This window comes from Starkeya sp. ORNL1 (assembly GCF_012971745.1).
Taxonomy (GTDB): Bacteria; Pseudomonadota; Alphaproteobacteria; order Rhizobiales; family Xanthobacteraceae; genus Ancylobacter.
This window is the reverse complement of the sequence record NZ_CP048834.1, coordinates 2,599,085-2,656,035: the sequence shown is the minus strand read 5'-3', so window position 1 is coordinate 2,656,035 and position 56,951 is coordinate 2,599,085. Positions and strand designations below refer to the sequence as shown.

General features: G+C 66.3%; 52 protein-coding genes and 1 tRNA gene (2 of these 53 running past the window's edge). 25 read left to right on the top strand and 28 right to left on the bottom strand.

The window, feature by feature from the left end:
- Positions 1–598, bottom strand: the 5' portion of a protein-coding gene (locus G3545_RS12750; protein WP_170013095.1) for a tripartite tricarboxylate transporter substrate binding protein. 386 nt of this gene lie to the left of the window's left edge; only the first 598 of its 984 coding nucleotides appear in the window; it begins with the start codon at positions 596–598; the stop codon falls past the left edge of the window.
- Between the two features lie 258 nt (positions 599–856).
- On the opposite strand from G3545_RS12750, the gene G3545_RS12745 reads away from it, so the two are divergent.
- The 3 genes from G3545_RS12745 to G3545_RS12735 all read left to right on the top strand — a co-directional run bounded on the left by G3545_RS12745 (position 857) and on the right by G3545_RS12735 (position 3,712).
- Positions 857–1,549, top strand: a complete 693-nt coding sequence (locus G3545_RS12745; protein ID WP_170013093.1) for a GntR family transcriptional regulator — start codon at positions 857–859, stop codon at positions 1,547–1,549.
- 177 nt (positions 1,550–1,726) lie between these two features.
- On the top strand, positions 1,727–2,623 hold the full coding sequence (locus tag G3545_RS12740) for a 3-keto-5-aminohexanoate cleavage protein (protein WP_170013091.1): 897 nt from the start codon (positions 1,727–1,729) through the stop codon (positions 2,621–2,623).
- Positions 2,624–2,695: 72 nt separating this feature from the next.
- Positions 2,696–3,712: an aldo/keto reductase gene (locus G3545_RS12735; protein WP_246702812.1), complete on the top strand. Its 1,017-nt coding sequence runs from the start codon at positions 2,696–2,698 to the stop codon at positions 3,710–3,712.
- Between the two features lie 13 nt (positions 3,713–3,725).
- Here G3545_RS12735 and pcaD read toward each other — a convergent pair whose 3' ends face one another.
- The 8 genes from pcaD to G3545_RS12695 all read right to left on the bottom strand — a co-directional run bounded on the left by pcaD (position 3,726) and on the right by G3545_RS12695 (position 14,142).
- Complete coding sequence (gene pcaD / locus G3545_RS12730; protein ID WP_170013089.1) at positions 3,726–4,502, bottom strand: 3-oxoadipate enol-lactonase; 777 nt, start codon at positions 4,500–4,502, stop codon at positions 3,726–3,728.
- A 5-nt stretch (positions 4,503–4,507) separates the two neighbouring features.
- Complete coding sequence (locus tag G3545_RS12725) at positions 4,508–6,637, bottom strand: alpha-amylase family protein (RefSeq protein WP_170013087.1); 2,130 nt, start codon at positions 6,635–6,637, stop codon at positions 4,508–4,510.
- A gap of 68 nt (positions 6,638–6,705) precedes the next feature.
- Positions 6,706–8,343, bottom strand: a complete 1,638-nt coding sequence (locus tag G3545_RS12720) for an ABC transporter ATP-binding protein (protein WP_170013085.1) — start codon at positions 8,341–8,343, stop codon at positions 6,706–6,708.
- A complete protein-coding gene (locus G3545_RS12715; RefSeq protein ID WP_170013083.1) occupies positions 8,336–9,256 on the bottom strand; it encodes an ABC transporter permease in 921 nt (306 codons plus the stop codon). Before G3545_RS12715 ends, G3545_RS12720 begins: the two co-directional genes overlap by 8 nt.
- A gap of 8 nt (positions 9,257–9,264) precedes the next feature.
- A complete protein-coding gene (locus G3545_RS12710; protein ID WP_170018060.1) occupies positions 9,265–10,182 on the bottom strand; it encodes an ABC transporter permease in 918 nt (305 codons plus the stop codon).
- Positions 10,183–10,255: 73 nt separating this feature from the next.
- On the bottom strand, positions 10,256–11,341 hold the full coding sequence (locus G3545_RS12705) for a PD40 domain-containing protein (RefSeq protein WP_170013081.1): 1,086 nt from the start codon (positions 11,339–11,341) through the stop codon (positions 10,256–10,258).
- An 80-nt stretch (positions 11,342–11,421) separates the two neighbouring features.
- The gene (locus G3545_RS12700; protein WP_170013079.1) at positions 11,422–12,963 is read right to left on the bottom strand and encodes an ABC transporter substrate-binding protein; all 1,542 of its coding nucleotides are present in this window, start codon (positions 12,961–12,963) and stop codon (positions 11,422–11,424) included.
- A gap of 84 nt (positions 12,964–13,047) precedes the next feature.
- On the bottom strand, positions 13,048–14,142 hold the full coding sequence (locus G3545_RS12695) for a mandelate racemase/muconate lactonizing enzyme family protein (protein ID WP_170013077.1): 1,095 nt from the start codon (positions 14,140–14,142) through the stop codon (positions 13,048–13,050).
- 131 nt (positions 14,143–14,273) lie between these two features.
- On the opposite strand from G3545_RS12695, the gene G3545_RS12690 reads away from it, so the two are divergent.
- Complete coding sequence (locus G3545_RS12690; protein ID WP_170013075.1) at positions 14,274–15,194, top strand: LysR family transcriptional regulator; 921 nt, start codon at positions 14,274–14,276, stop codon at positions 15,192–15,194.
- Entirely contained in the window at positions 15,187–16,104 is a 918-nt protein-coding gene (locus G3545_RS12685; RefSeq protein WP_170013073.1) for a LysR family transcriptional regulator, read from the top strand. The genes G3545_RS12690 and G3545_RS12685 overlap by 8 nt, the downstream gene beginning before the upstream one ends.
- A gap of 596 nt (positions 16,105–16,700) precedes the next feature.
- Here G3545_RS12685 and G3545_RS12680 read toward each other — a convergent pair.
- A complete protein-coding gene (locus G3545_RS12680) occupies positions 16,701–17,633 on the bottom strand; it encodes a hypothetical protein (protein ID WP_170013071.1) in 933 nt (310 codons plus the stop codon).
- A gap of 583 nt (positions 17,634–18,216) precedes the next feature.
- Between G3545_RS12680 and G3545_RS12675 the strand changes: the two genes are divergently transcribed.
- The 3 genes from G3545_RS12675 (at position 18,217) to G3545_RS12665 (ending at position 19,520) form a co-directional block, all read left to right on the top strand.
- The gene (locus G3545_RS12675; protein WP_246702811.1) at positions 18,217–18,654 is read left to right on the top strand and encodes a L,D-transpeptidase; all 438 of its coding nucleotides are present in this window, start codon (positions 18,217–18,219) and stop codon (positions 18,652–18,654) included.
- Between the two features lie 87 nt (positions 18,655–18,741).
- A tRNA-Gly gene (locus G3545_RS12670) sits at positions 18,742–18,815 on the top strand.
- Positions 18,816–18,869: 54 nt separating this feature from the next.
- Positions 18,870–19,520, top strand: coding sequence for a glutathione S-transferase N-terminal domain-containing protein (locus G3545_RS12665; protein ID WP_170013067.1), 651 nt, complete (start codon positions 18,870–18,872; stop codon positions 19,518–19,520).
- A gap of 353 nt (positions 19,521–19,873) precedes the next feature.
- Here the strand turns inward: G3545_RS12665 and G3545_RS12660 are convergent, their stop codons facing one another.
- Positions 19,874–20,623, bottom strand: a complete 750-nt coding sequence (locus G3545_RS12660; RefSeq protein WP_170013065.1) for a glucose 1-dehydrogenase — start codon at positions 20,621–20,623, stop codon at positions 19,874–19,876.
- Between the two features lie 253 nt (positions 20,624–20,876).
- On the opposite strand from G3545_RS12660, the gene G3545_RS12655 reads away from it, so the two are divergent.
- Both G3545_RS12655 and G3545_RS12650 read left to right on the top strand, forming a co-directional pair.
- Positions 20,877–21,833, top strand: a complete 957-nt coding sequence (locus tag G3545_RS12655) for a trypsin-like peptidase domain-containing protein (RefSeq protein ID WP_170013063.1) — start codon at positions 20,877–20,879, stop codon at positions 21,831–21,833.
- A gap of 239 nt (positions 21,834–22,072) precedes the next feature.
- Entirely contained in the window at positions 22,073–22,492 is a 420-nt protein-coding gene (locus G3545_RS12650; protein WP_170013061.1) for a nuclear transport factor 2 family protein, read from the top strand.
- A gap of 18 nt (positions 22,493–22,510) precedes the next feature.
- On the opposite strand, the gene G3545_RS12645 is transcribed toward G3545_RS12650, so the two are convergent.
- Complete coding sequence (locus G3545_RS12645) at positions 22,511–24,547, bottom strand: EAL domain-containing protein (RefSeq protein ID WP_170013059.1); 2,037 nt, start codon at positions 24,545–24,547, stop codon at positions 22,511–22,513.
- On the opposite strand from G3545_RS12645, the gene G3545_RS12640 reads away from it, so the two are divergent.
- From G3545_RS12640 to G3545_RS12625, 4 genes are all read left to right on the top strand, one after another.
- Positions 24,509–24,769: a hypothetical protein gene (locus G3545_RS12640; protein ID WP_170013057.1), complete on the top strand. Its 261-nt coding sequence runs from the start codon at positions 24,509–24,511 to the stop codon at positions 24,767–24,769. The genes G3545_RS12645 and G3545_RS12640 overlap by 39 nt on opposite strands.
- A gap of 144 nt (positions 24,770–24,913) precedes the next feature.
- Entirely contained in the window at positions 24,914–25,078 is a 165-nt protein-coding gene (locus G3545_RS12635) for a hypothetical protein (protein ID WP_170013055.1), read from the top strand.
- 18 nt (positions 25,079–25,096) lie between these two features.
- Positions 25,097–25,681, top strand: coding sequence for an SCO family protein (locus G3545_RS12630; protein WP_170013053.1), 585 nt, complete (start codon positions 25,097–25,099; stop codon positions 25,679–25,681).
- Positions 25,682–25,880: 199 nt separating this feature from the next.
- On the top strand, positions 25,881–26,783 hold the full coding sequence (locus tag G3545_RS12625; protein ID WP_246702810.1) for a transporter substrate-binding domain-containing protein: 903 nt from the start codon (positions 25,881–25,883) through the stop codon (positions 26,781–26,783).
- Positions 26,784–26,785: 2 nt separating this feature from the next.
- On the opposite strand, the gene G3545_RS12620 is transcribed toward G3545_RS12625, so the two are convergent.
- Complete coding sequence (locus G3545_RS12620; protein WP_170013051.1) at positions 26,786–27,373, bottom strand: glutathione S-transferase family protein; 588 nt, start codon at positions 27,371–27,373, stop codon at positions 26,786–26,788.
- 144 nt (positions 27,374–27,517) lie between these two features.
- On the opposite strand from G3545_RS12620, the gene G3545_RS12615 reads away from it, so the two are divergent.
- Complete coding sequence (locus G3545_RS12615) at positions 27,518–29,176, top strand: lysine--tRNA ligase (RefSeq protein WP_170013049.1); 1,659 nt, start codon at positions 27,518–27,520, stop codon at positions 29,174–29,176.
- 39 nt (positions 29,177–29,215) lie between these two features.
- Here G3545_RS12615 and G3545_RS12610 read toward each other — a convergent pair whose 3' ends face one another.
- The 15 genes from G3545_RS12610 to G3545_RS12540 form a co-directional block, all read right to left on the bottom strand.
- Complete coding sequence (locus G3545_RS12610) at positions 29,216–30,184, bottom strand: DMT family transporter (protein WP_170013047.1); 969 nt, start codon at positions 30,182–30,184, stop codon at positions 29,216–29,218.
- 29 nt (positions 30,185–30,213) lie between these two features.
- Positions 30,214–30,687 (bottom strand): hypothetical protein, encoded by a 474-nt coding sequence (locus tag G3545_RS12605; protein WP_170013045.1) that lies wholly within the window; start codon positions 30,685–30,687, stop codon positions 30,214–30,216.
- Between the two features lie 30 nt (positions 30,688–30,717).
- The gene (locus G3545_RS12600; protein WP_170013043.1) at positions 30,718–32,409 is read right to left on the bottom strand and encodes a thiamine pyrophosphate-binding protein; all 1,692 of its coding nucleotides are present in this window, start codon (positions 32,407–32,409) and stop codon (positions 30,718–30,720) included.
- 105 nt (positions 32,410–32,514) lie between these two features.
- The gene (locus G3545_RS12595; protein WP_170013041.1) at positions 32,515–34,092 is read right to left on the bottom strand and encodes an amino acid permease; all 1,578 of its coding nucleotides are present in this window, start codon (positions 34,090–34,092) and stop codon (positions 32,515–32,517) included.
- A gap of 445 nt (positions 34,093–34,537) precedes the next feature.
- Entirely contained in the window at positions 34,538–36,964 is a 2,427-nt protein-coding gene (gene gyrB / locus G3545_RS12590; RefSeq protein WP_170013039.1) for a DNA topoisomerase (ATP-hydrolyzing) subunit B, read from the bottom strand.
- 56 nt (positions 36,965–37,020) lie between these two features.
- Positions 37,021–37,635 (bottom strand): LysE family translocator, encoded by a 615-nt coding sequence (locus tag G3545_RS12585; protein WP_170013037.1) that lies wholly within the window; start codon positions 37,633–37,635, stop codon positions 37,021–37,023.
- Positions 37,636–37,679: 44 nt separating this feature from the next.
- A complete protein-coding gene (locus tag G3545_RS12580) occupies positions 37,680–38,102 on the bottom strand; it encodes a GNAT family N-acetyltransferase (protein ID WP_170013035.1) in 423 nt (140 codons plus the stop codon).
- Between the two features lie 144 nt (positions 38,103–38,246).
- Positions 38,247–39,407 carry a DNA replication/repair protein RecF gene (gene recF, locus G3545_RS12575; RefSeq protein ID WP_170013033.1) on the bottom strand — a complete coding sequence of 387 codons (1,161 nt, stop codon included), beginning with the start codon at positions 39,405–39,407 and terminating at the stop codon, positions 38,247–38,249.
- Positions 39,404–40,519 (bottom strand): DNA polymerase III subunit beta, encoded by a 1,116-nt coding sequence (gene dnaN, locus G3545_RS12570; RefSeq protein ID WP_170013031.1) that lies wholly within the window; start codon positions 40,517–40,519, stop codon positions 39,404–39,406. Before dnaN ends, recF begins: the two co-directional genes overlap by 4 nt.
- Before the next feature lie 271 nt (positions 40,520–40,790).
- The gene (gene dnaA / locus G3545_RS12565; protein ID WP_170013029.1) at positions 40,791–42,320 is read right to left on the bottom strand and encodes a chromosomal replication initiator protein DnaA; all 1,530 of its coding nucleotides are present in this window, start codon (positions 42,318–42,320) and stop codon (positions 40,791–40,793) included.
- Between the two features lie 1,183 nt (positions 42,321–43,503).
- Positions 43,504–43,770, bottom strand: coding sequence for a 30S ribosomal protein S20 (gene rpsT, locus G3545_RS12560; protein ID WP_170013027.1), 267 nt, complete (start codon positions 43,768–43,770; stop codon positions 43,504–43,506).
- A gap of 179 nt (positions 43,771–43,949) precedes the next feature.
- The gene (locus G3545_RS12555; protein ID WP_170013024.1) at positions 43,950–44,723 is read right to left on the bottom strand and encodes an enoyl-CoA hydratase; all 774 of its coding nucleotides are present in this window, start codon (positions 44,721–44,723) and stop codon (positions 43,950–43,952) included.
- Positions 44,724–44,736: 13 nt separating this feature from the next.
- The gene (gene mutM / locus G3545_RS12550; protein ID WP_170013022.1) at positions 44,737–45,630 is read right to left on the bottom strand and encodes a bifunctional DNA-formamidopyrimidine glycosylase/DNA-(apurinic or apyrimidinic site) lyase; all 894 of its coding nucleotides are present in this window, start codon (positions 45,628–45,630) and stop codon (positions 44,737–44,739) included.
- A gap of 57 nt (positions 45,631–45,687) precedes the next feature.
- Entirely contained in the window at positions 45,688–46,305 is a 618-nt protein-coding gene (locus G3545_RS12545; RefSeq protein ID WP_170013020.1) for an HAD-IA family hydrolase, read from the bottom strand.
- Between the two features lie 13 nt (positions 46,306–46,318).
- A complete protein-coding gene (locus tag G3545_RS12540; RefSeq protein WP_246702809.1) occupies positions 46,319–46,834 on the bottom strand; it encodes an invasion associated locus B family protein in 516 nt (171 codons plus the stop codon).
- A 386-nt stretch (positions 46,835–47,220) separates the two neighbouring features.
- On the opposite strand from G3545_RS12540, the gene coxB reads away from it, so the two are divergent.
- The 10 genes from coxB to G3545_RS12490 form a co-directional block, all read left to right on the top strand.
- Complete coding sequence (coxB, locus tag G3545_RS12535) at positions 47,221–48,087, top strand: cytochrome c oxidase subunit II (RefSeq protein WP_170018058.1); 867 nt, start codon at positions 47,221–47,223, stop codon at positions 48,085–48,087.
- A 132-nt stretch (positions 48,088–48,219) separates the two neighbouring features.
- Entirely contained in the window at positions 48,220–49,812 is a 1,593-nt protein-coding gene (gene ctaD, locus G3545_RS12530) for a cytochrome c oxidase subunit I (protein WP_170013018.1), read from the top strand.
- A 113-nt stretch (positions 49,813–49,925) separates the two neighbouring features.
- Entirely contained in the window at positions 49,926–50,918 is a 993-nt protein-coding gene (locus G3545_RS12525; RefSeq protein ID WP_170013016.1) for a heme o synthase, read from the top strand.
- Positions 50,919–50,944: 26 nt separating this feature from the next.
- Entirely contained in the window at positions 50,945–51,154 is a 210-nt protein-coding gene (locus G3545_RS12520; protein WP_170013014.1) for a hypothetical protein, read from the top strand.
- Positions 51,155–51,176: 22 nt separating this feature from the next.
- Positions 51,177–51,824: a cytochrome c oxidase assembly protein gene (locus G3545_RS12515; RefSeq protein ID WP_348644645.1), complete on the top strand. Its 648-nt coding sequence runs from the start codon at positions 51,177–51,179 to the stop codon at positions 51,822–51,824.
- A gap of 141 nt (positions 51,825–51,965) precedes the next feature.
- Complete coding sequence (locus G3545_RS12510) at positions 51,966–52,805, top strand: cytochrome c oxidase subunit 3 (RefSeq protein ID WP_170013012.1); 840 nt, start codon at positions 51,966–51,968, stop codon at positions 52,803–52,805.
- Positions 52,806–52,895: 90 nt separating this feature from the next.
- Positions 52,896–53,327, top strand: a complete 432-nt coding sequence (locus G3545_RS12505; RefSeq protein WP_170013010.1) for a DUF983 domain-containing protein — start codon at positions 52,896–52,898, stop codon at positions 53,325–53,327.
- A complete protein-coding gene (locus G3545_RS12500) occupies positions 53,324–54,112 on the top strand; it encodes an SURF1 family protein (RefSeq protein WP_170013008.1) in 789 nt (262 codons plus the stop codon). The genes G3545_RS12505 and G3545_RS12500 overlap by 4 nt, the downstream gene beginning before the upstream one ends.
- Positions 54,113–54,439: 327 nt before the next feature.
- The gene (thrC, locus tag G3545_RS12495) at positions 54,440–55,852 is read left to right on the top strand and encodes a threonine synthase (RefSeq protein ID WP_170013004.1); all 1,413 of its coding nucleotides are present in this window, start codon (positions 54,440–54,442) and stop codon (positions 55,850–55,852) included.
- On the top strand, positions 55,849–56,951 hold the 5' portion of the coding sequence (locus tag G3545_RS12490) for a pitrilysin family protein (RefSeq protein ID WP_170013002.1). The gene runs 190 nt beyond the window's last position; only the first 1,103 of its 1,293 coding nucleotides appear in the window; its start codon is at positions 55,849–55,851; its stop codon lies off the right edge, out of view. Before thrC ends, G3545_RS12490 begins: the two co-directional genes overlap by 4 nt.

Sequence of the window (56,951 nt, the reverse complement as noted above, 5' to 3'; positions counted from 1 at the left end):
CGCTGATCAGCAACTGGCCGCCGCTGTCGTGCGTCGCCACCACCATCTCAAGCTTGTTGAGGCGCTTGAACGTCTCCACCGCCATGCGGTCCGGCGAGGAGGCGGTGGCGGAGCCGAACTTCAGCTTGCCGGGATTCTTGCGCGCATAATCGACGACGTCGCCGAGCGTCTTGAACGGGCTGTCGGTGCGCACATAGAACACCGGGGCATCGACGAGCACGTTCGCGATCGGCTGCAGGTCCTTCAAGGTGAAGGGCGGCGTGCTGAGCACCGAGGTGATGATGTGCTGGGTATTGCCGCCATAAAGCAGCGAGCCATCCTTCGGCCCGTCCATGATGCGGCGTATCGCATTGGTGCCACCGCCGCCGGTGACATTCTCGACCACGAGATTGATGCCCCAGCGCGGACCCAGCACCTTCACCAACTGGCGCAGGAACACGTCGCCGCCGCCGCCGGGTCCCGAACTGCTGAGCAGCGTGACGGTCTTGACCGGATAAGCCGGGTATTTGGCGTCCTGCGCGGAAGCTGTCCCGGCGAGGCCCAGCCCAAGGCTGAACATGGCGGTGAACGCCAGGATGGCTCTTCTGCCACTCAACATGCTCGTTTCTCCCATTTCGGCCCGCTCTTTCGCGGCGCGCATATTCGTTTGCCGGCTCATTGGCGTGAGTCGCGGGCTCGGACGGCTGCAAAGACTGCCGTTGGTTTCCCGCTTTTTGTCAACAAAATATGTCCGGTGGCCAATTCTCCCAACGACATCGGCGCCTTGTACGGATCAAATATCGTTGGTATTGTTAGGTATGGCGCACATCAGGTGTCGTCATTACGGCGGAGTTGAAAAATTTTGTCAACAATAGAGATGGTCGGTTCGATCGGAACCCATGTCGACCGCATCTTCGCCGCCATCGAGAACGACATTGTCAGCGGCCAGTTGCCGATGGGCTCGAAGCTCGGCGAGGAAGTGCTGGCGCAACGTTTCGGCGTTAGCCGCGGCCCGCTGCGCGAAGCTCTGCGTCGCCTTGAAGGGCGCGGGCTCGTGGTGCGTGCCGCCCATGCCGGCGTGCGGGTGGTGTCGCTCTCGCGCAAGGCGCTGCTCGAGCTTTACGAGATGCGCGAGCTGCTGGAGGGGCTGGCGGCGCGGCTCGCCGCCCGCAACATGTCCAAAGACGAGGTTGACGGGCTCTACGCGCTGCTGGAGGCCGATCTCAACACCGGACTGCGCGGTGACGCCTATCCGCTGGTGTTCGGCGACGCCGACTTTCACTTCCGCATCGCGGAAGGCAGCAAATCGGCACGGCTCCAGCAATTGCTGTGCGGCGACCTCTATTCGCTGATCCGCCTGTGCCGGTTCAAGACCGCGCACGTGCCCGGCCAGATGAAGTCCTATCGCGATCACCAGCGCATCGTCGAGGCGATCCAGGACGGCGACGAGGAACTGGCCGAGGTGCTGATGCGCCGGCACATCGCGGCTGCGCGCAAGCGCTTCATCGCCACCCCGTTCGACGAATCGGCCGGCGTCGACGATGCCATCACCCAGGCTGGCTTCGTCTGAGAGCGTACTTTGTCAACAAAATTGGCGCGTATGCGGCTCCATATGCACGCGTAGGCCGATAAAGGACAAATCTTGTTGACAATGCGTCTCGCGTCCTTTTGGCTTCGCCGCAACGAGACAAGAGCGCAGACGCCAGTTTCACACGAGCCAGCTCAAGCAAGATCAGGAGGATCGCCCGTGAAGAAGAAGCTCATCATCAATGTCCGGCTGAACGAATGGGAAATGCGGGGACCGAACAACAACATCCCCTATACGCCCGACGAGATCGCCGACGATGCTTATGAATGCTACCAGGCCGGCGCCAATCTGGTGCATGTCCACGCCCGCGGCCCGAACGGCGAGAAGAGCCACAGCCCGGAAGTCTATGCCGAGATCACCCACAAGATCCGCGAGCGCTGCGATATCCTGATCCACACCACGCTTGGCAATGTGTATCTCGAGGGTGATGCCAAGACCCGCATCAAGCATGTCGAGGCGGCGATGCCCGACATCGCGACCATCGATATCGGCTCGACGAACATGGACAAGTTCGATCGCCCGACCATGCAGTTCGAGACCACCAAGCAGCTCTACGCCAACACCATCGAGAGCTGCATGTATTTCGCCAACATCATGAAGGAGATCGGCGTCAAGCCGAGCCTCGGCCTGTGGAACGTCTCCTTCATGCGCACCGCCGGCGTCTTCCTTGATCTCGGCCTCTTGGATTCGCCGGCGCTTGCCATCATTCCGCTGAGCGGCGGCGACCTCATCGCCGGCCACGATGCGACGCCGGACGGCTTGCGCGCCTTCTTCCATGCCGAGCCGTCGAACGATCGGCTGCAATGGTGCGTGTGCAGCAAGTACGCCAACATCTTCCCGATGGCGGCGGTTGCCATCGCGCACGGCCAGCACGTGGCGCCCGGCCTCGGCGACTACCAGTATCCGGAGCTCGGCTGCCCGACCAATGCCGAGCTGACCCATCGCATCGCCAACATGGCGCGCGACATGGATCGCGAGATCGCGACTCCGGCCGAACTGCGGCAGATGCTCAACATGCCGGCGCAGCCGCGCGCCGTGGCGAGCGCCGCGCAATAGGTCTCCCGACACATCGCCGCGCCGGCAACATCCGGCGTGGCGGTATTCTCCGGACACCCCGCAGGAGCCGTCATGGCTGTCGAAATGCCGGCGCGCCGGCTTGGGCGAAGCGGCCTCGTTGCCTCGCGCCTCGTGCTTGGTGCAATGAATTTCGGCGCCCGCACGGATGAGGCGGAATCGCTGCGCATCATCGCCGCCGCTGCGGATGCCGGGGTGAATTTCCTCGATACCGCCGACACCTATGCGGGCGGGCGTTCGGAAGAGATCGTCGGTGCCGCGATCTCCGGCAACCGCAGTTCATGGATCCTCGCCACCAAGGTCGCCAATCGCAACGGGCCTGGGAAGAATGATGGCGGGCTTTCGCGCAAATGGATGCTTCATGAGGTCCATCAGAGCCTCAGGCGGCTGAAGACCGACTTCATCGACATTCTCTATCTTCACACCGAGGATGCCGAGACCCCGATGGAAGAGACGGTCCGCGCGCTCGCGCAATTGCAGCGCGACGGCGCCATTCGCTATTTCGGAGTGTCGAACCACAGCGCCTGGCGGATCGCCGTGCTGTGCGCGCTTTGCGATGAAGAGGGCATCGGCCGTCCGGTGGTGGCGCAGCCGCTCTATCACGCACTGGATCGCGCGATCGAAGTCGAGTTGCTGCCGGCCTGCGCCCATCTCGGCATCGGCGTTGCCGTGTACAGCCCGACCGCGCGGGGCATTCTATCCGGCAAATACAGCCTCGACGCCCCGCCGCCTGCGGACAGTCGCGTTGCGGTCGGCGACCGACGCATCCTGGAATCCGCCTATCGGCCGGAGATGGTGGAAGCCGCCGCGCGGGTCGCCGCCTATGCCGCCTCGCGCGGCGTCGAGCCGACAGCCTTTGCCATCGCCTGGGTGCTGGCCAACCGGAACATCACCTCCGCCATTGTCGGCCCCCGGACCATGGAGCAATGGCAGAGCTACCGGAAGGCGATGGAGGTCGACTGGACCTCCGAGGATGAAGCGGCGATCGACCGGATCGTGCCGCGGGGAGGGAGTGCCACTCCCAATGCGGTCGATCCGAAGTTCCCGGTCTTGGGCCGCTCCATCGATTGATGTGCCACCTGGGCTATTCGAGGAATGCCTCGATCAGGCTGGCAAACTCGTTCGGCCGCTCGACATTCGACATATGCGCGGCATCGAGCCGGGCGATGAGCGCCCCGGGGATGCGCGCATGGATGAACTCGCCGGCGGCCGGCGGCGTCGACGGGTCCTTGTCGCCGACAATGACGAGTGCCGGGTGCTGGATCGCGGCGAGCCCGTCGCGCAGATCGAGGTCGCGGATCGCGGCGCAGCAGCCGGCATAGCCGTCCACCGGCGTTGCCGCCACCACCGCGCGAATGCCGGCCACGATGTCGGGCTCCCGCGCGCGGAACCCGGCAGGGAACCAGCGCTCCACCGTCGGCGTGGCGAGCGCTTCCATGCCGCGCGTGCGGGCCGTGGCGATGCGCTCGTCCCACAATTCGCGCGGTGGCATGTGGGCCGCGGTGTTGGCCAGCACCAGCCGCCGCATCCGTTCGGGCGCGTGCATGGCGAGCCACATCCCGGTCATGCCGCCCATCGAAATGCCGCACCAGTCGGCACGCGCGATGCCGAGGTGGTCCATCAGCGCGATCACGTCGTGCCCTAAAATGTCGATGGAATAGTCGCCGCCGGTCGCGCTGCTGCGGCCGTGGCCGCGCTGGTCGTAGCGCACCACGCGGAAGCGCGTCGCCCAGCGCGGCGCCTGCCGGTCCCACATCGAGATGTCGGCGGCCAGCGAATTGGAGAGGATGAGGGCGGGCGCGCCGGCCTCGCCCTCGACGGTGTAATGAAGGCTCCAGCCTTCCATCGGGCAGAACGGCATAGGCGTCAGCCGATCCTGAACTCGATGGTTTCCATGGCGTCGAGCCGCGGCAGCGTGAGGTGGAGATAATCGCCGCGCCGTTCCACCGGCACGTCGCGTTCGGCAAAGACCAGCCGCGCCGCGTTGCCGGTGAAGCCCTCGGGCGCGCGCACCTCCAGCGCCAGAGCGTGCAGTGGTACCAGTTCCTGGATGATGCGGCGCTGCCCGGTGTTGAAGCTGCCGGGCGAGGAGAAGTTCACCAGCGAGACCACCAGCCGGTCGTTGCGCTCCAGCACGGTGACGTCGACGAGGCCGGGGCCGTGGACCCGCACCACATCACTCCAACCGGACGCGCTCTTCACCGCATTGCCGATCAGCTGGAACAGGTCGCGCAGCCCGTAGCGGAAGCCGATCAGGTCCGGTTGCCAGGGGAAGTGGATGACGCGTCCTGACCCCGAGGCACGATCGATCACCATCGGATAGTCGGTGACGTGCTCGATGACGTTGAACTCCGGCACGCTGATGCCGCTGCCGACCTCGCCCTCGACCGGCGGGATCAGGGTGATCGGGGCGACGCGCTGCTCGCCATCGGACGTGCGCACGAACACGATGTCGCCGGCGACCGGCAGGAGGTCGGTGCCGTCGAAGCCGGCGAGCAGCGGGTCAGCCGGATCGCGGATGGCGGCGTAGGCCGCGCGCAGGCCCTTCCAGGTCACGCCGGTCTGCGTCACGCCGGCGAGCCGGTGCAGCAATGGCTCGGCGTGGGGATGGCCGAGCTCGTCGAAATCGCCGGAGCGATAGGTCGAAACGACGAGGCCGCCGTCCTTCACGAAGCCCTCCAGCGCGGCGAGCGCAGCTTCCGACAGGCAGGCAGCATTGGGCAGCATGATGGTGCGGTAGCGCGCCAGCGTCTCCGCGGTGATGCGGTGTCCCGAGACGATGTCGAACGGGATGCGCTGGTCCATCATCGCGTTGTAGGCGCCGCGGAAATGGTCGAGATAGCGTCCGGTCGGGTCCTGGTGGCCGAAATTGTCGAGGCTGTGCCGCGAGAACACCAGCGCCACTTCCGCGGCCGAGCGGTTGCCGAGATAGGTGTCGCGGTTGGCGCGGAAGCGCGCGAACAAGGTGCGCAGGCTGTCAAGGCCGCGCCGGTCGAAATGGCGCTCCTGATAGCCGGTGACATGGAGCCAGGGCATCACGCCCTGCGCCATGATCTGGCCGGCCCACATCTGGTTCTCCGCCGCCGGCACGCTGTAGAAGCGCCACCACGGCAGGAAGTAGCTCACGGTGATGCCGCCGCCCTTGCCGGGGGCGAGTTCGCGCATGTAGCGCGCCTCCAGGCCCGGCCAGAACATGTTGGTGTAGCGGCGCTGCGCCTCGAGCACGATGCCGTCCTGGTGCGGCTCGGTGTAGTCGAGGTCCCAGCCACCGACGCGCGAATGGTCCCAGGATTCGGCAACCTGGCTGAGCGGGATCCAGGCGCATTCCGGGCGCACGCGGGTCTTGAGCGCCTGCACCTCGGCGTTCCACTCGGCGATGCACTCGTAGCGCCATTCATTGTACTGGCGCCAGGTCTCGTCGCCCCAGTTCTCCTCCGGGATCGCCTTGCCGGTGCGGGCGCGGAACTTGGACTGGCAGGCCGCGCAATGGCAGCGCGGCGTGTGCCAGGGCGAGAACTGCGCGGCATTGGCCCAGAGGCCGTCGAACGGGTAGCGCGTCAGCATCTCCTCGACGACGCGCATCATGAAGTCGCGGTAATAGCCGCCATTCGGGCAGGTGATGAAATGCCCGTGCACCGAGACCGGCGCGCCGGTCTTGTCCTGCACGAACCATTCCGGCCGCTCCTCATAGAGCTGGCGCGAGGCCATGGAGGGATCGATGCGGGCGATCGGGCGGATGCCGCGCGTCTTCAAGGCCGCGATCATTTCGGCCGGCAGGTCGCGATCTCCCAGTGTGGCGGCGCGCGGGTGGTGCTTCACCTGCGTCGGATAGAAGGCGACGATGCCGCCGACCGAGAAGCCGAGAGCGTCGAGCGAGAAGGACTTGGCGAACTCCGCCATCTTCTCGACATCCCAGGTCGCCGCATCGCCTTCGCGCAGCGTCATGATCATGACGAGCGCCTGCTTCAGCCAGCTGTGATCGATATGAGACGTCATGCGATTACCCATGGTTCTGCGGCCGCCCGCGCGACGGGCGTGGAAAGTGGACGGGTGAGCGGCGCCGGCTAGGCGGCGACGCTCGTGCTGAGGATCGGGTCGGAGCTGAGCAGCTCGCGGGTGTAGGGGTGCTGCGGGTCGGTGAAGATCTGCCGGGTCGGGCCTTGCTCGACGATGGTGCCCTTGTGCATCACCAGCACCCGGTCGGCGAAGCTGCGCACCACCGGCAGGTCGTGGGCGATGAAGAGATAGGACAGGCCGAACTCGTCCTTCAGGTTCTTCAGCAGCGCGATGACCTGTGCCTGCACCGAGACGTCGAGCGAGGACACCGCCTCGTCGCAGATGATGATCTCCGGCTTCAGCGCCAAGGCGCGGGCAATGGCGATGCGCTGGCGCTGGCCGCCCGAGAATTGGTGCGGGAAGCGCGCGGCGTGCTCGCGCAACAGCCCGACCTGTTCCAGCAGGTCGCCGACCCGCTCCTTCCAGAGCTGGCGCGGCAGCACATCGCGGTGGATCGCCCAGGGTTCGGAAATGATCTCCATCACGCTCATGCGCGGATTGAGCGAGGCGGTCGGATCCTGGAACACCATCTGGATCTGGCGGCGCGCAAAGTCGCGGCCGTCGGGAGTGGTGTGGATCAGGCTCTGGCCGCGATAGAAAGCGTCGCCATTGGTCGCCTCTTCCAATCCGATCAGCGTACGCACCAGTGTCGACTTGCCGGAGCCGGACTCGCCGACAATGCCCAGCGTCTCGCCGCGCCCGAGCGTGAAGGACACGCCGTTGAGCGCCAGGACAGGCGGCTTTGCCGGCCGGAACAGGCTCGCGGCGCTGGCATATTCCTTCGAGAGGGTCTCGACCCTCAAGAGCGGCTCTATCTCCGCGGCGCGTTCTGCCGTCGCCGGGAAGCCGTGCCGTCCGGGGACGGCGTCGAGCAAGCTGCGCGTATAGGGGTGCTGCGGGGTCTCGAACACCTCTTTCACCGTGCCGGTCTCGACGATGCGCCCGCCATTCATGATGGCGACGCGGTCGGCCATGCCGGCGACGATGCCGAGATCGTGGGTGATCATGAGCAGGCCCATGCCGCGCTCGCGCTGCAGGTCCTTGAGCAATCGCAGGATGCGCGCCTGCACGGTGACGTCGAGCGCGGTGGTCGGCTCGTCGGCGATCAAGAGGTCCGGGTTCAGCGCGATCGCCATCGCGATCATGATGCGCTGGCGCTGGCCGCCGGAGAATTGGTGCGGATAGTCGCCGAAGCGCGCCGCGGCATTGGGCAGGCCGACGCGCTCCAGCAACTCCAGCGCCTTCTCATTGGCGGTGGTGCGCGCCACGCCGTGCGAGCGGAACGTCTCCGCCACCTGCCAGCCGATCTGGTAGACCGGGTTCAGCGCCGCCAGCGTGTCCTGGAACACCATGGCGATGCGCGAGCCGTTGATCTCGCGTTGGCGCTCCGGCGAGACCTTGAGCAGGTCCTCGCCGCAATAGAGCACTTCGCCCGAGGTGATCCGACCCGGCGGAATGTCGATAAGCCCCATCAGCGCCGAGGAACTGACGCTCTTGCCCGAGCCACTCTCGCCGAGAATGGCGAGCGTCTCGCCGCGATCGATGTGCCAGGAGACATCGCGCACCGCCGGCACCACGCCGCCCTTGGTGTGGAACTCGACCGAGAGGTTGCGGACCTCGACGAGATGACCATTGTCCTCAGCCATTGGCGGGCTTCCTGGATTCGAGCCGCCAGCGCTGCACCGGATCGGTGACGATCCGCACCCAGTTGGCGAGTAGGTTGAGCGACATGGCGGTGAGGGTGATGGCGAGGCCGGGCCAGAAGGCGACCCACCAGGCGGTGCCGAGATAGCTCTGGCCCTGCGCCACCATCGCGCCCCAGGTGAATTCCGGCGCCTGAATGCCGAGGCCGAGGAAGCTGAGACTCGATTCGGACAGCATCACGAAGGCGAATTCCAGCGTCGCGATGGTCACCAGCGTCGGCGTCACCGTGGGGCGGATGTGCTTCCACACGATGCGCCAGGGGGAGGCACCCATGACCCGCGCCGCGACTACAAAGGTGCGCTCGCGGATCTCCAGCACCTCGGCGCGGGTGGTGCGCAGATAGATCGGGATGCGGGTGATGGCGAGCACCAGTATGACGTTGGCGACACCAGGCGTGAGCACATAGAGCACGATCATCGCCAGCAGCAGCGACGGGAAGCTCATCAATATGTCGGCGAGGCGCATGATGATGCTGCCGGTCCAGTCGTTCCGATAGCCGGCAACAAATCCGAGCAGCGAGCCGATCAGCAGCGCGGCGATGACCGAGCAGCCGGCCAGCATCATGGTGTTCTGCGCGCCGACGATGATGCGGGCGAGGATGGAGCGGCCGAGCGAATCCGCGCCGAGCACATAATGCCAGCCGAGCTGCGTCGACAGCGGCGGCGCGTTGCGCGCCAGCAGGTTGATCTTGGTCGCGGTAGCGCCGAACAGCCAGGGCCCGAAGCAGGCGGCGAGCACCACCAGGATCAGGAACAGCACGGCGACGAAGGCGAACTTGTCGCGCCACAACAGGCCGAGCGACTGGCGCCAGGCTGAGGGTTCGGCCACTGCGAGGGAGGGAGCCGTCATGGTCATTTCCACCCTCACGCGTGCTTGATGCGTGGATCGAGCAGCGCGTAAGCGAGGTCGATCACGATGTTGAGCAGGAAGATGGCGGCGGCGGTGACGATCACGCCGGCCTGGATCACCGCGAAGTCGCGGTACTGGATCGATTCCATCATCAGCCGGCCGATGCCCGGAAAGCCGAAGATCATCTCGATCACCACCGCGCCATTGATCATGCCCGAGGCCTGGTCGCCGGCGACGGTAATGATCGGCAGCATGGCGTTGCGCAGCGCATGGACGAACACGATGATGCGCTTGCGCACGCCCTTGGCCCGCGCCGTCTTCACATAGGCCGAGGACAGCGCGCTGATCATCGCCCCGCGCACCACCTGGGCCAGCAGGCCGCAGGGCCGCACCGCCAGCACCACGACCGGCAATATCCAGTAGGCCAACCCGCCGGTGCCGGAGGTCGGCAGCCAGCGCAGCCACACCGCGAACACCAGCACGCTGACCAAAGCCAGCCAGAAGTTCGGCAGGCTGGCGCCCGCCAGCGAGATCATGTTGACGAAACGGTCGAGCACGCCGTTGGGGCTGCGCGCGGCGAGCGAGCCGGCGACGATGGCGATCACCAGCGCCAGTGTCATGGCGGTGGCGGCAAGCATCAGCGAGGTCGGGAATGCCTGCAGCACGAGATCCAGCGCCGGCCGCTCCAGTCGCAGCGAATTGCCGAAATTGAGCTGCACCAGATTGGTGAGGAAGTGCTGGAACTGCACCAGCAGCGGCTGGTCGAAGCCGTTGGCATGGGAGAAGGCGGCGCGCACATCCGCGGGCGCGTCGATCGGCAGATAGAGGTCGGTCGGATTGCCCGTCAGCCGCGCCAGAAAGAAGACGAGGATGATCAGCCCCATCATCGAGATGGCGCTATGGAGCATTCGGTTCGTGACGTAGCCGCCCATGGTCGCCTCCGGAATGTTCTGTCGGGACATTGGGTGCCCCCGCGCGGACCGGACCGCGCGAGGCACCCTCGTCTCATTTGGTCTCGGCGTACTCACCCGTCTTCTTGCGCAGCTCGGCGCGCTCGGCCGGCGTTTCCCATTGCTGGGCGTATTCGCTTTGCTCCCACGCCTCGAGGTCGAGGAGGCCGATGCCCATGCCGAAGCCAGGCTCGCTGGTATAGGTGTTGACCATGAAGGCCAGCCATTTGCCGTCCGGGCTGACATTCGAATTGCTGGCGCGCCAGGGTGCGCGGTCGAACATGCGGGTCATGCGCACGCGGCGGCTTGAACCGTCGAGCTTCAGCTTCCACAGATCGATCGGCGGGAACTGGTCCACGAAGTCGCATGAGGATTCGAGGCAGATGTGCTCGTGGTTCGGGAAGATGCCTTCCGGCTCGTTATGGGTCAGCGGCTCGTCAATATAGGTGCGCACGTCCAGCGTCTTGAGGTCGATGCCGCGGGTCTGCGTCCGCCACGTCGTGCTGCGATCGCGCGGGCCGATATATTCGGCCATGACGACCTCGGTGTCGTTGTTACGGAAGTCCTGCGGCTCCGGCCGGCGCAGCCCGGTGGGCGAGCGGTAGATCGGCCGGGTGGCGCCGAGCTCGGCGCCGTTCGGGCCGTAGTCCAGCTCGGTCACGTAGCACTCGAAGTCCTCGATGGTGCCGAGCCGCGGATCGTGCTCGCCATGGCGCGAATAGGTGATGCGGTCGGCGATGGCGGAGACGCCGATGCCCTCGAAGAAGGTCAGGCCGAGCGGGCGCGGCGGCGCGCTGGCATCCTTGTCCATGTACCAGAGCTCGGATTCCACGTAGCGGCTGACGTGGTGATGCTTGAACTGCTTCGGCCCGATCAGCAGATAGTCGCCATTGCGCAGGAATAGCACGCGCAGGAACGAGTGGTGTTCGCCGTTCGCGCCGGTGAGGTTGCGGATCTGCCGGGTATCGAGGTCGATCTCGTGCACGTCGCCATAGGCCTTCTCGACGAAGGCGATGCGCTTGCCGTCCGGCGACCAGTAGGGACGCGCCCCGTATTTGCACAATCCCTGATGGAAAGGCGGCGGATTGTCGAAGATGTGCTCGCCCTCATAGGGAGCATTGTCCCACTTGAAGATAGGCATGGGTCTTCCTCTCTCGGCGGATTGTCGATCACGGCAGCTCGGGGAGGGCGGCCGCGCTGGCCGCCTTCCGGAAATGAGCGCTACTTGAAGGTGATGGCGCTCAGTTCGAGCTTGCCCTGGGTGGTGAAGTCCGGCGTGTAGGACACGCGCTTGCCGACCCGGATGTAGCTGACCATGTGGAACAGCATGACGTCCGGCACGATGTCCTGCTGGATCTGGCGATTGGCCTGCTGGAACAGCTTGGTGCGTTCCTCGCCGGTCGAGACCGAGGCTTGCTGCAACAGCTTGTCGAGCGCGGGGTCGTAGATGTTGGTGAGGCCGCCGTTCGACGTGTAGTAGACGATCATGGTGTAGAAGGCGTCGCCGGCGACGTTGTCGTGCAACTCATGCACCATGGTCGGGCCGCGGTCGGTGGGATACGGCTTCCGGCGGATGGCCGAATGCTGGATCTTGTCGACCATCTGGATCTTCACGTTCAGGCCGATCTCCTGCCAGTTCTGCACCAGCGTCTCCAGCATCTCGCTGAGATTGGCCTGCATGAACTCGCTGCCATAGAGCACGATCTCCTTGTTGACCGGCACGCCGGCGGCCTTGGCCTCGGCGATCAGCGCCTTTGCCTTGGCGGGATCGTAGGGCCACGGCTTCAAAGTGGGGTCGTAGCCATTGACGCTGGGCAGCATGAACTGGCTCGCCGGCACCGACAGCGGGCTGACGATGGTGCCGATGAAGGCGCTGCGGTCGACGGCGAGGTTCATCGCCTTGCGTACCCGCACATCGTTCAGCGGCGGCTTGTCCATGAAGAAGCGGACGCGGCTGGTGTCGGCGTTGAGATAGCCGATGTCGGTCTCGGGATTCACTGCGTCCTGCGGGGCGATCTGCAAGCCGATATCGGCTTCGCCGACCTGGACCATGGAAGCGCGCAGCGCCGGCTCGGAGCGCCACACATAGGTGGCCTTGCGGACCTGCGGCTTGTCGCCCCAATAGCCGTCGAAGCGGGTGAGGACGAGGCTCTGCGCCGGGTCCCAGCTGGTGAAGACATAGGGGCCAGTGCCAACCGGGGCGCGCGAGGCTTCCTTCATCGAGGTGCTCGGCGCCGTCATGCCGGTCTGCGCCAGCGTCAGCGGCATCAGCGGCATCGGTTCGGTGGTGACGATGTCGACGGTGTATTTGTCGACCGCCTTGGGCTGGATCCTCACGCTGCCGAAGCTGCGGATCATGTCGCGGCAGGCCAGTTCCGGCACGAACTGGCGGTTCAGCGCGGTGACCACGGCATCGGCGTCGAACGGCGTGCCGTCGTGGAACTTGACGCCCTCGCGCAGCTTGATGCGCCAGGTCCGCGGGTCGACCTGCGTCCATTCGGTGGCGAGGTTGGGCAGCGGCTTGCTGGTCTTGGGATCGAGCTTGAGGAGTGTCTCGACGACGTTCTCCTTGAGCACGAGGCCGATATAGCCGGTCGAGTTCATGTGGCACGGCTCGACCACGTCGACCGCCGATGCCATGACGATCTTGATGTCCTTCGAGGTATCCTGCGCCTGCGCAGGAGCCGCGAACGGGACGGCAGCTAAGAGGACGGCACCGAGCACGGCGGCGGCGCCCGCCGACACTATTCCGGTATTCTTCATCTATCTTTCCTCCCAAAGAATATTGGGGTGTACCCCAATTATACTTCCGTCATTTTGACGGCGGATGGCGATTGGTGCGCCGGATCACATGGAACTGATCCGGCGTTCGGCTTTTTCCAGCCAGTCGCGGCTGATCTCGACGCCCCAGCCAGGGCCGGCCGGCACCTCGATCTGGCCGTCGACCACGTTGAACGGATCGGAGGCGAGCAGCCCCTCGATCCAGGGCGCCGGCTCGATGCTGAGTTCCATGAAATGGCCGGCGTTCGGCAGCGCCGCCTGCAGATGGGTGGTGAACACCGAGACCATGGAACGATTGGCGGCGTGCGGGGTGCAGGGTAGCCCGGCTTCCTCCGCCATGCGCGCGACGCGCAGGGCGCGGCTGATGCCGCCGACATAGCAGATGTCCGGCTGCACGATATCGGCGGCGCCCATGCGGATCATGCGGCGGAACTGGGCGAGGTCGACCTCCTGCTCGCCCTGCGACACCGGGACGGTCAGCGCGGCCGCGACCTCGGCGGTCCATTCCAGCTCGGGGTAGGGGCAGGGCTCCTCGAAATGGCCGACGCCGTTGTCTTCCAGCATCCGCCCGACCTCGATCGCGCGCTTCGGCGTGAAGCCGCTATTGGCGTCGCACAGCAACTCGCAATCATCGCCGATCGCCTTGCGCACGCTCGGTACGATGGCCTCGGTACGGCCTGGCCAGCGGTCGACATCATTGCCGAAATTATTGCCGATGCGGATCTTGAAGGCCGCGAAGCCCTTGTCCTGCTGCAGCCGCGCCAGCCGCTCGGCCTCGTCCTCCGGGGTAATGTCGCGCCGCATGCTCGAGCCATAGACCGCCTGGCGGGTCTTGGTAGTGCCGAGCAATGCGGCGACGCTCTTGCCCGCGCGCTTGCCCTTCAGGTCCCACAGCGCGGTGTCGATGCCGGCAATGGCGCGGGTGGTGTAGGAGCCGGGGAATTTGTGGGCGCCGACCCAGCAACGGTCGACCAGGGCGTCGATGTCGGAGGGGTCAGTGCCAAGCACGACGGGCGCCATCTGCCGGTGCAGGATGGTGGCGGTGATGTCGGCATTGTAGGGCGCGACCTGGCCGTAGCCTTCGAGCCCGTCCTGCGTCGTCACCCGCACGATGCTGATGAATTCCGTGGAGAAGGTCTCCACGCTCGCGATCTTCGACATTTCCATCCCTGCCATTCGCGGTCCGGTTGACCGGCTCATTTTGCAAGGATGCTAGAGCTAAACTTTTCGGTTGATAATATGATAAATACTCGTTTCATTCCGTACGAAAAGTATCGAATGGGAGCGAACCCATGGACAAGCTGCGCGACATCGAAACCTTCGTGGCCGTCGTGGAGGCCGGCAGCTTCGCCAGGGCCGCCGGAATCGAGGGCGTCACACCGGTGATGATCGGCCGACGCATCACCCAGATCGAGAAGCGCCTCGGCGGCGAACTGCTTCAGCGCAGCACGCGGCGGCTGACGCTGACGCCGGCTGGCGAACGCTATTACCAGCACGGCATCGAGATGCTGGCGCGGCTGCGCACTGCCGAACGGCTGGCGAGCGACGGGCGCGACTACGCCACCGGCCAACTCATCATCTCCTGTCCGTCGGGCTTCGGCCGCCATCATGTGGCGCCGAACCTGCTGGAATTCATGACTGCCAATCCGGACGTCAATGTCTCGCTCAATCTGAACGACCGCGTCGTCGACCTCGTGCGCATGGGCTATGAGATCGGCATCCGCACCGGTCCGGTGCTGGATCCCAATCTCGTCGTCACCCGGCTGGCGCCGAACCGCCTCGTGGTCTGCGGCACCCCGGCCTATTTCGCCCGGCACGGCGCGCCAAAGACGCCGGAGGATCTCGCCCAGCACAATTGCCTTGCCTATAACGAGCATGGCGGCCAGCCGCGCGGCTGGCATTTCCAAAGCGGCGGTAACACCATCACCATCCGGCCGAACGGCAGCCTGACCAGCAATGACGGCGCGATGCTGACGCGCTGGGCGTTGGAGGGCGTCGGCCTCGCCTGGCGGCCGCAATGGGAGGTGGCGCGCGAGATCGCCTCCGGCAACATCATCACCGTGCTCGACGCGTTCGCCTCACCCCATCACGACATCGTCGCCGCCTATCCGCAGCAGAATCCGCTGCCGGCCAAGATTCGGCTGCTGATCTCCTGGCTGAAGGAGGTCTATGCCCGGCCGGGCTACTGGAGCGGGGAAGGCGCCGGTGAATAAGTACAAGGAGATCAGGGCCTTCGTCGCAGTCGCGACCGAGGGTTCGATGGCCAGGGCGGCGGTCAAGGAGAAGATCACGCCGGGCATGCTGGGGCGCCGCATCGACGGGCTGGAGCAACGGCTCGGGGTCAAGCTGCTGCACCGCACGACCCGGCTGCTGACCCTCACCGAGCAGGGCCGGCTGTTCCTCAAGCATTGCGATGAACTGCTCACCGACCTTGAACTCGGCGAGAACGAGCTGTTCCCGGACACGTCGGAGGTCAGCGGGCAGATGCTGGTGCTGGCGCCCCCCTATTTCGGGCGGGAGCACGTCGCCGCCCATGCCGGCAGGTTCATCGCCGCCTATCCGGCGGTACGGCTGTCGTTCAACCTCAGCAACGACTATCCCGACCCGGTGCAGGAGGATTACGACCTGTGCATCCGGATCGGCAATGTGATCGATCCGGATTTCGTCACCACCAAGCTCGCCAGCAACCGGCGCGTCGTCTGCGCGACGCCGGCCTATCTCGAAAAGCATGGCGTGCCGCGCAAGCTGGAGGATCTTGCCGATCACAATTGCCTTGCCGTCAATCTGCAGGCAGACCGCCATCGCGACTGGCTGTTCCAGGAGGACGGCAAGCTGGTCGCGGTGAAGGTGGACGGCAACATGGATTGCAGCGACGGTGAGGTGCTGGTGCGCTGGGCGCACGATGACCTGTGCCTCGCCTGGCGCTCGACCTGGGAGGTCGGCGCCCAGCTCGCCTCGGGCGAACTGGTCAGCGTGCTCGACGAGTATGCGCTGCCGAGCTTCGACATCACGGCGGTCTATCCGCGTAACAAGCCCTCACGTCTGGCGCGGCTGTTCATCGCTTTCCTGAAGGACATCTACGCCCAGCCGTCTTATTGGGCGCACGATGGGCAAGAGCAATGACCCGCCGCCGCCGCGGTCGAATGCGCGCGGGGAAACAAACGTAGTGTCCTTGTAATGCCGGTATTGAAGGCGCACATTTCGCGAGTCGATGGACCGTCAGATGAGTTGGCTTCGCGCGGAAGAATTCCGCGTGTCGACAGGCTCACTTCCGCGGAAAAGCGATTCGACTGGCTGCCTGTCCGTAGGGCGACACGCTCGGCACCTTATCGCGGCCCTGCACCTCTCCGAGGCGTGGGGTTTCTCGTTTCACCGGCGGCGCGCGCCGACAGGATGTACAGGAGATAATCATGGCCAAGGGACAAGTACGCAGCAATCGCGAAGCCAAGAAGCCGAAGAAGCCGAAAGAGCCGGCACCCGTGAAGGGCCCGGTATCGATCGCGCTCCCGAAGAAAAAGGGCTGAGATCCCGGAATGGCCGTCCCGACCAGGGAAGCCACGGTCATCTTCCGGCGTCCTGTCAAGCCCGGCACACGCGACCGCTCGCAACCTGCGAGGGCCTGTCGGCTGATGATCGATGAGCAGGAGAGGTCGCGTATCTCCCTCCTCGCGTAGGTCGTGCCGGCTTCCAAGTGGCGGCGACGCCCAATGATCCGATCGCTACTGGTTGGTTTTGCGTCCGATTGAAGAATTGGCGAGCGGCGACGAGGTCCTCACCGATGCCTTGTTCAGCTCTTCGATCCGCTTGATGAACGCTTCCGGCAGATACATGTTCGGGTTAGGCGTATCGAGGCCAATATATCTGGCGATATCGGCGCCGAACGAATTGCAATTATAGGTCGTTGCGTGCCAGGTCGTCTTTGTGGCCTGTAAATTCTTTATATAAGCTTCGGCCCTGCGGTATTCGGCTTCGGTCAGCGGAACGCAGAAGCGCGCCGTCAGATACTGCTCGTCCAGGTCGCCATAGCTGGCCCCGGTCTCGGCCGGCACCGGTATCCAATGCCCCTGAATATACACTGCGGGATCGTCGCCCTTCGGGTGCAACCCGGCGACTTTAAAGCTCGCAAAGCCCTTGCCGCTGCCGATCCGCCCATGAAACACGAAGGTGTGGCCGTAGCTCGCCGCCGTGCGGGAGCGGAACTCGACGAAGTAAGGCTTGCCGGGCTGAGCCGCAGCCTTGCAGCCGGCGGACGTGACGGGTTCCTTGATTTTCTCCTGCGCCGTCGTGCCGGTGGCGGAAGCTTGCGCGCGCGCTGCACTTGAAGGTTTGGCCGCCGCTGGGCGGGGCGCATGCGCTGCGGCTGCCGGTGAACTCGCCGGCGCGGCAGCGCTGGCTGCCGGCGGCAATGCCGAAGGCGTGGCCACAGACGTGGCAGGCGCACTTGAAGACGCGGCAGACGTATCCGGCGGCGTGGCAGGTGTGGCCGAAGTTTCCGGCGTTGCGACGGGTGCTGCCGCGACCGGTGCTGCGGTGGTGTTCGGCGTCGCCGTTGTATCGGCGCCTTGGGCCGCGGCAAGCGAGACCGGTAGCCATACGGTAAAGGCCACGGCGCCAGCGATCGGGAGGAGGCAGGCTATGACGACATTGCGCACGATGACCACCCGGCTTGCCGAAGGGGACTCGAATTCCGAAAAGGAATGAGCGCGCCAATCAGGGGCGCGCCCCTGCGATCTCTAGGGGAGATAAAAATATCTCGCCGAAAATGAGAAGAAAGGGCCGAGTTTTTGACTCGGCCCCTCCTCACCCCCACTCAACCCTTGGAGACGACCGGGACCGGTTCCTTGCCGATCGGCGCTTTGCCGACAGTGGCACAACCGACGACACCGAACAGAGTAAGCAACGCAGCACCAGCGACGAGAAGTTTCTTCATGGAATCAACCCCCATTTTACGCATCAAGGTTAGATGCACGCCGAAGGCGGCAGCTAGTGCTGAAAAGCCACAGGCATTAACCTTCGGTAGAAAGGTGCTGGGCTATGCTGAAGGGGTGCGTCTGGTTTGCGTCTACTCGCGAGCTACTATCAAGTCGAAGTTGAACGGAAATGGCAACGTGTAAGTGCGTTTCGTAATGCCGTTACCGTTTCTTGATAAAACCCTGGAGATCGACGATGTATGCAAGGTTGCGAGAATTGGGGTTTATTATATCAGTCTTCGGCCTGATTGCCCCAGCGTCCGCCATGGCTCGCGAAACCGTCTCGTTCGATGGTTATTCAGCGGGAACCATCGTGGTCAAGACGAAGGAGCGGCGCCTCTACTATATGCTCGGTGACGGCAAGGCTGTGAAATATCCGGTGGGGGTCGGTCGCTCCGGCCGCACCTGGACCGGCACGAGCTACGTCAGCGGCAAATACATAAGGCCGGCGTGGTCGCCGCCGAGCGAGATACGCGCAGACAAGCCATCGCTTCCCGCGGTGATTCCCGGCGGCTCACCCTCCAATCCCATGGGCGCGGCGGCTCTCACGCTCGGCTCCGGCGAATACGCCATTCACGGCACCAATGCCCGCCGTTCGATCGGCGGCTTTGTCTCCTATGGCTGCATCCGCATGTACAACGAGGATGTTCTCGACCTGTACGGCCGGGTCGGCTACGGCACCCAGGTTATCGTCCTGCGATAGCCGCGCTATTGCGTCCCGATCCACTCTGCGAAACGCGCCGGGGGGCTTGAAGTGGGCCATGCCCGCCCCTAATGTGCGCCGCGCTGAGCGGGCGTAGTTCAATGGTAGAACGGCAGCTTCCCAAGCTGCATACGAGGGTTCGATTCCCTTCGCCCGCTCCAGCTTTCCCTCGACAAAGCCAAGAGCCTCTCCGGATGCGCGGGGATACGTTGCCGATGTCGGAGCAGCCCGCCCAGCCGGCCCGCACCATATGGGGGCGCGCCAATTCCGTGAACGTCCAGAAGGTTCTGTGGTGTTGCCACGAGCTCGGATTGGAGTTCACGCGGATCGATGCGGGATGGCACTTCGGCCGCAACAGGGAACCTGAGTATCTGGCCATGAATCCCAATGGCCGTGTGCCGACCCTGGTCGAGGATAATTTCATCCTTTGGGAGTCGAATACGATCTGCCGCTATCTCGCGCAGAAGTACGGCCCCGACAGCAGGCTCTATCCGGGAGATCTTCGGCAACGTGCCATGGTCGACAAGTGGCTTGACTGGAGCATTTCGTCCTATGGGCCGGTGGAGCGGGATCTTTACTGGGGCCTGATCCGGACCGCGCGGGATGAGCGGGACATGCCCGCATTGAACAAGATCGCCGACCGGCTGGGCGTGCTGTGGGAGATTGTCGACGCCAATCTCTCCGGCCGCCGCTTCATGGCGGGCGAGGAGTTTTCACTGGCCGATATCTGCCTCGGGGCCTATGCGCGCCGGTGGTTCGGATTCGTCGACTTGGAAAAGCCGAGCTTCGTCAAGCTGGCATCCTGGCATGATCGCATCTCGCGTCGGCCAGGATACCGGCTCCATCTTGCGCATCCCTTGACCTAGAGCCCTTTCCGTTCGGATGGAAACATCCGAACGACAAGAAAGTGCTCTAGATTCAATAAGCTGGAGCAATTCCTCTTCGATCAGATGATTCCATCTGATCGGGAAATGCTCTAGCTTCCGCGGGCCAAGCTTCCGCGGGCCAGGGCTATCCTCACCCGACCGGAGGGTGGTTCGACGGCAACAGCGCGAGCCTGGTTTCCTCGTCATTGATCGGGGGTGTCAGGGCCGTCGTGGTCGGGCGTCCCGAGCCGAGAGCCCGCGCCGGTTCGTTACAGGAGGGATCGAGGGTTTTTTACCATCCGAAGCACGCCGATCCGATGGTGCACGAACCCCAGCCGCATCCGCGTTTCGACTCAGAGCGCGGTCATGCCGCCATCGACGATGAGATCGATGCCCGCGATGAAGCTGCTTTCGTCGCTCGCCAGGAACAGCGCGGCGGCGGCCAGTTCGTCCGGACGGCCCAGCCGCTTCATCGGAATGCTTGCGGCCCAGTTCGCGCGAACCGCCTCGCGTCCTTCGGGCGTGCTGGCCTGGAGGTCCATGATCGGCGTGTCGAACGGACCCGGGCTGAGCGTGTTCACGCGAATGCCGCGCTCGATCAGTTCGGCGGTCCAGGTGCGCACGAAGGAGCGTACGGCTGCCTTGCTGGCGCTGTAGGTGCCGTACCCCGCTGCGCCCTTATTGGCGGCAATGGAGGAGACAACGATGACCGAGGCGCCGTCACTGAGCAGCGGAAGCGCCCGATTGACGGTGAAATAGAGGCCGCGAACGTTCACACCAAAGGTCTTGTCGAAATTGTCCTCGGTGGCCTCCAACAAAGTCTGGGGAGCGACGATGCCGGAATTGGCGACGAGAACGTCGATCCCTCCTTGCTCCTGGCGGATTCTCGCGAACAGCCGGTCGAGGTCCTCGATGCTCTGGACGTCGCCCTGGACCGCGGCGGCATTGGCGCCGATGAGCGCGACCGCCTTGTCGAGCTCCTCCTGGCGGCGACCGGTGATGTAGACGAAGGCGCCTTCCTCGACGAAACGCTTCGCGGTCGCAAGGCCGAGACCGCTGTTGCCGCCGGTTATCACGGCGACCTTTCCGGCTAGCTTGGACATTGTGTGCTCCTGATGCCCGGGGCGATCCGGCGGTGGGTTGCGAGCGAGAATAAGCTTCATTCCGGATTGGACTATCCGCCCAGGGCGGCGAGCAAGTCCTTCTGCCTCAGCGCCAGCCCTGACCCGGCGCGCTTGCGGGGCGGCCACCAGATCTCCATCTGATCCTCGACACAGCAACACGCCGGGCCCGACGGTTCAATCCTCGGCGCGCTGGCGGCAGCGGCGCTCGTCGTCGTTGTTCGAGGACCAGACCATGGGTTACATCGATAAGAATCTGGCTCCCGTCGATGACGGCGCGCTGATGGATGCCTATTCCCAATCCATCGCCCACGCCGTCGACATCGTCGGTCCGGCCGTCAGCCGGATCGAGCGGGTGGGCGGTCGATCCGGGCACGGCTCGGGCTTTGCGATCTCGCCGGACGGCTTGATCGTCACCAACAACCACGTCGTCGACGATGCCAGGCTGGTGCGCATCACCACGCCCGACGGCCTTGTCACCGAAGGGCGCGTGCTCGGCCGCGACATCGACACCGATATCGCGCTCGTCCGCGCCAATACCAGTATCGGCAACTGGGCGCGGCTCGGCGATTCCAAGCGCCTGCGCCGCGGCCATATCGCCATTGCGATCGGCAATCCGCTCGGCTTCGAATGGACCGTGACCGCCGGCATCGTCTCCGCGCTCGGCCGCTCGATGCGGGCCGCGAACGGCTATCTGATGGACGACGTCATCCAGACCGACGCCGCGCTCAATCCCGGCAATTCCGGGGGGCCGCTGGTCTCGTCCGGCGGCGAGGTGATCGGCGTCAACACTGCGGTCATCCAGGGCGCGCAGAGCATCGCCTTCGCCGTCGCCGCCAATACCGCGAACTTCGTGGTGTCGGAAATCCTGCGCTACGGCCGCGTCCGCCGTGCCTTCATCGGCATTGCCGGCGACACCATCGAATTGCCGCGGCGCATCGCACTGGAGGCCGGCACCACGCAGAAGACCTCGGTGCGGGTGCGGCGCGTCGAGCCCGGTAGCCCGGCCGAGCGCGGCGGGCTGGCGGACGGCGACTATATCCTCGCCATCGACGGCAAACCCGTCAGCGGCGTGGACGATATCGTCCGGCTTCTGGACGGCGAGAAGATCGGCCACGGCACTGAGTTCCTCGTATTCACGGTGGCGGGCAAGATCGAGACCCGGACCCTGCTGCCGCTGGCGCGGGCCTGAGAGGCGCCGCTTGCAGTTGCGAGTGGCCCCAAGGCACTCGTGACGCCCGGGCTTGTCCCGGGCATCCACGTCTGTCCCTGCGCATGAGCGTGGATGGTCGGGACAAGCCCGGCCATGACAGTGTGAGGAGGACGAACCGGCGCCTCCAATCACCACACAATTTGGACATTGCGGGCCCTCCCGGCATTGCGGAGAATGCCGCGAGGGCCGAAGTGCCCGCGACCAGGCAGGAGACGGACATGTCGGAGCCGGTGAATGACGACATTGTCGCGGTGGTGCGGGCCTATGTCGAAGCCATGGCCGCGGCGGATGAACCCCGGCTGCGCGCCGCTTTCCACCCCGCGGCTGCGATCATCGGCAACTATGAGGGCGAGGTCGAATGGCTCTCGCTCGATCAGTTCATCGCCGCCATTCTCGACGCCGGTGCGTCGCCCGTCGGCCGCAGCCCCTATTGGGACATTGAGAGCGTCGACCGCACGCCCGACAGTGCGGTCGTGCGCGTGGTCGACGACTTCGCCGGCATGCGCTTCACCGATCATCTGTCGCTTTTGAAGATCGGGCCGGAATGGCGGATCGTGAACAAGCTCTACCATCTGCGCGCGGCAAACGAGCCTGAACTGGTCGAACTGGACGCGCTCAATGCCTCGAATGACGGATAAGTAAATCCACGCGCGCCGCTACTTCAGCAACGCCGCCTCGGCGTCCTCGGGCTTGTGGAAATAGTGGCCCTGATAGAGCTTGACGCCCAGCGCGCGCAGCCGGTCGAGCTCCGCCTGGCGCTCGACGCCTTCCGCCACCAGTTCCAGCCCAAGCGACTCCGCGATCGAGACCGCGGCCTTCACCAGCGCCTCGTCGATCGGGTCGTCGAGCAGGTCGTGCGTCACCGCCCAGTCGATCTTGATGCCGTCGACATGGAGCCGCTTGAGCACGTCGAAGCTGTTATAGCCGCTGCCGAAATCGTCGAGGAACAGGCGCACGCCGCGCTCGCGCAGCGTGTCGACGAAATCGGACAGCGCCTCGATGTCCTCGATCTCGTCGGTCTCGGTGATCTCCACCGCAAGCGTGCGAGCGGCCTCGGGGCTGCGGTGCAGCAGTTCCAGGAAGCGCCGCTGGAAAGCGGGATCGGTGAGGGTGCGCACGCCGAAATTCATCGAGACGTAGCGGTCCGAGCCGGCATGGGCCAAGCGCACCGCATAGTCGATGGTGCGCCGGCACACCCACTCATCGATGCGGCTCATATAGCCGAGCCGCCGCGCCGCCGGCAGGAAGCTCGCCGGGGTGCGCGGCAGGCCGCGCTCATCGACCAGGCGGATCAGCGCCTCATAGCCGGAAATGCCGTCGTCGGAGACGATCGCCTGCAGGTGCAGCACGAACATGTCGGCCTCGAGCGCGAGCTGGATGCGCTCGGCCCAGCTCAGCGTCTCCTGGGCATGGCTGACGCTCAGATCGCCGAGATCATAGAGCTGGATCCGCCCGGGCCCGGCATCCTTGGCGATGTAGCAGGCGGTGTCGGCGGCGGCGAGCAGGCGCGCCACCGAGGAGAGGTTCGTCCCCGCCCGCGCCAGCCCGATGCTGAGGCCGAGGCTGAAACTGCGGCCCTCGGCGACGAAGCTGCGGCCGTGCACCGCAGCATTGAGCCGCTCGGCGACGCGCATCGCCTCTTCTTCCTCGACCTCGGCGAGCACGACGGCGAATTCGTCGCCGCCGATTCGCGCCAGCAGGTCGTCGGCGCGCAGTTGCCGCTTCAGCGTCTGAGCGATGCCGCGCAGCACCTCGTCGCCGGCGGCATGGCCGACCGTGTCGTTCACCACCTTGAAGCGGTCGACATCGATGTAGAGCACGCACACCCCGTTCGGGCCGTCGTGCAGCAACTGGTCGAGCCGCTCCTCCAGCGCGAAGCGGTTCGGCAGGCCGGTCAGGGCGTCGCTGCGCGCCTGGCGCGCCACCAGCCGGGCGAATTCCGAGAGCGCGTCGGTGTGCCGCTCGAGCTGGGCGCGGATGGCCACCAGCTCCGCCTCGCGCTTCTTCTGGCTGGTAACGTCGGTCCAGATACCGACGACGCTGCCGTCCTTCATGCGGCGATGGCTTGCCAGCACCCAGCCGCCATTGCGCAGCGGCACTTCGAGCCGGGTGTCGTCCGCGCCGCCCAGCTGCTGCATCATTCGCGCGGCGAACCCTTCGGGATCGGTACCCGCCTCGACGAAGCGGCCGGTCAGCGCCGCCTGCCGCAGCAGTTCGTCAAGGGCGGCGCCGTTCAGCGATGCGGTGGCAGCATCGCCCAGCATGTCGCGAAAGCGCTGGTTGCAGAGTTGCACGCGGCCATCCTCCTCAAGCAGGACGAAGCCTTCGCCGATGCTGTCGATGGTGTCGAGCAGATGCTGCTCGGTGGCCTTCAGCTCGCTGATATCGGTCCAGGTGGAGACGATGCCGCCATCCGGCGTGCGCCGCTCGCGCACCCGCACCCAGCCGCCATTCTCCAGGCAGATGGCGAAAGGCCGCCCGTCCGCCGCGTGGTGGCGCGCGAGGCGCTCGGCAACATAGTGCTCGGGATCCGCGACCCGCGACCATTCACCGTTCGGCACCTTGACGAGGGTTTCGAAGGTCTGGCCGTGCAGATCGCCAAGCACCATCAGGAAGGGAAAGAATTCGGTGAATCGGCCATTGTGCAGCACCAGATGGTCTTCGGCGTCGAAGAGCGCGAAAGCATCGCTCATGGATTCGAGTGCCGCATCCAGCCGAAGTTGCACAGCGTCGCTCTCGCGGCTCACACCATCACTGGAGGCCGCCGCATCGATCTCGATGCTTCGCGCTTTCACCATGCCGACCCGGTCGCCCCGCTGCACGGATATCCGACGCAGCGGATATCCAATGCTACGTCAAATGTTCCAAAAATTCGAACCGTCGTCGCGCCAATTCCGAACCTCCGCGACAAGTGATCCGCATATTACCGTTACCCGCAGGCGCTGACACCGCTTTCCTTCCGGAACGGGAGATTAGGGTTTATATCTGTATTACTGGATGTGACGGTGCCGCAGGCGAGCGGCGGCCGGAGGTGAGTTTTGGTCCTTCCCGAGATCGACATGGCGGCGCGCGCAAAGCACGAGGGCGGGCGCAGCCTGCTGGCTTTGCTGGTGCCGGCTCTCATCGGCGTTGCCTTGCTCGCTGCGGCGATCGGCCTCTGGGCACGCCACGGTGCGGCCGTTTTCTTCGACATGGTGGCGGCTGGCATCGCTTATTGCTTCTGACCCCGGTCGTACCGCTCCATGCAACGCCGCATCCTGCTGTTTCTCGCCATTTTCGTCGTCGGCGCCGCGGCCATTGCCGCCGCCACCTTCGCCCTGTTGCCGGGCCCGCAGCGCGTCGCCACGGCGTCCGCGGTCGGCGGGCCGTTCCAGCTGGTCGACCAGGGGGGGCAGAGCGTCACCCAGGCCGACTATGCCGGTGCGCCGTTCCTGGTCTTCTTCGGCTTCACCCATTGCCCCGATGTGTGCCCGACGACGCTGTTCGACATGTCGCAGGCGTTCGATGCGCTGGGGCCGGATGCCCGCAAGATCGCCGGCCTGTTCATCACCGTCGATCCGCAGCGCGACACGCCCGAGGTGATGAAGAGCTATCTCGGCAGCTTCCATCCGAGCATACGCGGCCTGACCGGATCGCCCGAGCAGGTGGCGGCGGCGATCAAGGCCTACCGCGCCTATGCGAAGAAGGTGCCGACGCAAGGCGGCGACTACACCATGGACCACACCGCGGTGGTCTATCTGATGGGCAAGGACGGCGCCTTCGTCGCGCCGCTCAATCTGAAGCGCCCGCCGGCCGAGGTCGCGGCCGATCTGCGGAAATATCTGTAGGACCCAACGTCGTCATCCCGGACGGCCGCCGGCCGATCCGGGATCGCGCAAACGCTCTTCGCCTTCTTGCGATCCCGGCGCTATGGCTTCGCCTCCGGCCGCGATGAGGGCGCTATCGCGGCGGCTCTCGCCTCCCGCCGGCCGAGACGCTACAAGCGGGCAGGTGGCGCGGCGCGAGTCCGGGCCGTGCGAGGCTTTGATGCGGAATCTCGGTGACATGTCTCGGATGTGCGGTGCGGTCATCCTCGCTTTGGTGTTGACCCTCGCCTCGCTCGCCGTCCCGTCTTCCGCGATGGCACAGAAAGCGGGCACCTCCGGCCCCGGTGCCACTGGCTCCGTCGCGGTGCCCGGCTTCTGGGATCCGAAGCGTCGCCCGGAGCGGCCGGACGTCACCCGCCTGCCGAGCCAGATCCGCTTCGTCACCACCGACGACTATCCGCCCTTCAGCTTCCGCGGCACGGACGGCCAGCCGAGCGGCATGAACATCGATCTCGCCCGCGCCATCTGCACCGAGCTTGCCGTGCCCTGCACGCTGGAAGTGAAGCCGTTCGGCGAACTCGTCGCCGCTCTCGATGCCGGCACTGCGGACGCCGCCATTGCCGGCATCGCCATCACCAAGGACAGCCGCGACACCGCGGATTTCACCGACCGCTATTTCCGCTCGCCGGCGCGCTTCGTCGCCCGCAAGAGCGGGCTGATGGACCAGGTGACGCCGCAGACGGTCGCCGCCCGCACGGTCGGTGTCGTCACCGGGACCGCGCATGAGGCCTATCTGCGCGACTTCTTCGCCGAGACCGCGATCCGCGCCTATCCCAATTCCGACGCCGCCCTCGACGCGCTGAAGCGCGGCGAGGTCGATCTCGTCTTCGGCGATGGCGTGCAACTCGCCTTCTGGCTCAACGGCTCGGCGTCCGCCAATTGCTGCGCCTTCACCGGCGGCCCCTTCACCGAAAGCCGCTATTTCGGCGAAGGCATGGGCATTGCCGTGAAGCGCGGCAATGACGCGCTGCGCCAGTCGCTGAACTACGCGCTCGGCCAGCTCTGGGAGAAGGGCATCTATACCGATCTCTATCTGCGCTGGTTCCCGATCAGCGTCTACTGAGGTCAGCCATCGCCCAGCTGTCGCGAGCGCTGGAAGGCCGGGCGCGCCGCGCAGCGCTCGACATAGGCGGCAAACGCCGGGCGCGGCTCGATCAGCTTGAACATCATGCCGTAATTCAGGTTCGAGCCGATCATGACGTCGGCCGCCGAGAAGCGGTCTCCGAGCAGCCAGGGCTTGTCAATCACGCCGGCTTCCAGCACGTCGACGACGCGCTCGTAGGAGCCCCAGCCGGCGGTCGAACTCGCCATCTCCAGATTGGTCACCTTCTGGGTGATGGCGGCTTCGATCATCGGCCCGAAGAACAGCCAGCGCAGATAGTCGCCGCGCTTCTCGTCGCCCACCGGCGGCGCCAGTCCGGCCTCAGGCAAGCGCTCGGCGACATAAGCGAGGATGGCCCCGGATTCCGCGACCTTCACCGGCCCGTCTTCCAGCGCCGGCACCTTCATCATCGGATTGACGGCGGCGTATTCCGGCTTCGCCTGCGCGCCGCTGCGGATATCGACGAGCTCGCGCTCGTAGGGCATGCCGGTCTCTTCCATCATCCACAGCGCGGTGATCGCCCGCGACTGCGGACACCAATAAAGCTTCATGGACTACCTCCCCGTTGGCTTCGTGGGACATAACGAGAACATATGCCGCTGTCCATCGCGGATCCGTGTTCAAGCTATTTGACGCTGCATCCGTGTCTGCCTAGTGTCCGCGCCTTCCGCTGACAGAGCCCAGGAGGGCACATCATGACGGCGACCGCTTCGGTCGAGGATTTTGCATCGGACCTGCGCCAGGCGGCCGAGACGGCCAGCGCCTGGCCGTTCGAGGAAGCGCGCAAGATCATCGAGCGGCTGAAGCGCAAACCGAAGGATGAGGTGCTGTTCGAGACCGGCTACGGCCCGTCGGGCCTTCCGCATATCGGCACGTTCGGCGAGGTGGCGCGCACCACCATGGTGCGCCATGCCTTCCGCGTGCTCACCGACGACCGGATTCCGACGCGGCTGATCTGCTTCTCGGACGACATGGACGGGATGCGCAAGATCCCCGAGAACGTGCCGAGCCGCGCCTTCCTCGAGCCCTATCTGCAGATGCCGCTGACGTCGGTGCCGGATCCCTGGGGCGGCGAATATGCGAGCTTCGGCGACCACAACAACGCCATGCTGCGCCGCTTCCTCGACACCTTCGGCTTCGATTACGAGTTCGCCAGCGCGACGGAATACTACAAGGCCGGCAAGCTTGACGCGGTCCTGCTGCGCGCCGCCGAGCGCTATGACGACATCATGCAGGTGATGCTGCCGACGCTCGGCGAGGAGCGCCAGGCGACCTACAGCCCGTTCCTGCCGATCTCGCCGTCGAGCGGGCGCGTGCTCTATGTGCCGCTGAAGGAAGTGAACGCCAAGGCCGGCACCATCACCTTCGACGACGATGACGGCACGGAGACGACGCTGCCGGTCACCGGCGGCCATGTGAAGCTGCAATGGAAGCCGGATTTCGGTGCCCGCTGGGCCGCGCTCGGCGTCGATTTCGAGATGTTCGGCAAGGACCACCAGACCAACGCGCCGATCTATGATCGCATCTGCGAGATCCTCGGCGGCGAGGCGCCGGAACATTATGTCTATGAGCTGTTCCTCGACGAGATCGGCCAGAAGATCTCGAAGTCGAAGGGCAATGGCCTGACGATCGACGAGTGGCTGACCTATGCCAGCCCGGAGAGCCTGGCGCTCTATATGTTCCAGTCGCCGCGCTCGGCGAAGAAGCTGCACTTCGACGTCATCCCCAAGGCGGTCGATGAGTATTACAACTTCCTCGCCCGCTATCCGGTGCAGGACGTCAAGAACAAGCTCGGCAATCCGGTCTGGCACATTCATGCCGGCAATCCGCCGGTCGAGGAACTGCCGCTCACCTTCGGCCTGCTGTTGAAGCTCGCTTCGGCCTCCAATGCCGAGGACAAGGAAGTGCTGTGGCGCTTCATTGGCCGCTATGCGCCCGGCGTGACCGCACAGACCAGCCCGACGCTGGACAAACTAGCCGGCTATGCGGTGCGCTATTTCATCGACCGGGTGAAGCCGCGCCGCGCCTTCCGCCTGCCGGACGAGGTGGAGGCGGATGCGCTGCGCCGGCTCGACGCCGCGCTGGCAGCGCTCGATGGTTCGGACCGCGATGCGATCCAGAACGCGGTGCTCGACGTTGCCCGTCCGGTGCCGCGCTATCAGGACGCCAAGCGCAAGGGGCCGGATGGTGGGCCCGGCGTCTCCTTCGCCTGGTTCAGCGCGCTCTACGAGTTGCTGCTGGGCGAGAGCGAGGGGCCGCGCTTCGGCACCTTCGTCGCCGCCTACGGCATCCCCGAGACCCGCGCGCTGATCGCGCGGGCGCTGTCGGGCGAACTCGCCAAGGGCGCAGCTTGAGCTTTGCCATGGCATGGCCTGAGCAATGCTCAAGCCATGCTACGGCTTGGCCATCGCAGGTACCTTGGGTTTGACGAGGGTCACCAGCAGGAGGCCGGCGGCGATGAAGGCGGCGCCGGCCAGATCATAGCCGTGCAGGCTCTCGCCGAGGAACAGATAGGCGAGGATGGCGACGAACAGCGTCTGCAGATAGAGCAGGGCGCTCGCCCGGCTGGCGCCGAGCGCCTCGACGCTCCAGTTGAACAGGTAATACATCAGCGCTCCGCCCGGGATGGCGACATAGGCAAGCGCGATGAAGCCGTTCCTGTCGAGTGCGGAATGCATGCCGGCGGCGAATTCCCAGAGAAAGAAGGGGAGCGCCGTGAGGCTGGCCGCCCCGAGCAGCAGCACCAGCAGTGGCAGGCGCGGCACCTCGAACTTGGCGCGGCGCAGCAGCACCGTGTAGAGGCCCCAGCACAGCGCGCTGGCGACGATCCAGAGTTCGCCGGCATTGACGTCGAGCCGGAGCAGCGCCGAAAGGTCGCCATGGGCGACGATGACCACCACGCCGATCAAGGCGAAGCCGGAGCCGATCGCCTGGCCGAGACTCATCGTCTCGCCGAGGATGAAGCGAGCGAGCACCATGGTGGTGATCGGCATCAGTGCCATGATGATGCCGGCGGTGGTGGCATCGGCATAGTGCAGGCCGGTGTAGATCAGCCCCTGGCAGATGGCGAGGCCGATGCCGCCGATGATCAGCACGTCCAGCGGCCGCGTGCGGAGCAGCCCGGTCATGACGCCGAACTGGCGGTGGACGAACGGCAGCAGGATGACGAAGGCGAGGAACACGCGCCAGAAGCACAGCGTCCAGGGCGGCATCTCCGGCGCCACCCATTTGGCGGCGATATAGACGCCGGCGGAGAGCAGCCAGCACAGCACCGCGACCGCATAAGGCACAGTGAGCGAGCTGCCTTCCGCCTTTCCAGGCCCAGCCGTACCATCGGGCAGCGCCGAGATATGTATCGCCATGTCTTCCCCCCCGCCGACACAGATATATGTCAGCCAGTCTTGCAGGCACTCGCCAGAGTTGCCAACGGCTTCTCGATGCGATCGGGGGCGAGGCCGTATTGCGCGCCCTTCACTTCGAGCACGAACGGCCGGCCGGTCGTGATGATCCTCTGGAAGTCGCCAAGCGTGCCGCGCGCCTCGACATCGATGCCGGCGGTTTCGTCGTTCGGTATCGCCCGGCCGTCGAACACCGCTTTCGCTCCGCTGTTGGCGAGCGTGAGCTGCGCCGCGTCACCGGCCTTCAACCCATCCGAGCCGATCAGCGAGCGGACCTTGATGGCGTCGCTGCCGCGCGTGCAGGAGATGTCGATGATCTGGTTGTCGCTTTCCGGCAGGCCCATGATGAGATGCAGCTCATTGCCATTGGCGTAAGTGTGCCAGACCAGCTGGTCGTCGGCGGCGGCATCGAGGGCGGCGCAGAAGCCGGCAAGGGCGAGGCCGACCATCAATACGGGACGGAACATCGGATCACCTGTGGTGGTGTTGCGGGTCCATCAGCCCACCGAACGCTCCGCCAGCGCCTTCTCGCGCAGCGCGGTCAGCGTCGTCGTCGGGGTGATGGCTTCGGGATCGAGCTTCACATGCACGACGGCCGGCACCCCTGACGCCAGTGCGGCGTCAAGCGCCGGGACGAACTCGGCATCGGTCTCGACCGTGAAACCGAGCCCGCCAAAGGCGCGGGCATAGGCGGCGAAGTCCGGGTTGCGCAGCTCGGTGCCGAACACCCGGGTCGGATGCTCGCGCTCCTGATGCATGCGGATGGTGCCGTACATGCCGTTATCCACCACCACCGCGACCACGCCGACGCCATATTGCACGGCGGTGGCGAACTCCTGCCCGGTCATGAGGAAATCACCGTCGCCGCACACCGCGATGGCGGTGCGCTCCGGCCGCGTCAGCTTGGCGGCGATGGCGGCGGGGAAGCCATAGCCCATCGAGCCGCTGGTCGGCGCCAGCTGGGAGCCATAGGCGCGGAAACGGTGGAAGCGGTGCACCCAAATGGCGAAATTGCCGGCGCCGTTGCAGATCACGCTGTCCCTGGGCAGGCCGCGCAGCCATCGCACCAGGCTGCGCATCTGCACCGCGCCGGGATTGGCCGGCGGCTGCTCGGTCCAGCCGAGATAGTCTTCGCGCGCCCCGGCCCGCCATTCGTGCCACGCGATCGCGTTCGGCGGCTGCACGCCTTCCAGCGCCGCGGCGAAGGCACTCGATGAGGCATTGATGGCGAGCGCCGGCTGGAAGACCCGGCCGAGCTCATCCGGATCGGCGTGGATATGCACCAGCGGCACGCCGGGATCAGGAATGCCGAACAACTCGTAGCCCTGCGAGGGCACCTCGCCGAGCCGGCCGCCGGCGATGATGACGAGGTCGGACGCCTTCAGCCGTGCTTTCAGCGCCGGGTTGAGCGAGAGACCGACATCGCCGGCATAGCAATCATGATCGGCGGGAAACAGCATCTGGCGTCGGAAGCTGACGCACACCGGCAGGTCGAAGCGCTCGGCAAAGCGCACCACCGAGGCGACGGCTTTCTCGTTCCAGCGGCTACCGCCGAGGATCATCAGCGGACGCTCGGCCGCCCAGAGCAGCTTCTGCAGCCGCATCATGTCGGTGAGGCCCGGCCAGGTCTCCGCCGGCTCGAACACCGGCGCGTCCGGCACATGGGCCAGCTCACTCAGCATGTCCTCGGGCAGCGCGATCACCACCGGGCCGGGCCGGCCCTGCGTCGCCACGCGGAAGGCGCGGGCAATGATCTCCGGGATGCGCGCCGCCTCGTCGATCTCCACCGCCCATTTCGCCAGCGTGCCGAATACGGCGCGGTAGTCGACCTCCTGGAACGCCTCGCGCCCGCGCATCGAGCGGCCGATCTGGCCGACGAACAGCAGCATCGGCGTGGAATCCTGCTGCGCGATGTGCACGCCGGCGCTGGCATTGGTGGCGCCGGGCCCGCGCGTGACGAAGCACACGCCGGGCCGTCCGGTGAGCTTGGCGCTGGCCTCCGCCATCATCGCCGCGCCACCTTCCTGGCGGCAGATCACGAACTCGATGGCGCTGTCCGACATGGCGTCAAGCACGTCGAGATAGCTCTCGCCGGGCACGCCGAAGGCGCGGGTGACGCCCTGGGCGAGGAGCGCATCGACGAGAAGGCGGGCGCCGCTGCGGGCGGGGAGGACAGAAGGAGCATTCATGATTCCGGCACGATAGAGCCTTTCGCGCCGGTGCGAAATCACCTGAAGGGCGCCGCGGAACGGCGCCCTTGCTGAGTCTCCCCGGGAAGTGAGGTAAGGCTGGCGTCAGCCAACCTCGCCCACCGCCTGTTCGGCGGCGCGGATCGCCGCCTGGCGCTTTGCGATCTCCTCGCCGATCGGCGGGCCCTGGAAGCGGCGCTGCTCGAAGACGAACCACACCACGCCGGCCAGCACCAGGAAGCCGACGGTGATGTAGAGCGCCCAGTCGTTCGGCGGCTGGATGCCGAGCACGAAGATCAGCGCCATTGCGACGGCGGAAAGCACCGCCACCAGCTTGAACAGCGGTGCGCCCATGTTCCATGGCCCCATCTTCGGCCATTTCGCCGTGCCGAAGGCGAAGAGGCCGAGCACGATCGGGATGGCGAAGGAGAAGAACAGGAAGATCACGGTGCAGGACACCACGATCGAATAGGCCGAGGTTCCGCCGATCGAGACCAGCGAGGTGCCCCAGACGAACAGCACGGCGAGGATCGAGCCGGTCCAGATCGCCGCCACCGGCGTGCGGTAGCTCGGGCTGACCTTGGCGAGCAGGCTGGAGGCCGGCAGGCCGCCGTCGCGGGCGAAGGCGAACATCATGCGCGACACCGAGGTGACGGTGGCGAGGCCGCACAGGAATTGCGAGATGAAGATCGCGAAATACAGGATCTCCTTGAGCACGCCGGGCATCCGCGCGTCCATCGCCCAGAAGAACACGTTCCAGCCCTGCTTCGCCGCGTCGTCCATGTTCGGGATCATCAGCACGAAGGCGCACAGCATCACATAGCCGAACACGCCCGACCACACGACCGACATCACCATGCCCTGCGGCACCGAGCGCGCCGCGTCGCGGGTCTCTTCGGAGGTGTGGGCCGAGGCGTCATAGCCGGTGATGGTGTAGATCGGCAGCAGCAGGCCGAGCAGGAAGGCCCAGCCGGTGGAGACCTGCGGCCACACATTGGCGCCCGCCTCGCCCGAGTAGTTGGTGAAGGTGAAGAGCCGCCCGATCTCGTAGCTTGGCGCGAAGGCGAGGCAGGCCGCCGTCAGGACCAGGGCGGTGGCGAAGATGAGATAGCCGGAAAAATCCGTCAGCTTGGCGGTGAGGCCGATGCCGAAATGATTGATCAGCGCCTGCACGCCGGTGAGCACCGCGAGGAAGCTGATGCGGGTGGTGATGGTGTCTTCCATGCCGAGCATGCCGCCAAAGGCACCGAAGAAGAAATAATAGGTGCCGACATTGATGGCGCCGAGCACGGTGACGAGGCCGAGCAGGTTGAACCACGCCGTCACCCAGCCGGTGAAGCGGGTGCCGAGGATCGAGCTCCAGTGATAGAGCCCGCCGGCGGTCGGATAGGCCGAGCCGATCTGCGCCATGGCGAGCGCGAACACCCCCGATATCAGCACGCCCAGCGGCCAGCCGAGCCCGATGGCGGCGCCGCCGGCGCCTGAAGTCGCCTGCGCCAGCGAGTTGATGCCGCCTGAGAGGATGCAGATGATGGAGAAGCTGATGGCGAAGTTGGAGAACCGGCTCATCCGGCGCTCCAACTCCTGCGCATAGCCCATCTCGTGCAGGACTTTGATGTCGGCGTGCTTGGCGTCTTCGCTGTAGTCGGTGTCGATGGCTGGCGTGGTCGTCGTCGTGCTCATGCCCATCCCCTGGTTTGCAGGCGCCGGCCCAAGTCCATCCGGCGCCTGCCGAATGGGCGTGCCGCCTGAAGCGGCCAGCCGTTCCACCGTTGAAGGATGCATGGGGAATGCCAACTTGCCCACAGGCAGCTGGAAGCCGGCTTAACTTTCGGAGGGGAGCTTTGCTTGAGACGTTCCCACTTTGGTCATGCCGGACGGCCGCAGGCCGATCCGGGATCGCGCGAAGGTGCTGCGCGGGACGTCACGCGATCCCGGCTCTGCGCTGCGCTGCGGCCGGGATGACAACCTGAGAGGCTGCCCGATAATTCCCCAATCGACCGTCATCCCCGGCCTTGTGCCGGGGATCTCGATTCCGGGCAGTGCGTCATAGGCCGAGATGGCCGGCACAAGGCCGGCCATGACGTGGGATTGTGAGTCAGATGACGTGCCGATAGTAGCGGATCCGCTAGACGTCCACGCTGGCCTTCAGCGCGTTGTCCTGGATGAACTCGCGGCGTGGTTCGACGACGTCGCCCATCAGGCGGTTGAACAGGTCGTCGGCGGCGTCGACCTCCTTCACCTTCACCTGCAGGAGCGAGCGGGCATTGGTGTCGAGCGTCGTCTCCCAGAGCTGCTCGGCATTCATTTCGCCGAGACCCTTGTAACGCTGCAGCTTGATGCCGGTGCGGCCGGCATCGGTCACCGCGTCGAACAGATCGAGCGGGCCGAACACCAGCGTATCGGCGCTCTTGCGGCGCAGCGTCGCCGGGGCGGCGTGCACTTCCTGGAGCTCGGCGCCGAGGGTGTCGAGCCGGCGCGCCTCGGCCGACTGCACGAAGGCGGCATCGAGGACGGCGACTTCCTTCACGCCGCGCACGGTGCGGATGAAGCGATAGCCGGACGGATCGGCCTCGCCGGTCCAGCCGCGTTCGGTCTCCTCGGCGATGAGGTCGAGCCGGCGCGCCACTTCCAGAGCCATGGCGGTCGCCGGCTCCTCTTCGGAGAGCAGGCCTGGCGCCAGCCCTCCGGCCAGCGCCGCCTGTTCGGCCACGGCGCGGTTGTAGCGCGGGTGCAGGCCGTTCATCACCGCGCGGAACGAGCGGGCGCTCTCCACCACGGCGTTGAGATCGGCGCCGGTGCGCACCTCGCCGGAGGCGAGCACCAGGGCGGAGTCGTCCAAACCCTGGGTGATGAGGTAGCCCTCGAGCGAGGGCTCGTCCTTGAGATACTGCTCGGACTTGCCGCGCGTGACCTTATAGAGCGGCGGCTGGGCGATGTAGATGTAGCCGCGATCGATCAGGTCCGGCATCTGCCGGAAGAAGAAGGTCAGCAGCAGGGTGCGGATGTGCGAGCCGTCGACGTCGGCATCCGTCATGATGATGATCTTGTGGTAGCGCAGCTTCTCGACATTGAAGTCGTCGCGGCCGATGCCAGTGCCGAGCGCGGTGATCAGCGTGCCGATCTGCTCGGACGACAGCATCTTGTCGAAACGGGCGCGCTCCACGTTCAGGATCTTGCCGCGCAGCGGCAGGATCGCCTGGAAGGCGCGGTTGCGGCCCATCTTGGCGGAACCGCCGGCCGAGTCACCCTCGACGATGAACAGTTCCGACTTGGCCGGATCCTTCTCCTGGCAGTCGGCAAGCTTGCCGGGCAGCGAGGCGACGTTCAGCAGCGGATCCTTGCGGATGATGGCGCGGGCCTTGGCGGCGGCGGCACGTGCGGCGGCGGCCTGGACCACCTTCTGCATCACCACGCGGGCTTCGTTCGGGTTTTCTTCGAGCCAGTTGCCGAGCGCCTCGTTCACCAGCGATTCGACGACCGGGCGCACCTCGGAGGAGACCAGCTTGTCCTTGGTCTGCGAGGAGAATTTCGGATCCGGCACCTTCACCGAGAGCACCGCGGTCAGCCCTTCGCGGCAGTCCTCGCCGGTGGGATCGACCTTTTCCTTCTTGGCGATGCCGGAGCGATCGGAATAGCCCACCATCTGCCGGGTCAGCGCCGCGGCGAAACCGGTGAAATGCGTGCCGCGGTCGCGCTGCGGGATGTTGTTGGTGAAGCAGAGGACATTCTCGTGATAGCCGTCATTCCACGAGAGCGCGCATTCGACAGAGATGCCGTCCTTCTCGGCGCGGATCACCACCGGCTTCGGCAGCAATGCCTGCTTGGAGCGGTCGAGATACTGCACGAAGGCTTCGACGCCGCCCTCATACATCATCTCCTCTCGCTTCACCTCCGCATGCCGGGCGTCGGTGAGGACAATGCGCACGCCGGAATTCAGAAAGGCGAGTTCGCGCAGCCGGTGCTCCAGCGTCGCATAGTCGAACTCGATGTGAGTGAAGGTCTTCGGGCTCGGCACGAAGCTCACCATGGTGCCGCGGCGGCCTTCCGGCGCCGGTCCGACCATGGCGAGCGGGGCTTCCGCGTCGCCATCGCGGAAGCGCATCTTGAATTCCTTGCCCTCGCGCCAGATCACGAGGTCGAGCGTGGTGGAGAGCGCATTCACCACCGAGACGCCGACGCCGTGCAGGCCGCCGGAGACCTTGTAGGAATTCTGGTTGAACTTACCGCCGGCGTGCAGCTGGGTCATGATGACCTCGGCCGCCGAGACGCCCTCCTCGGGGTGGATGTCGGTCGGAATGCCGCGGCCATTGTCGGTCACGGTGACCGAGCCTTCCGGGTTCAGCGTCACCGTCACTTCGGTGGCGTAGCCGGCGAGCGCCTCGTCAATGGCATTGTCCACCACCTCATAGACCATGTGGTGGAGGCCTGAGCCGTCATCGGTGTCGCCAATATACATGCCCGGACGCTTGCGGACGGCGTCCAGCCCCTTGAGCACCTGGATGGACTGCGCGCCATAATCCTCGGGCGTCGGGGTAGGCGCGGAATCAGCCATGATCTCAAGTCTCGAATCGTTGGAACGACAGGATTATTTGTAGCGCAGATGCGCGTTTATTTCGTGGCGACGGCAACCGCCGCCCCGGCCATGGCGCCGCCGCAGACGCGGTTGATCCAGCGCACCGCGCGGTGCGAGGCGACGAGGTCGCGGGCGCGGTGGGCGAGCCCGACATAGGCGCCGAGCACCAGCGCCATCACCACCACGATGATCACGGAAAGCTCGGCGAAGCCGGCCGCCGTGAGGCGTGGCAGGTCGATGATGGTGGGCAGCAGCGCCAGATAGAACGCCATGGTCTTGGGGTTGCCCATGGAGATGGCGAGCCCGGAGCCGAACAGGCCGAAGGCCGAGCCGCTTTCCGGCAACTCCGCGGCGTGGCCGAGCGCGGTCGGCGCGGTCCACAGCTTCCAGGCGAGATAGAGCAGATAGGCCGCACCGGCGAGCCGCACCAGGAAGAACAGCGAGCCCAGCGCCGCCGCGACCGCCGCCATGCCGAGCGCGGCGGCGCTGAGCCACACCAGGTCACCAAGGATGAGGCCGGCGATCAGCGGACCCGAGCCCTTGCGGCCGCGGGCGAGCGTGCGCGCCAGCAGCGCCACCACCGCCGGGCCGGGGGATGCCACTGCGAGGACGAAAATCCCGGCGAAGACGATGAGGTCGGCGAATTCCATGCGCGCGTGCGTACGCGCATGCGTGAGAAATGTCAACCGGAAACCTAGGCTTTGCGCCGATGCCAGAAGGCGTCCGCGACCCGTTCCATGCCGAACCGCTCATAGAAGCCGACGGCTTCGGGCACCGAGGCGAGTACCAGGGCGACTTGCGGGCCCAATCGGCGGCAAACCTCGTCCAGCAGGCCTTTGCCGATGCCGAGCCCCTGCGCGTCGCGGGATACGCCAATTTCGGAGATATAGCAGATCCAGGAAAAATCGGTCATGCCGCGAGCGACGCCGACCAGCGCGCCGGTACCGGCGAGGCGGGCGGTCACGAGCAGATTGGCGTTCGCGAGCATCACGTCCAGGCGCGGCAGGTCGTCGACCGGTCGGATGCCGCCGAGGCCGGAGTCCACCAGCACCTGGCGGAACTCGGCGACGGGGAGGGTGGGTTCAACGGCGTAGAGGATGGTGGGCTGCTCGGTCATGGCAAGCTCGCTCGGCTTGAGCATCCTTCGAGGCCCGGGCTTTGCCCGAGCACCTCAGGATGACGTGGTTCTATTTAGCGCGACGTCATCCTGAGGTGCTCGCGCAGCGAGCCTCGAAGGATGCTGAAGCCGAACGACACTCACTCACCCCTCCCGCTCTACCTTCCCCGGCCGCACCGTGAACCGTTCCGCCCGGCCCTGCAGCGCGGCGAAGGCGGCGGGGTCGGCGCCGGTCATCCAGACCTGCGCGCCGAGCGCGTCGAGCGCCTCGAACAGCGCCGCGCGCCGCGCCGGGTCGAGATAGGCGACGACGTCGTCGAGCAGGATCACCGGCGCGATGCCGGCCATCTCGCCGACGAGGCGGGCATGGGCGAGCGCGAGGCCGATCAGCAGCGCCTTCTGCTCGCCGGTCGAGCCCTGCGCCGCCGGGATCGCCTTGGGACCGTGGCCGACAATGAGGTCGGTCAGATGCGGGCCTTCCAGCGTGCGCCCTGCCGCCCGGTCGCGCCCACGCCCGGTGCGCAGCGTGGCGCGGTACTCGTCCTCGACCAGGGTCGCCGGGCGCTGGGCCAGCGCCCGCTCGACCGCGCCGTCGAGCGCGATTGTCGCCCAGGGAAATGGCGAGGCGTCGTCGCGGCCCGCCGCGATGCCGGCGGCGAGGCGCCGCACCGTCTCCGCCCGCGCCGCCGCGACCGCGACGGCGAGCGCGGCCAGTTCCTGCTCCACCGCGTCGAGATAGCGCGCGTCGGGGGAGGGCTCCTCCAGCAGGCGGTTGCGCGAGCGCAGCGCCCGCTCCAGCGCGTTGACCCGCGCGCCGTGCTCGGCATCGACCGCCAGCACCAGCCGGTCGAGGAAGCGGCGCCGGTCGCCGGGCGGGCCGAGGAACAGCCCGTCCATCTCCGGCGTCAGCCAGACGACGCGGATATGATCGGCAAAGGCGCTGGCGGAGGACACCGGCTCGCGGTCGATGCGGGTGCGGCGCGAGCGTCCGCTCTCGGCGTTGGCGTCCGCCTCGACCCCGGTGCCGAGCGTCACCTCGCCATAGGCGCCCTCGACCGTGGCGGACACCGCCCAGCTTTCGGTCGGAACGCCCTCGCTATCGCGCGCGGCCACCTCGCCAAGCTGGGCGCGGCGCAGCCCGCGGCCCGGCGAGAGGAAGGAGATGGCTTCCAGCAGATTGGTCTTGCCCGCGCCGTTCGGCCCCACCAGCACCACCGGGCCGTCACCGGCGGTGATGTCCGCCGCGCGATAGCTGCGGAAATTGGTGAGGCGCAAGCGGGTGATGCGGGCGGAGGCCGTGCTCACACGCGCATCGGCATCAGGACATAGAGCGCGCCGCGGCGCTCGGGGTCCTGGACCAGGGTCGGCGAGCCGGCGTCCGCCAGCTTCAGCTCAGCGGTCTCGCCCTCGATCTGCGCGGTGATGTCGAGCAGATACCGGCTGTTGAAGCCGATATCGAGCGGCTCCGAGCCGTACTCGACCTCGATCTCCTCGGTCGCGCTGCCGGAGTCCGGATTGGTGACGGACAAGGTCAGCTTGCCGTCGGCGATGGAGAGCTTCACCGCGCGGCCGCGCTCGCTGGCGACGGTGGAGACGCGGTCGACCGCCGAGGCGAAGCCGGCCTTGTCCACCACCAGCGTCTTGTCATTGCCGACCGGGATGACGCGGCCATAGTCCGGGAAGGTGCCGTCGATCAGTTTCGAGGTCAGCACCACGCGGTCGAGCAGTACGCGGATCTTGGCGGTGGAGAGCTCCACTGTGATCTCGGCCTCGGCGTCGTCGAGCAGGCGCTGGATCTCGGCCACCGCCTTGCGCGGCACGATCACGCCGGCCATGCCGGCAGAGCCCGCCGGGGCCGCGATCTCGGCCTGGGCGAGGCGGTGCCCGTCGGTCGCCACGGCTCGCAGCACCGGGCCGGCGGCCTCGGCGACATGCAGATAGATGCCGTTGAGATAATAGCGGGTCTCTTCGGTCGAGATGGCGAACTGCGTCTTGTCGACGAGACGCTTGAGATCGCCCGCCTGCACGGTAAAGCGATGGCTCATCTCGCCGGCGGCGATGTCCGGGAAGTCATTCTCGGGCAGCGTCTGCAAAGCGAACCGCGAGCGGCCGGCGCGCACGGTGAGCGTGCCGCGGTCGCCAGAGGTCTCGATCTGCACCTGCGAGCCTTCGGGCAGCTTGCGCACGATGTCGTAGATGGTGTGCGCCGGCACCGTGGTGGCGCCTTCCTGGCCGACCTCGGCGGGAATGGTCTCGATGATCTCGATGTCGAGATCGGTCGCCTTCAGGGCGAGGCCGCGCGCATCGGTGCGCATCAGCACGTTCGCCAGGATCGGAATGGTGTTGCGCCGCTCGACGACACGGTGGACGTGGGCGAGAGACTTGAGCAACTCGGCCCGCTCGACAGTGACCTTCATGGCCGCGACACCCGTACACTGGAAACAGGAGGACGCGCGGGGCGCGGTCAGGAGCGGGCGCAGCCTCGGCGGCCGGCGCATCCCCATCGCGCCCCGGCGGGCGGCGCGGGCGCGCCGCCGGGCCGACGACATTGCCGCCAGTGCCGCCTGGACGCAAGGGTACCGCTGACAGGCGCCCGTGCTTTAATGGGGAAAAGCACGGGGATTGCGGGGAAACGCCCGGTCTGCCGGGTTTCCCTACTCGTCGGCCGGGCGCTTGCGCGCCGGGATGCTACTCGTTGACCAGACGCTTCAGCGCCTCGACCTCGTCGGCCAGCGAGCGGTCGCTGCCGACCAGGCCTTCGATCTTGCGCACCGCGTGCAGCACGGTGGTGTGGTCCCGGCCGCCGAAGCGTCGGCCGATCTCGGGCAGCGAACGCAGCGTCAGGGTCTTGGCGAGATACATCGCCACCTGGCGCGGCTTCACCACATTCGCGGTGCGGCGCTGCGAGAGGATATCGGCGCGGGTCACGTTGTAGTGCTTGGCGACGATGCGAAGGATGTCGTCGACCCGCACCCGCTTCGGTTCGCTCGAGCGCACCAGGTCGCGCACCGCGGTCTCCGCCATCTCCAGAGTGATGGCGCGCGAGGTGAGCTGGTTGTGCGCCAGCAGCCGGTTCAGCGCGCCGTCGAGATCACGCCCGTTCTGCCCGCAATGACGGGCGATGAAGGAGATGACGTCCGCCGGCACGGTGAAGCCCGGATGCTGCTGGCCGAGCGCGGTGACGCGCGCGGTGAGGATGGCGAGGCGCAGTTCCTCGTCGAGCGGGGCGATCTCCACCACCAGCCCGGCGGCCAGGCGCGAGCGCACCCGCTCCTCCAGCGCGTCGAGTTCCGCCGGAGGACGGTCGGCGGCGATCACCACCTGCCGGCCGGCGTCCATCAAGGCGTTGAGGGTGTGGCAGAATTCCTGCTGCACGCTCTTGCCCTGGAGGAATTGCAGGTCGTCGATGATCAGCGTGTCGATGCCGCGCAGCTGCTCCTTGAAGGCCAGCGAGGACTGGTTCTTCAGCGCATTGACGAAGCCGTACATGAAGCGCTCGGCGGTGAGGTACACCACCCGGCGCCCACGCGCCGCACCGAACGAGGCAATGGCCTGCAACAGGTGCGTCTTGCCGAGCCCGACCGCGGCATGGAGATAGAGCGGGTTGAACACCGCGCCCGCGCCTTCCGGCGCCTCTGCCACCTTCAGCGCGGCGGCATGGGCGAGGCGGTTCGACGAGCCGAGGCGATAGGTCTCGAAGGTGAGGCGCGGATCGAGCGGCGAGCCACCCGCATGGATGGACGCGCTGCGCGCCTCGTCCGGCTGAGTGGACTCGCGGCTATCAAGGCCGCGAACGGAGCCCTGGCGGGCCGCATCCTGGCCGCGCGCATCGTTGGGACGAGGCGCGGCGGCGCGGGGCGCCAGCGCACCAGGGGCGCGCATCACCGCGCTGCGCACCACCAGTTCGACGCGCGCGGCGGACAGCTCCTCGCGCCACAATTCGCCGAGCCGATCGAGATAATGCTGCTGAATCCATGCCTTCAGGAAGCGCGTCGGCACCGACAGGCGCACCAGGCCCGCACTCACACCGTCGAGCTCGATACGCGGGAACCAGCTCGAATAGACCTCTTCGCCGATCTCGGCCCGCAGCCTGCGGCGCACACGCTCCCAGGCATCCCGCGCATTGCTTTCGCCGGGCGCGCGGGCGTCGGTCGCCGCCTCCTTGTCATGGAGGTTGTCCTCACGGTCGAAGAAATCCACGGTATCTGGTTTGAACATGGCAAATCCCCCGCTTAAGCGGTTATCGACAGTGCGTGCGAAAAGGCAGTTCGGCGGCGAGCCGGTGCGTGGTCAGCGCCGCGCGTCGTCACGGGGACGACGCCGGGCAGCCACGATCGGCTCATCGCAAAGAGCAGGCTCGACTAGGGGAGAAAAACTCCGCGGAACGGCCGGCTATAGGGAACAGCGTGGCGACATGCCGGAGCTGCTACCGCCCCGCAGGCGGCTTTCCCGTGAAGGCCGCTCGGCGGCCTTTAAAGCCTCGTTTGCCAGGGCTGAACCGCCCGGCGCCGTCCCGGCACTTTTATGCCGCGCGTCCTTAAGTCCGCACGTGTTCGTAATCATAGTCGCCCCTTTGCCGGCAATGTAATTGCCGACCCTGATAAAGATTTCATTCTTATTCGAATAGGGTTACGAACAAACGCCGATAGATCTTACAGTGCAGACAAGACCGTCTTCGTCGGCTGTGCCTGTAAATCTACGAATAACGCGTTCTGGCGCAGAAGGTAGATATTGTAATCAACATCGAAATACCCTCCCTTCTGCGGATGAGTGACTTTGCAACTCAACTTTTCGCTGAGGTCTCCGGGGCACCGAAGACAGGAATGACCATACACAGGCGCCCCCCCCGGTGCAACGCTCTTGGCGCTTCCTCGCATCGAGGTGAGGCGCCGACGACACAGATTCGTCCCGTACCCAAGAACCCTCAGTCGGCAAATCTCTGACTCGCTTGCGAGATTCGCGTGACGCCGAATGACGGTCGGAAGACAAGGCCCCGGCGCGATTCGCCCCCTGATTCCGCGCCGCGCGGCTGATTCCCGAGCGGTCATCGGGTGTGGTCCATAAGTATCTATAATATATGATGAATTTCTGCGCGCCGGCGCGGCATTGACGCGACGGCACCTTGCGATTTCGGCTGCTTCGGGTGTGCGGCGGAGTCAACAGGGGATTGGGCCGGAAAATCGCCATCCACGCTTTCAAGGGATTTGTGACGATTCTGCAACGTCCAGCCGGCTACCCGCGGATCGTGATCGCGGCCTGCCAGGCGCGGCGGCCGTACCATGGCGAGACCGTGGCGAGAGCATGTCCGGAAACGACGAAACCCGGCACGAGGCCGGGCTTCGAACAACTATTCTCGGTTGCAGGCCGCGAGTGCCGCCACGGTACGCTCCAAGAGCGTATATCAGGCGCCGAGCTTGGCGACCGCCTGAGTCAGGCGCGAGACCTTGCGCGAGGCGGTGCTCTTGTGCAGCACGCCCTTCTGGGCGGCGCGCATGATCTCCGGCTCGGCATCCTTCAGCGCGGCGCCGGCAGCGGCCTTGTTACCGGCGGCAAGCGCTTCCTCGACCTTGCGCACATAGGTGCGCATCCGCGAGCGGCGGTTCTTGTTGACGTCGGTGCGGCGCGCGATCTTGCGGGCCGCCTTCTTGGCGGAAGGCGTATTGGCCATCGGCCGTCCTCTTCAGTCGACGCGGAAGCGCGGCGCTAGGCCTGGCTCAGGCGTACAATGTGGGCAAAACGGGAAGCCGGCCCACCCATGAGGGTAGCCGCGCGAGTGGCCGGCTTATAGTCGCGGCGCGCCGTCGCGTCAACAGCGGCGGCGCCTTTCTACCGTCCCGGCGCGGGCATTCAGCGTCCGGTGAAGTCGGGCGTGCGCTTCTCGACGAAGGCGCCCATGCCTTCCTTCTGGTCGGCGGTGGCGAACAGCGCCTGGAACAGCCGGCGCTCGAAGCGGATGCCTTCCGCCAAAGTGGTCTCGAAGGCGCGGTTGACGCTCTCCTTGGTCATCATCGCCGCCTGCGGCGACAGCGCGGCGATCTTGTCCGCGACCTTCATGGTCTCGGCCATCAGCTCGGCGAGCGGTACCACCCGGGCGACGAGGCCGAGGCGCTCGGCCTCCACGGCGTCCATGGTGCGGCCGGTGAGGCACATCTCCATCGCCTTGGACTTGCCGATTGCCCGCGTCAGGCGCTGCGAGCCGCCGGCGCCGGGCATGATGCCGAGCTGGATCTCGGGCTGGCCGAACTTGGCATTGTCGGCGGCGAGGATGATGTCGCACATCATCGCGATCTCGCAGCCACCGCCGAGCGCATAGCCCGCCACCGCTGCGATGACCGGCTTGCGGCAGCGCGACAGCCGTTCCCAGCTGGTGATGAAGTCTTCGATGTAGGTGGCGGGGAAGGCGAGGGGCTGCATCTCCTTCACGTCCGCCCCGGCGGCGAAGGCGCGCTCCGAGCCGGTGAGCACGATGCAGCCAATGCCGGGATCGGCCTCGAAGCCGTCGAGCGCCCGGTTCAGCTCGGCGATCAGCGCGCTGTTGAGCGCATTGAGCGCCTTCGGCCGGTTGAGCGTGATGATGCCGACGCGGCTGTTCGTCTCCACGATGATGTTGTCGTAGGGCATGGGCGCTCTCTTCCTATTTCTGGCAGTTCTTACAATAGAAGGTGGAGCGGCCGTTCTGCACCATGCGATGGACCAGGCCGCGGCAGCCCGGCGTCGGGCAGGGCGCATCCTCGCGGTCATAGACGCGGAAGCGGTGCTGGAAATAGCCGAGCGTGCCGTCGACCTGCGCATGGTCGCGCAAGGTCGAGCCGCCGGCGACGATCGCCTCGTTCAGGACGTCGCGCACGGCATCGACCAGGCGCACCGCGCCCGCGCTCGGCCCGCCCTTGGCGGTGGCGAGGCTGGAGGCAACGCGCTCCGGCGAGAGGTGGGCGCGGTGCAGCGCCTCGCTGACATAGATATTGCCGAGCCCGGCGACGATCTTCTGGTCGAGCAGCGCGGCTTTCAGCGAGGTCGCGCGCCGCGCCACGGCGGCGGCGAGATAGGCGGCGTCGAAGGCATTGCCGAGCGGCTCCGGCCCGAGGTCGCGGAACAGCGGGTGCGCCTCCAGATCGGCGCGCGGTACCATCAGCATGGCGCCGAAGCGGCGCGGGTCATTATAGGTGATGCGCGCGCCCGAACCCATGTGCAGCACCACATGGTCGTGCGCCTCCGCCTTGGAGCGCGGCAGTTCGAACACGCCCGGCGTAACGCTGGCGTTGCCCATATCGATGCGGAACGAGCCGGACATGCCGAGATGCATGATCAGCACCTCGGCCCCACTGCCGGCATCGTCGAGATCGGCCGTGAGGTATTTGGCTCGCCGGCCGAGCCCGATGACGCGGCGGCCGACAAGCCGCTCGGCCATGCGCTCCGGCAGCGGCCAGCGCAGGTCCGGGCGCCGCACCTCGGCCTCGCGGATCAGCGCGCCCTCCATGACGGGGGCAAGGCCGCGGCGCACGGTCTCGACTTCGGGCAATTCGGGCATGGCTGTCTCGTTCGGAGGGGCACGGCAGCGTGCCGTACACTCTATATATAGAGAGTGTCAGACCAGCCGCAGTGCCTGCAGGCGTTCCCTCAGTCCTTCAAGGCCGGTGAAGACGTGGCCTTCCAGCCCGGCACTGCGCGCGCCGGCAACGTGGCCCGGCTTGTCGTCGATCATCATCGCCTCGTGGGGGGCGGCGCCATGCAGGGCGGCGAGGCGGCGGTAGATGTCCGGATCCGGCTTCTTGGTGCCGAACTCGGCGGCGACATGCATGGCCGCGCCGAAGATGGCGCGCAGCTCCGGCACCAGAGCGTCGAAGTGCTCGCGCATCAGGTAGCCGTTGTTGGTGAGCAGGGCGAGCCGCGCCCGCTCGCCGACGCGCCGCGCCAGTGCCGGGGTGTCCGGATCGAGCCGCATCGCCACGCGCCGCGTCTCCAGCCATTGCCGGCGGCCGAACGGCACGCCGAGCGCGTGGCTGACGGCGCCGAGATAGCCATCGGAGGAGAGCGCGCCCATGTCGGCGGCATCCTCGATGCCGCTGTCCCAGATGAGGCGCTCGACATCGCCGGCGCTGAGCCCGGCGAGCGCGCCCATGGCGGCGCGGCGCACGTCCGGATCGTAGCGCACCAGCACGTCGTCCATGTCGAAGATGACGAGGCGGGGAGGCGGAGGCGCCATTGCAGCCTCCCGGTCAGGGCAGCTTGTCGTAGCCTTCGCCGAAGCCCTTGAGGCTGAGCGGAATGCCGATGCCCTCTTCCGGGGTCTGGAAGATGATGAAGGTGGCGTTCTGCCCCTGGCGGAGCTGGCCGACCAGCTTGTCGTCCATCACCACCTCGGCGACGCAACCATTCGGCACGCAGCGCACGAAGCCGGCACGGCCGACATCGACATTGTCGATCTTCAGCCCGAGACCGGAGGGCAGCAGCACGCCGAGCGGGGCGAGCACGCGCAAGAGGCGGCTCTGCTTGTCGGCGGTCTTCAGCACGATGACGGTGAGGCCGACATTCGGCCGGTCCTCGGCCTGGACGCTCTGCAGCAGCACGCACTGCTCGGCCTGGGCGCCGGGCGGGGTGTCGCAGCGTATCTGCCACTCGCCATGGACCGAGCGCACCACGCCCTGGGCGTGTGCTCCGGCCGCGCCGGCGGCGAGCCATACAAGCCCCAATGCCGCCGAGGCGAGCAGGCGGAAACAGGGTATCCGGCGCATCGGTTGTCTCCCGAGATAGGCGCGAAGCAAGGCGAGATGGCCGCAAGGCAGAGCTTGGGCCGAGGGCTGCGCAGGCCGGTACCGCCGCGGATTCGAATCGCGGTCGGCAGTCCCACGCGGCCCCTACGGAGAAGGGCGTACAACGCGTGCGCCTGATGTCAAGAATAGGGCGCATTCCAGCCGCCCCAGCAGATAGAATGGTTCCAGGCACCCGACGTCTTGTCGCAGAGCCGAGGGCCGTTGTCTCGTTGCTCGGGGTGCCATTTTGTGTTTGATGGGGGTCGATTGCCGCCGGCCCGGCCGGCTACGGCGCCTTGGTGCGACCGGTGACGCAGGGGAGTTCGAGGGGAGTGAGGATCGCGATGAAGTCGTGGATCAGCAACGTCATGCGCGCTGGCGCGGGCTTCGTCGGCATGCTGCTCGCTGCAACCGCTGCGCTGGTTTCGGGCGCCGCCTCGGCCTTCGCCGGCACCGGCCAGCCCTCGGACTGGCAGATCAATTTCCAGGGTGCGGCCTCCCCGGTGATGGAGAGCATCCACTCCTTCCATGCCTTCCTGCTCGTCATCATCTTCGCCGTCGTGCTGCTCGTGGCCGGCCTGCTCGCGGTGGTGGCGCTGAAGTTCAACGAGAAGGCCAACCCGGTGCCTTCGCGCACCACGCACAACACCCTCATCGAGGTGGCGTGGACCGTGGTGCCGGTGCTGATCCTGGTGGCCATCGCCATCCCGTCCTTCCGCCTGCTCTTCCTCGAGCTGGACATTCCGAAGGCGGACATGACGGTGAAGATCACCGGCCACCAGTGGTACTGGTCCTATGAATATCCCGACAATGGCGCCTTCAGCTTCGACAGCCTGCTGGTCGCCGAAGCCGACCTGAAGCCGGGCCAGCCGCGCCTGCTCAGCGTCGACAACGAGGTGGTGGTGCCGGTCGGCAAGATCGTGCGCGTGCAGGTCACCGCGGCCGACGTCATCCATTCCTTCGCCATGCCGTCCTTCGGCGTGAAGATCGACGCCCTGCCGGGCCGCCTCAATGAGAGCTGGTTCCAGGCGACGAAGGAAGGGATGTTCTACGGCCAGTGCTCCGAGCTGTGCGGCAGGGACCACGCCTTCATGCCGATCGCCATCCGCGTCGTCAGCGAGGCCGAGTTCGCCACCTGGGTCGAGCAGGCCAAGAAGAAGTTCGCGGCGACCGATGCCCCGCGTCCGGCGCTGGCGCAGAATGACGACGGCGCGGCGCTGCCAGCGGCACGCTGAGGGCTGACCGGGACGGTCGCAAAAGACGGTCGCCGCCATCGGCGGCCGGAAGTGAATTCAGGCCGTCGCCGGGCGGCCGCGAAGTGAGTTGAAGGTCGAGCGCGCGCGAGCGTGCGGATGAGGGACGGTGCCATGGCATATGCAGCCAGTCACGCGGGCGACCCGACGGGTTGGAAGCGTTGGGTCTATTCGACCAACAACAAGGACATCGGTGTGATGTACCTGATCTTCGCCATCGTGGCGGGGGTCGTGGGCGGCGCCCTCTCCATCGGCATCCGTCTGGAGCTGATGGAACCGGGCATGCAGATCTTCTCCGATCCGCAGACCTTCAACGTGTTCACCACCGGCCACGGCCTCATCATGATCTTCTTCATGGTGATGCCGGCGATGATCGGCGGCTACGGCAACTATTTCGTGCCGCTGATGATCGGCGCGCCGGACACCGCCTTCCCGCGCATCAACAACGTCGCCTTCTGGCTGCTGCCGCCGTCCTTCGGCCTGGCCATCCTGTCGCTGTTCGTGGAAGGCGCTGCCGGCTCCAACGGCTTCGGCGGCGGCTGGACCATCTATCCCCCGCTCTCCTCGAAGCTCGGCCACCCCGGCCCGGCGATGGATCTGCTGATTCTGTCGCTGCACCTTGCCGGCGCTTCCTCGATCCTCGGCGCGATCAACCTGATCACCACCATCCTGAACATGCGCGCCCCGGGCATGACGCTGCACAAGATGCCGCTGTTCGCCTGGTCGCAGCTGGTCACCGCCTTCCTGCTGCTGCTGTCGCTGCCGGTGCTCGCCGGCGCCATCACCATGCTGCTGACCGACCGCAATTTCGGCACTACCTTCTTCGATCCGGCCGGCGGCGGTGATCCGATCCTGTTCCAGCATCTGTTCTGGTTCTTCGGCCACCCGGAAGTCTACATCCTGATCCTGCCGGGCTTCGGCATCGTCTCGCACATCATCTCGACCTTCTCGAAGAAGCCGGTGTTCGGCTATCTCGGCATGGCCTATGCGATGGTGGCAATCGGCGTGGTCGGCTTCGTGGTGTGGGCGCACCACATGTACACGGTCGGCCTGTCCGCTTCGACCCAGGCCTATTTCGTCGCCGCCACCATGATCATCGCGGTGCCGACCGGGGTGAAGATCTTCTCCTGGATCGCCACCATGTGGGGCGGCTCGCTCTCCTTCCGCACCCCGATGCTGTGGGCGATCGGCTTCATCTTCCTGTTCACGGTCGGCGGTGTCACCGGCGTCGTGCTCTCGAATGCGGGCATCGACCGCTCGCTGCACGACACCTATTACGTGGTGGCGCACTTCCACTACGTGCTGTCGCTCGGCGCGGTGTTCGCCATCTTCGCCGGCTGGTACTATTGGGCGCCGAAGATGTTCGGCTACATGTACTCCGAGACCATCGGCAAGACGCACTTCTGGCTCACCTTCATCGGCGTGAACCTGGTGTTCTTCCCGCAGCACTTCCTCGGCCTCGCCGGCATGCCGCGCCGCTATGCCGACTATCCCGATGCCTTCTACCACTGGAACCTCATCTCCTCGATCGGCTCCTATATTTCGGGCTTCGCGGTGCTGGTGTTCCTGTTCGGCATCTACCGCATGTTCGCCGCCAAGGTGCCCGCGGGCGACAATCCGTGGGGCGCCGGTGCCACCACGCTGGAATGGACGCTGCCTTCGCCGCCGCCGTTCCACCACTTCGACGTGCTGCCGCGTATCAAGTGAAGCGGTAGTCCGTGCTAATATTCTACCGGCGCGGCCTCGCCGCGCCGGTCGCATAATGAGGAGCGCGGCCTCCAAACCCTCCTGAAGAGGGGGCTGCCGCGCCGGAGCGCATGATGAGTGACGTCGCCTCACGCGAATACGAACTGACCGGAACGCAGGCCGAGCCCGCGCAGATGTCGTCGCTCGCGGGCTCGGCCGGGCTTGCGGACGCCCCCTCGCTCGCCTCTGTCGCCGACTATGTCGCGCTGCTGAAGCCGCGGGTCATGTCGCTGGTCGTCTTCACCGCGCTGGTCGGCATCGTGCGGGCGCCGGGCGACGTGCATCCGGTGATCGCCTTCACCGCCTTGCTGTGCATCGCCATCGGCGCCGGCGCCTCGGGCGCGCTTAACATGTGGTGGGATGCCGATATCGACGCGCTGATGACGCGCACCCGCGCCCGCCCGGTGCCGGCTGGCCGGGTCACGCCCGGCGAGGCGCTGGCCTTCGGCATGACGCTCGCGGTCGGCTCGGTGGTGGTGCTCGGCCTTTTGGTGAACGTGCTGTCCGCGGCGCTGCTCGCCTTCACCATCTTCTTCTATGCCGTCGTCTACACGATGTGGCTGAAGCGCACGACGCCGCAGAACATCGTCATCGGCGGCGCTGCCGGCGCCTTCCCGCCCATGGTCGGCTGGGCGGCGGCCTCGGGCGGCATCGGGCTGGAGAGCGTGCTGCTCTTCCTCATCATCTTCTTCTGGACGCCGCCGCACTTCTGGGCGCTGGCGCTTTACAAGACCGGCGACTATGCCCGCGCCGGCGTGCCGATGCTGCCGGTGGTCTCCGGGGCCGACGAGACGCGTCGGCAGATCCTGATCTACACGCTGGTGCTGGTGCCGCTCGCCGTCTCGCCCTTCGCGCTCGGCATGGCCGGGCTGGCCTATGGCGCAGTGTCCATCGGCACCGGAGCCATCATGCTGCTGCTGGCCTGGCAGGTGTTCCGCCGCCGCGAGGGCGCCCGGGCTGACCAGGCCGCCAAGCGGCTCTTCGCCTTCTCCATCCTTTATCTCTTCCTGCTCTTCGCCGTGCTCCTCATGGAAGCGGTGAAGGTGCCGGCCGGCCTGGGGCTGTGAGCGCCATGCTGACCGCGGGGACCGCCATGACCGACAACGACACCACCAAGCGCGAGCCGAAGAACCCGCACGAGATCGAGATCGTCGACTATGTGACGCTGACCGACGTGCAGCAGCGCCGCCGCCGCGCCCGCTCGCGTGCCATCGCGCTCACCCTCGGCGCGCTGTGCCTGCTGTTCTACATCGTCACCATCGTCAAGCTCGGCCCGGGCGTCGTCCTGAACCGGCCGATGTGAGACGGAGCCGTGTGAGGAAGCGATGAGCGAAGAGATGCCCCCCGACGCCGCCCCCACAGAGGCCCCGCATGCGGCGCCTCGCGCGCCCGTCGCCTCGGCCGGTCGCCATCGGCTGGTGGGCCTGGCCTGCGCCGCGTTCGTCGTCGCCATGGTCGGCGCCGCCTATGCCGCGGTTCCGCTCTACCAGATGCTCTGCCAGGTCACCGGCTTTGCCGGTACCACCCGCGTCGCCACCAAGGCGCCGGAAAAGGAACTGGCGCGCACCGTGCAGGTGCGGTTCGATTCCAACGTCGCGCCCGGCCTGGCCTGGAACTTCCAGCCGGATGTCGGCTCGGTGCAGGTCCGGCTCGGCGAGACCAAGCTCGCCTATTTCCGCGTCACCAATCGCGGCTCGACGCCGACCACCGGGACCGCGACCTACAATGTCACGCCCGGCGCGGTCGGCTCCTATTTCAACAAGCTGCAGTGCTTCTGCTTCACGGAGCAGACACTGAAGCCGGGCGAGAGCGTGGAGATGCCGGTCGTCTTCTTCGTCGATCCGTCGATGGCCGACGATTCGGAGATGGCGGGGGTGAAGTCCATCACCTTATCCTACACCTTCTTCGCCAAAGCCGCGCCCGTGGCGTCGGGCGAGGCGGCCTCGACCCCGCCGGCCAAGGCCCCCTTGTGACCCAAGGCCCCCTTGTGACCCAGGGCCCTCTGGTGATCCTTGGGATACGCGCTTCTGTGACGCGGGTAGCAAGGGCAGTTCGACACATTGCGGCCGCCGGGACGGCCCGCTAGAGAAGAGACGGAACGGAGAGCGCGACCCATGGCCGAGGCCCACGCCAAGCACCACGACTACCACATCGTCGATCCGAGCCCGTGGCCGTTCGTCGTGTCGGTGTTCGCCTTCATCATGGCGGTCGGCGCCGTGTTCTGGATGCACGGCCAGCTCACCATGCTGGTGTTCCTCGCCGGTCTCGCCGGCGTCATCTACACCATGGTGGCCTGGTGGCGGGACATCATCCGCGAGGCCGAATACAAGGGCCTGCATACGCGGGTCGTGCAGCTCAGCTACCGCTATGGCATGATCCTGTTCATCGCCTCCGAGGTGATGTTCTTCGTCGCCTGGTTCTGGGCCTTCTTCGACGCCTCCATCTATGCCGGCGAGGCGATCAACTTCACCCGCGCCGAGTTCACCGGCGGGCACTGGCCGCCCAAGGGCATCGAGACCTTCGATCCCTGGCACCTGCCGCTGCTCAACACGCTGATCCTGCTCACCTCCGGCACCACGCTCACCTGGGCCCACCACGCCCTCGTGCATGGCGATCGCCAGTCGGCGAAGTGGGGCCTGTGGTGCACGGTGATCCTCGGCGTGCTGTTCTCGATCTGCCAGGCCTACGAGTACAGCCACGCCACCTTCTCGTTCTCCGGCAACATCTACGGCGCCACCTTCTTCATGGCGACCGGCTTCCACGGCTTCCACGTCATCGTCGGCACCATCTTCCTCGCAGTGTGCCTCGGCCGGCTCTACGCCGGGCACTTCACCCCGACGCATCATTTCGGCTTCGAGGCGGCCGCCTGGTACTGGCACTTCGTCGACGTGGTGTGGCTGTTCCTCTTCACCTTCATCTATGTGTGGGGCGGCGGCGTGCCCTCGGCACACTGAAGATAAAGCTCGCGATCAGTTCAAGCGGGGCGGCTATCAGCCGCCCCGTTTTCGTTTGCGCTGCTTCCATCGAGGAGTAGAACAGCGCGCATGGATCTCCAGCCCTATCACACCGGCGTATCGCCTTATGCCGCCGGTCTTTCCTGCCGCTGCCCGCGCTGCGGCCGCGGCAAGCTGTTCGATGGCTTCCTGCATGTCGCCCCGAGCTGCCAGAGCTGCGGGCTCGACTACAGCTTCGACGATTCCGGCGACGGTCCGGTGGTGTTCATCATCCTCGCCGCCGGCTCGCTGGTGGTCGGCCTCGCCTTGTGGGTCGAGCTCACCTGGTCGCCACCCTTCTGGGTGCACGCGCTGTTGTGGACCCCGCTGGTGCTGATCTCGACGCTCGGCCTGCTGCGGCCGCTGAAAGCGACCTTGATCGCGCTGCAATATTCCAAGCGCGCGCAAGAGGGACGTCTCGATACGGGACGTCTCGATACGGGACGTCTCGATACCGGTGAACCCAGCAAGGGTGATGCGTGAGCACGCGCGGCGCGGCGCTGCGTTCGCTGCTGGCGCCGGCGCTGCTGGTGCTGCCGTGCCTTGCCATCCTCATCGGGCTCGGCGCCTGGCAGCTTGAGCGCCTCGCCTGGAAACAGGGGCTCATCGCCACCGTCGAGGCGCGGGTGCATCAGCCGGCCCAGCCGGCCCCAGCCGAGCCGGACTGGTCCGGCGTGACCTATGACGCCGATGAATACCGCCATGTCACCGCGACCGGTCGGCTGCACAATGACAAGGAAGTGCAGGTCTATGCACTGATCGACGCCGCCCCGGACGGTTCCGGTGGTGGCCCCGGCTATTGGGTGCTGACGCCGCTGGTGCAGCCGGACGGCGCCGCCATCCTCGTCAATCGCGGCTTCGTCCCGCTGGATCGCAAGGCGCCCGCCACCCGGCTGGAGGGCCAGGTCGATGGGCCGATGACGATCACCGGCCTGCTGCGCATGCCGGAGGAGGAGGGGCTGTTCACGCCCGAGAACGACCCGGCCAAGGATACCTGGTACACCCGCGACCCCGACGCCATCGCCGCGGCGAAGGGGCTTTTGCGGGTGGCGCCGTTCATCATCGACGCCGATGCGACGCCCAACCCCGGCGGCCTGCCGGTCGGCGGGCTGACGAAGGTGACCTTCCCGAACCGCCATCTGGAATATGCCCTCACCTGGTTCGGCCTCGCCGCGACGCTGGTCGGCGTGTTCGCCGCCTTCGCCTTCGCCCGGCTGCGGCGCCCGCGAGACGACGAGGGGACGGCGGGCCTGACGGCATCGGAGTGAGGCGCTGGGCTTGAGCATCCTTCGAGGCTCGCTACCGCTCGCACCTCAGGATGACGTGGTATCTGGAAAGCGACGTCATCCCGAGGTGCTCGGGCAAAGCCCAAGCCTCGAAGGATCCGGCCAGGTTGACGGCCTGTCTTGACGCCAGGCCATCCGCCTTGCTTCAAACCCCCGCCGCAACTAGTTTGCCGCGACTTTCCCCGACGCATGGCGCCGAAACGTGCGAAGCGGTTTTCGGCGCCATGCTTCGACTTATAGAATCGACCACGTCCTATGAATTTGGAGCGGCGCGATCCACATTCATAGGACGTGATCCAGGAGGCGCCGTTGCGCTACGTTTCCACACGCGGCGAGGCGCCTGTCCTCGCTTTTTCCGACGCGCTGCTCGCCGGTCTCGCCCGCGACGGTGGACTCTATCTGCCCGAAGCCTATCCGGCGCTGCGCCCGGATGAGATCGCGCGCCTTGCCGGCAAGCCGTATGCCGACATTGCCCATCGCATCATCGCTCCCTTCACCGACGCGGCGTTCGCGCCCGCGGTGCTGAAGCCGATGCTGGACGAGGCCTATGCGAGCTTCCGCCATGAGGCGGTGACGCCGCTGGTGCAGATCGCGCCGAACCGCTTCGTGCTGGAGCTGTTCCACGGCCCGACGCTCGCCTTCAAGGACGTGGCTATGCAACTGCTCGGCCGCATGATGGATCATGTGCTGGCCGAGCGCGGCACGCGTGCCACCATTGTCGGTGCCACTTCGGGCGACACCGGCAGCGCCGCGATCGATGCGTTCCGCGCCAGCGCCCGCACCGATGTCTTCATCCTCTATCCGGCGGGGCGCGTCTCCGAGGTGCAGCGCCGGCAGATGACGACGGTGGACAGCCCCAATGTCCACGCCATCGCGGTGGAAGGCACGTTCGACGATTGCCAGGCCCATGTGAAGGCGATGTTCAACCACCATGCCTTCCGCGACCGGCTGGCCCTGGCGGGGGTGAACTCGATCAACTGGGCGCGCATCGTCGCGCAGGTGGTCTATTATTTCGTGGCTGGCGCCGCGCTCGGCAGTCCGCACCGCCCGGTTTCCTTCGTGGTGCCGACCGGCAATTTCGGGGACGTGCTGGCCGGCTATGTCGCCAAGCGCATGGGCCTGCCGGTCGACCGGCTGGTCATCGCCACCAATGTCAACGACATCCTTGCCCGCACGCTGTCGTCCGGGCGCTATGAGGTGACGGGCGTGGTGCCGTCCTCCTCGCCTTCCATGGACATCCAGGTCTCCTCGAATTTCGAGCGCCTGCTGTTCGAGGCGCTGGACCGCGACGCCGGCGCGCTGCGCGGCCTGATGGCCTCGCTCACCCAGTCCGGCGCCTTCTCGCCGCCGAACCGCGCGCTGGAGGCGATCCGCACCGAGTTCGACGCCGGCCGCACCGACGAGGCGCAGACCGCCGAGACCATCGCCCGGGTGCGGCGTGACACCGGCTATTTGCTCGATCCGCACAGCGCGGTCGCGGTCTCGGTGGCCGAGCGTGCGAAGCACGATCCGCACATCCCGCAAGTGGTGCTGTCGACCGCCCATCCCGCCAAGTTCCCGGATGCGGTGGAACGCGCCTGCGGCGAGCGCCCGGCACTGCCGGCGCACCTCGCCGACCTGATGGAGCGGCCCGAGCGTACGCCGACCTTGCCGAATGATATCAATGCGATTGAAGCTTATATCGCCGCTCATGCCCGCGCGGCCTCGGAGACCGCCGCATGAAGCCTGAACTCAAGGCCGAACCCCGCATCACGGTGCTGGAGAATGGCGTCACCGTCATCACCGACGCCATGGGCCACCTCGCCACCGCCTCGCTCGGCGTGTGGGTCGGCGCCGGCTCGCGCGACGAAGAGGCGGACGAGCACGGCATCTCGCATCTGCTGGAGCACATGGCCTTCAAGGGCACGGCGCGCCGTTCCGCCCGCGCCATCGCCGAGGAGATCGAGGCGGTCGGCGGCGACATCAATGCCGCCACCAGCGTCGAGCACACCTCTTATAACGCCCGCGTGCTCGGCGAGGACGTGCCGCTGGCGCTGGACGTGCTGAGCGACATCCTCACCGCGCCGGCCTTCGATCCGGAGGAACTGACGCGCGAGCATAATGTCATCGTCCAGGAGATCGGTGCCGCGCTCGATACGCCGGACGATCTGGTGTTCGACCTGTTCCAGGAGCGTGCCTTCCCCGGCCAGCCGATCGGCCGCTCCATCCTTGGCACGCCGGAGACGGTGCGCTCCTTCAGCCCGGACAAGCTGCGCACCTATCTCGGGCGCAATTATCGCGGGCCCCGCGCCATCGTCGCCGCGGCCGGCGCGGTCGATCACGACGAGGTCGTCGCCGAGACCATGAAGAACCTCGGCAGCTTCAAGCCGGAGGCCAAGCCCTCGCCGGTGATCGCGGCCTATCAGGGCGGCATCAAGCTCGGCGGCGGACGCGAGCTCGAACAGGCGCATCTGCTGATCGGGCTGGAAGGCCTGTCCTATCGCGATCCCGGCATCCATGCGCTGCAGGTCTTCACCAATGCGCTGGGCGGCGGCATGTCCTCGCGGCTGTTCCAGGAAGTGCGCGAGGCGCGTGGCCTGTGCTACGCAGTCTATTCCTTCCACTGGGCCTATAACGACACCGGGCTGTTCGGCGTCTATGCCGGCACCGACGCCGGCGATGTCGGCGAACTGGTCGATGTCGTCACCGAGCAGGTCCAGGGTGCGGTCGACGGCCTGACCGAGGTCGAGCTGAAGCGCTCCAAGGCGCAGGCCAAGGTCGGCCTGCTGGCGGCGCTGGAGAGCTCCGGCGCCCGCGCCGACCAGCTTGCCCGGCAGATGCT

Bases quoted from the DNA above. Each gene is read 5' to 3' on its own strand.
- G3545_RS12745 (WP_170013093.1), top strand. From the start codon at position 857: ATGGTCGGTTCGATCGGAACCCATGTCGACCGCATCTTCGCCGCCATC.
- G3545_RS12735 (WP_246702812.1), top strand. From the start codon at position 2,696: ATGGCTGTCGAAATGCCGGCGCGCCGGCTTGGGCGAAGCGGCCTCGTT.
- pcaD (WP_170013089.1), bottom strand. From the start codon at position 4,502: ATGCCGTTCTGCCCGATGGAAGGCTGGAGCCTTCATTACACCGTCGAG.
- G3545_RS12725 (WP_170013087.1), bottom strand. From the start codon at position 6,637: ATGACGTCTCATATCGATCACAGCTGGCTGAAGCAGGCGCTCGTCATG.
- G3545_RS12720 (WP_170013085.1), bottom strand. From the start codon at position 8,343: ATGGCTGAGGACAATGGTCATCTCGTCGAGGTCCGCAACCTCTCGGTC.
- G3545_RS12715 (WP_170013083.1), bottom strand. From the start codon at position 9,256: ATGACCATGACGGCTCCCTCCCTCGCAGTGGCCGAACCCTCAGCCTGG.
- G3545_RS12710 (WP_170018060.1), bottom strand. From the start codon at position 10,182: ATGGGCGGCTACGTCACGAACCGAATGCTCCATAGCGCCATCTCGATG.
- G3545_RS12705 (WP_170013081.1), bottom strand. From the start codon at position 11,341: ATGCCTATCTTCAAGTGGGACAATGCTCCCTATGAGGGCGAGCACATC.
- G3545_RS12700 (WP_170013079.1), bottom strand. From the start codon at position 12,963: ATGAAGAATACCGGAATAGTGTCGGCGGGCGCCGCCGCCGTGCTCGGT.
- G3545_RS12695 (WP_170013077.1), bottom strand. From the start codon at position 14,142: ATGTCGAAGATCGCGAGCGTGGAGACCTTCTCCACGGAATTCATCAGC.
- G3545_RS12690 (WP_170013075.1), top strand. From the start codon at position 14,274: ATGGACAAGCTGCGCGACATCGAAACCTTCGTGGCCGTCGTGGAGGCC.
- G3545_RS12675 (WP_246702811.1), top strand. From the start codon at position 18,217: ATGGCTCGCGAAACCGTCTCGTTCGATGGTTATTCAGCGGGAACCATC.
- G3545_RS12665 (WP_170013067.1), top strand. From the start codon at position 18,870: ATGTCGGAGCAGCCCGCCCAGCCGGCCCGCACCATATGGGGGCGCGCC.
- G3545_RS12660 (WP_170013065.1), bottom strand. From the start codon at position 20,623: ATGTCCAAGCTAGCCGGAAAGGTCGCCGTGATAACCGGCGGCAACAGC.
- G3545_RS12655 (WP_170013063.1), top strand. From the start codon at position 20,877: ATGGGTTACATCGATAAGAATCTGGCTCCCGTCGATGACGGCGCGCTG.
- G3545_RS12650 (WP_170013061.1), top strand. From the start codon at position 22,073: ATGTCGGAGCCGGTGAATGACGACATTGTCGCGGTGGTGCGGGCCTAT.
- G3545_RS12640 (WP_170013057.1), top strand. From the start codon at position 24,509: ATGGTCTTCGGCGTCGAAGAGCGCGAAAGCATCGCTCATGGATTCGAG.
- G3545_RS12645 (WP_170013059.1), bottom strand. From the start codon at position 24,547: ATGAGCGATGCTTTCGCGCTCTTCGACGCCGAAGACCATCTGGTGCTG.
- G3545_RS12635 (WP_170013055.1), top strand. From the start codon at position 24,914: ATGGCGGCGCGCGCAAAGCACGAGGGCGGGCGCAGCCTGCTGGCTTTG.
- G3545_RS12630 (WP_170013053.1), top strand. From the start codon at position 25,097: ATGCAACGCCGCATCCTGCTGTTTCTCGCCATTTTCGTCGTCGGCGCC.
- G3545_RS12625 (WP_246702810.1), top strand. From the start codon at position 25,881: ATGCGGAATCTCGGTGACATGTCTCGGATGTGCGGTGCGGTCATCCTC.
- G3545_RS12620 (WP_170013051.1), bottom strand. From the start codon at position 27,373: ATGAAGCTTTATTGGTGTCCGCAGTCGCGGGCGATCACCGCGCTGTGG.
- G3545_RS12615 (WP_170013049.1), top strand. From the start codon at position 27,518: ATGACGGCGACCGCTTCGGTCGAGGATTTTGCATCGGACCTGCGCCAG.
- G3545_RS12610 (WP_170013047.1), bottom strand. From the start codon at position 30,184: ATGGCGATACATATCTCGGCGCTGCCCGATGGTACGGCTGGGCCTGGA.
- G3545_RS12605 (WP_170013045.1), bottom strand. From the start codon at position 30,687: ATGTTCCGTCCCGTATTGATGGTCGGCCTCGCCCTTGCCGGCTTCTGC.
- G3545_RS12600 (WP_170013043.1), bottom strand. From the start codon at position 32,409: ATGAATGCTCCTTCTGTCCTCCCCGCCCGCAGCGGCGCCCGCCTTCTC.
- G3545_RS12595 (WP_170013041.1), bottom strand. From the start codon at position 34,092: ATGAGCACGACGACGACCACGCCAGCCATCGACACCGACTACAGCGAA.
- gyrB (WP_170013039.1), bottom strand. From the start codon at position 36,964: ATGGCTGATTCCGCGCCTACCCCGACGCCCGAGGATTATGGCGCGCAG.
- G3545_RS12585 (WP_170013037.1), bottom strand. From the start codon at position 37,635: ATGGAATTCGCCGACCTCATCGTCTTCGCCGGGATTTTCGTCCTCGCA.
- G3545_RS12580 (WP_170013035.1), bottom strand. From the start codon at position 38,102: ATGACCGAGCAGCCCACCATCCTCTACGCCGTTGAACCCACCCTCCCC.
- dnaN (WP_170013031.1), bottom strand. From the start codon at position 40,519: ATGAAGGTCACTGTCGAGCGGGCCGAGTTGCTCAAGTCTCTCGCCCAC.
- dnaA (WP_170013029.1), bottom strand. From the start codon at position 42,320: ATGTTCAAACCAGATACCGTGGATTTCTTCGACCGTGAGGACAACCTC.
- rpsT (WP_170013027.1), bottom strand. From the start codon at position 43,770: ATGGCCAATACGCCTTCCGCCAAGAAGGCGGCCCGCAAGATCGCGCGC.
- G3545_RS12555 (WP_170013024.1), bottom strand. From the start codon at position 44,723: ATGCCCTACGACAACATCATCGTGGAGACGAACAGCCGCGTCGGCATC.
- mutM (WP_170013022.1), bottom strand. From the start codon at position 45,630: ATGCCCGAATTGCCCGAAGTCGAGACCGTGCGCCGCGGCCTTGCCCCC.
- G3545_RS12545 (WP_170013020.1), bottom strand. From the start codon at position 46,305: ATGGCGCCTCCGCCTCCCCGCCTCGTCATCTTCGACATGGACGACGTG.
- G3545_RS12540 (WP_246702809.1), bottom strand. From the start codon at position 46,834: ATGCGCCGGATACCCTGTTTCCGCCTGCTCGCCTCGGCGGCATTGGGG.
- coxB (WP_170018058.1), top strand. From the start codon at position 47,221: ATGCGCGCTGGCGCGGGCTTCGTCGGCATGCTGCTCGCTGCAACCGCT.
- ctaD (WP_170013018.1), top strand. From the start codon at position 48,220: ATGGCATATGCAGCCAGTCACGCGGGCGACCCGACGGGTTGGAAGCGT.
- G3545_RS12525 (WP_170013016.1), top strand. From the start codon at position 49,926: ATGAGTGACGTCGCCTCACGCGAATACGAACTGACCGGAACGCAGGCC.
- G3545_RS12520 (WP_170013014.1), top strand. From the start codon at position 50,945: ATGACCGACAACGACACCACCAAGCGCGAGCCGAAGAACCCGCACGAG.
- G3545_RS12515 (WP_348644645.1), top strand. From the start codon at position 51,177: ATGAGCGAAGAGATGCCCCCCGACGCCGCCCCCACAGAGGCCCCGCAT.
- G3545_RS12510 (WP_170013012.1), top strand. From the start codon at position 51,966: ATGGCCGAGGCCCACGCCAAGCACCACGACTACCACATCGTCGATCCG.
- G3545_RS12505 (WP_170013010.1), top strand. From the start codon at position 52,896: ATGGATCTCCAGCCCTATCACACCGGCGTATCGCCTTATGCCGCCGGT.